Origin of the sequence: Microbacterium sp. NPDC064584 (assembly GCF_040687315.1) — a bacterium.
Classification (GTDB): domain Bacteria; phylum Actinomycetota; class Actinomycetes; order Actinomycetales; family Microbacteriaceae; genus Microbacterium; species Microbacterium lacus.
Genome location: NZ_JBFBMZ010000001.1, coordinates 873,055 through 930,725 on the forward strand (window position 1 = coordinate 873,055; position 57,671 = coordinate 930,725).

Below are 57,671 nucleotides of genomic sequence, written 5' to 3' on the forward strand. Positions count from 1 at the left end.
CGCGAGCCGCCGCCAGGCCGCTCGCGCTGGTCGCGCCGGCGATGAGCACGACGCGACCGGCGACGGGGTTCTCAGACATCGGTCGCGCGGATGCCGACGGTCGAGGAGATCACCGGGCGCATCTTCTTCTCGAGCGCCTCGAAGAACATCGACAGCGGGAACTCGTCGTCCAGCACTTCGTCCGTGTAGCCCTTCGCGGGACCGGCGAGGATCTCGCGCGGGAGTCCCTGTGCCCACACCGACGCCGGGTGCGGGGTGAGGGTGCCGCGCACCAGCTCGTACGCGGCGAGCCAGTGCGCCATCTTCGGACGGTCGATCGAGCGCCAGTAGAGCTCGTCGATCGCGTCACCGAGTTCGACCACGGCCGCGGGCACGGCATCCCAGTCGAAGGCGAGCGACGTGTCGGTCCAGTGCAGCACGCCGCGCTGGTGCAGCCACGCGAACAGCAGCTGACCGCCGACCGCGTCGTAGTTGCGCACGCGCGTGCCGGTGATGGCGAAGCGGAAGATGCGGTCGAAGATCACCGCGTACTGCACGAGCCCGGCGTGCTCGAGCATCTCGTGCTCGGCATCCGTCAGGCTCGCGCCGGAGTCGCGTCGCTCGCTCAGGCGCTTCTGGATCGACACGCACTCGCGGAACGCGGTGAGGTCGCAGCGCATCTCCTCGAGCGAGTACAGGAAGAACGGCATCCGCTGCTTGATCATGAACGGATCGAACGGCAGGTCGCCGCGCATGTGCGTGCGGTCGTGGATGATGTCCCACATCACGAACGTCTTCTCGGTGAGCCGCTGGTCATCCAGCATGGCGGCGGCATCGGCCGGAAGGTCGAGCTTGGTGATGTCGGCGGCGGCGCGCACGACGCGGCGATAGCGCGCGGCTTCGCGGTCCTGGAAGATCGCGCCCCACGTGAAGGTCGGGATCTCGCGCATCGCGACCGTCTCCGGGAACAGCACCGCGCTGTTCGTGTCGTAGCCGGGCGTGAAGTCGATCAGGCGCAGGCTCACGAACAGCCGGTTGACGTACTCGGTCTCCAGCTGAGCGATGAACTCCGGCCAGATGACTTCGACGAGCAGCGCCTCGACGAAGCGGTTGCGCGAGCCGTTCTGCGTGTACATCGGGAAGACGACGAGATGACGGATGCCGTCCTCCCGGTGCAGCTGCGGCTGGAAGGCCACGAGCGAGTCGTAGAAGTCGGGCACGCCGAAGCCCCCGTCGACCCAGCGCTGGAAGTCGTGCACGTTCGCGGCGAGGTAGTCCGCATCGTGCGGGAAGAGCGGTGCGAGTGCGCGGATCGAGTCGATGATCGCCTCGACGTGGCCGCGTGCGTCGGCGTGGTCGCTGCTCTCGGGAACGGAGCCGTCCTGGGCCTGGATCGCCTGCAGGGCGATCGCGGCGTCCTTGAGGGTGCGCCACGCGGCGGTGCGCTCGGCGGAAGTCGCGTCCTCGACGACCTCGGGTTCGCCGACGACGGCCTGGAGCGCACCTGCGGGGTGGGTCTGGCTGAGGGACATGGAAACCTCCGATCGTAAGAGAACGCCGGAAATATTCCGGCTCCCGGTGACTATCCCCGGTATTCTTCCATGTCATGGATGACCGTGTCGACCTCGCGATCCTCGCCGAGGTCTCCCGCGACCCCCGCGCGACCCTCGCTCAGCTCTCCGAGCGCGTCGGGCTCGGGGTTTCCGCCGTGCAGGCGCGCCTCCGTCGGCTGGAGAGCGAGGGAACGATCGCCGGATACCGCGCGGTGCTCGACCCGGAGGCGGTCGGGCGCCCGCTCTCGGCGTTCATCGAGATCACGCCGCTCGATCCGTCGCAGCCCGACAACGCGCCCGAGCTCCTCGAGCACCTGAGCGAGATCGAGGCGTGCCACTCGATCGCCGGCGACGCGGCGTACATCCTGTTCGTGCGGGTCGCGGGACCGAGGGACCTGGAAGCCCTCATCCGCGAGATCCGGCTCTCGGCATCCGTCAGCACGCGCACCACGGTCGTGCTGCAGACGTTCTACGAGAACCGTCCGATCGCGCTCTGACCGCCGGGCCGCCCCGACTCCCGCCGCCCCGGTGGTCCCTCTCCCGCCGAGATGGTCCCTTTCCCGCCGAGATGGTCCCTTTTCCGCCGACATGGTGTGCACCATTTCGGCGGAGAACCCACCATTTCGGCGGAAAACCCACCATTTCGGCGGAGAACCCACCATTTCGGCGGAGGGGCAGGGGAGGGCCGGGACGCCGGGCTCAGGTGTGCTGCGGGAAGCCCAGGTTCAGACCGCCGTGCGACGGGTCGAGCCAGCGGCTCGTCACGGCCTTCTCCTGCGTGAAGAAGTCGAACCCGTGCGGGCCATAGGCCTTCGCATCGCCGAACAGGCTCGCCTTCCAGCCGCCGAACGAGTGGTAGGCCACCGGCACCGGGATCGGCACGTTGATGCCGACCATGCCGACCTGCACTTCGCGCTGGAAGCGCCGCGCGGCGCCGCCGTCGTTCGTGAAGATCGCGGTGCCGTTCCCGTAGCGACCGGCGTTGATGATGCCGAGGCCCTCTTCGTAGCCGTCCACCCGCACGACGGAGAGCACGGGGCCGAAGATCTCGTCGGTGTACACGGTCGACGACGTCGGAACCCGGTCGATCAGGGTCGGGCCGAGCCAGAAGCCGTTCGGGTCGCCGTCGACCTCGACGTCGCGGCCGTCGACGACCACGGACGCACCGTCGGATGCCGCCACGTCGATGTACGAGGCGACCTTGTCGCGGTGCACCTCCGTGATGAGCGGGCCCATGTCGCAGCCGCGCGTTCCGTCGCCGGTGCGCAGCGTCCCCATCCGCTCGGAGACCTTCGCCACGAACGCGTCGGCGACGGAGTCGACCGCGAGCACGACCGAGATCGCCATGCAGCGCTCACCGGCCGAACCGAAGCCCGCGTTGACCGCGGCGTCGGCGGCGAGATCGAGGTCGGCATCCGGAAGCACGAGCATGTGGTTCTTGGCCCCACCGAGCGCCTGCACGCGCTTGCCGTGCGAGGTCGCGGTCTCGTAGACGTACTTCGCGATCGGCGTCGAGCCGACGAACGAGATCGCCCGCACGTCGGGGTGCTCGAGCAGCGCGTCGACGGACTCCTTGTCGCCGTGCACGACGTTGAGGACGCCGTCGGGCAGGCCCGCCTCCTTCAGCAGAGCGGCCATCCAGTTCGCGGCGCTCGGGTCCTTCTCGGAGGGCTTGAGGATCACGGCGTTGCCGGCGGCCAGCGCGATCGAGAAGAACCACAGCGGCACCATCGCCGGGAAGTTGAACGGGCTGATGATCCCGACGACGCCGAGGGGCTGCTTGAGCGTGTAGACGTCCACGCCGGTCGAGACGTTCTCGGAGTAGGCGCCCTTCGTGAGGTGACCGAGTCCGCACGCGAACTCGACGACCTCCATGCCGCGGGCGATCTCGCCGAGCGCGTCGGAGATGACCTTGCCGTGCTCGGCGGTGAGGATCTCGGCGAGTTCCTGCTTGCGCTCGTTCAGCAGCTCACGGAAGGCGAACATCACGGTCTGGCGCTTCGCGATCGACGCGTCGCGCCACTGCGCCCACGCCGCGTTCGCCGAGGCGACGGCGTGGTCGACGTCGGCGGTCGAGGCCAGCCGCACCTCGCGCTGCACGCGACCGAGCGCGGGGTTGAACACCGGCGCGGTGCGGGCGGAGGCGCCGCTCCAGGGGGCGCCGTCGACCCAGTGGTCGAGGACGGCGGTGGTGGCGGACGGCGTCTCTTCGGTGAGGGTTGCCGAGTCGGTCATGGTCTCTTCTCTCTGTCGGAGCCTCGTGGGCACGTGTCTTCCAGCGTAGGTCGCGGCACTGCTCCCCGCGAGAGGGCAGAAATGGCTGCCGTCACCGGCGTGTCGCCCTACATATCTGCCCTCTCGCGAAGGAGCAGTCAGCGCACGGCGAGGAGGGCCTCGTCGTAGATCGCGAGGGCGCGGGCGACCTCGTCGTCGGTCACCACGCACGGCGGCACGACATGGATGCGGTTGTCGGCCGAGAACGGCAGGAGCCCTCGGGCGAGGAGCTCTTTCTTCAGCTGCCCGATCAGCGCCGGAGCGACGGGCTCGCGGGTCCCGCGGTCGGCGACGAGCTCGAGCGCCCAGAAGACCCCCTCGCCGCGGACCTCGCCGATGAGCGGATGCTTCTCCTGCAGCTCCGCCAGCCCGGGCGCGAGCGCCTCGGCGCCCACGCGGCGGGCGTTCTCGACGATGCCTTCGGACTCCATCGCGTCGAGGGCGCCGATGATGGATGCCGCCGCCAGCGGGTGACCGCTGTAGGTCAGGCCGCCGGGGAACACGTTCTCGTCGAAGTCCGCGGCGATCTCGGCCGAGATCGCGACGCCGCCGACCGGCACGTACCCGGAGTTCACGCCCTTCGCGAACGTGATGAGGTCGGGGACGACGTCGTAGCCCTCGAACGCGAACCAGCGCCCCGTGCGCCCGAAGCCGCACATGACCTCGTCGAGGATCAGCACGATGTCGTACTTGTCAGCCAGGGCGCGGACACCGGCGAGGTACCCCGGCGGCGGGATCATGATGCCCGCCGTCCCGGGCACGGTCTCGAGCAGGATCGCCGCGATCGTCGCCGGGCCCTCCGACTGGATCACGCGCTCGAGGTGGTGCAGGGCGCGCGCCGACTCCTCCTCGGGCGTGCTCGCCCAGAATTCGCTGCGGTAGAGGTAGGGGCCGAAGAAGTGGACGTGTCCGCGGGCGTACTGGTTCGGCATCCGGCGCCAGTCGCCCGTCGCGACGATCGCCGCCCCCGTGTTGCCGTGATACGACCGGTAGGTCGAGAGCACCGTGTCGCGACCGGTGTGCAGGCGCGCCATGCGGATCGCGTTCTCGTTCGCGTCGGCGCCGCCGTTCGTGAAGAACACTTTCGAGAACGGCTCGCCCGCGCGCGCGAGGATGCGCTCGGCGGCCTCGCCGCGCGTCAGGTTCGCGGCGGCCGGGGCGACGGTGGCGAGCGTCGCGGCCTGATCCTGAATCGCCTTCACCACCGCCGGATGCTGATGGCCGATGTTCACGTTGACGAGCTGGCTCGAGAAATCCAGGTAGCGGTTGCCCTCGAAGTCCCAGACCTCGGATCCGGAGCCGCCCGCGATCACGAGCGGATCTAGCGCCGCCTGCGCCGACCAGGAGTGGAAGACGTACTGCCGGTCGAGGTCGTGCGCGCGCTGGTTGGTGCTCATATGCGGTTCCTTGCCGTCGGGTGTTCAGGGGTCGGGCGGCCCGCTCGCGCGGGCCGCCCGACCGGGGAGTGCTACTGGCCGCCCTCGGTGAGGACCACGTCGATGGGGGTGTACTCGCCACCCACCTCGACGCCCTCGTCCTTGAGTTCTGCCAGCGCCTTCTCGATGTACTCGTTCGAGTATGCCGATTCGGCGGGCTCCGTGGTGATGAGCTCGATGCCGTCCTGGTTCTTCGCCGACAGGGCGCCGGCGACCGTCTTGTCCCACGCGGCCTTGTCGACCAGACCGAAGTCGCCGCCGGCCCAGATGAGCTTGTTGACCTCGTTCATCTGCCACAGCTGGTGCACGGGTCCGACCGGGAAGGCGGCTTCGGCGTTGATCGCGGCGTCGTACGTGATCTGGGCGGCTTCCTCGGGGTTGTCCCGGGCGAAGATCCAGCCCTTCGTCACGGCCTTGAGGAACCGCACGGCGGCATCCGCGTATGCCGGGTCGTCCGCCAGGCGCTGGGTGTCGGCCCAGATCGCGTCCTGCAGCATCGCGCCGTCGGTGTCCTCGTAGCTGATGACGTCGAAGTCCTCCGGCTGGTACAGCTCGCCGGTCTCGGGGTTGACCACCTCGAGGATCTGGGCCCACTCGTTGTAGGTCATCGCCTGCGCGGCATCGACATCGCGGTCCAGCAGGGCGTTCATCGAGAAGTCCTGCGTCGTGATCGATGCGGTGCTCGCGTCGAGGTCTTCCGCGGCCATCGCCGCGAAGATCTCCCACTCGTTGCCGAAACCCCACGAGCCGATGCGCTTGCCTTCGAAGTCGGCGACGGATTCGATGCCGTCGCCGGCCCACGAGACCTGCAGCGTGCCGGACTTCTGGTACACCTGCGCGATGTCGGTGAGCTCGACGCCGGTGGCCTCGAGGGTGCCCAGCACCTTCGGGACCCAGGCGATCGCGAAGTCGACGTCGCCGGCTACCAGGGCGTCCTGCGGCACGATGTCGCCGCCGGAGGGGAGGATCTCGACCGAGTCGAAGCCCTCCTCCTCGAAGTAGCCCTGGTCCAGCGCCACGTAGTACCCCGCGAACTGCGCCTGCGGCAGCCACTGCAGCTGCAGGCTGATCTCGGTGAGCGGTTCGAAGTCGGCCGATCCACCGTCGGAGGTGTCGGGGGCGGCGGAGCCGGAGCATCCCGCGAGGGCGAGGGCGGTGACGACACCGGCGGAGGCGACCGCGAGGCCGCGTCTGGTGTTGCTTCTCATACTGTGTTCCTTTCGGGTTCGGTGGTGCAGGTCGTGCAGGTGGTGCGGTGGTGCTGCCTTTCCGTGGTGCAGGTGGTGCGGTCGGCCGTCACACCGACGAGTGCCGCGTCACGAGACGCTCCAGGAGCGACGTGACGAGGAAGAACACGAGGCCGATCAGGATGCCGCCCACGACGTACGCCCACGCGAGGGCCGCGCGGCCCGACTTCGCGTAGGTCGCGATCGCGGTGCCGATGCCGTCGGCGGGGCCCCCGAAGTACTCCGCGACGAGCGCCGCGATCACGGCGAGCGACGCGGCGATGCGGATGCCGGTCATCAGGTACGGCAGCGCGGTGGGCAGCGTCAGCAGGCGGAACGTCTGCGCCGGGGTCGCCGCGGCGGCCCGCAGCACGTCGCGGTGCACCGGTCGGGTCTGGCGCAGCCCCCGGAGCACGTTCACGAACACCGGGATGAACGCGGCGATCGTGGCGACCGCGATGCGCCCGAATTGACTGGACGCCCCGAACATCGTGTTCAGGATCGGGGTGATCGCCACGATCGGGATCACCGCCAGCGCGGCGACGAGGGGGGTCAGCATCCCGTCCACGGGTCGGGCGGCGGCGGCAAGGCCCGCCAGGAACAGCGCGAGGAGGGAGCCGACGACGAGACCGATCAGGGCGTTCGTCGCGGTGATGAGCATGTCCTGGAAGATGATGTCCCAGCGCAGCACGAGCTCCGCGCCGATCGCGACCGGGCTCGGCAGCATGCGCGGTGCGGCGGCGAACACGTCGACGTACAGGATCCACAGCGCGAGCATCAGGACGCCGACGACGATCGGCGCGACGACCCGGAGCCAGCCGGGCAGCTCCCGCTCGCCGATCGGCGCCCGCACCGTGCTCATCGTTCGTTCGCCCGCTCGATCGGCGCCCCGTGCAGCGCTTCGCGGACGGCCGTGACTCGCTCGAAGTACGCAGGGGATTCACGCAGGCCCTCGTCGCGCATCTCGCCGAGGTCGGTGACGATCACGTCCGTGATGCGGCCGGGACGCGGGCTCATCACGACGACCCGGTCCGAGAGGAAGACCGCCTCCGGAATCGAGTGCGTGACGAAGACGACGGCGGCGCCGGTCTCGGCGGTGATGCGGGTCAGCTCGCTCTGCAGGTACTCGCGGGTCATCTCATCCAGCGCGCCGAAGGGCTCGTCCATCAGGAGCAGCCGCGGCCGGGTCGCCAGGGCACGCGCGATCGCGACGCGCTGCTGCATCCCGCCCGAGAGCTGGTCGGGATATCGGTCGGTGAACTCGGTGAGCCCGACGAGCTCCGCGAGTTCGGCGACGCGCGCCGTCCGCTCGGGGCGGCCGGTGCCGTTCAGCTCGAGGGGAAGGGAGATGTTGGCGCCGACGGTCCGCCAGGGGAGGAGCCCAGACTGCTGGAACGCGATCCCGTAGTCCTGGTCGATCCGCGCCTTCCGGGCGGGCTTGCCGAAGATCTCGAGCGTGCCGCTCGTGGCCTGGTCGAGGTCCGCGATCAGGCGCAGGAGCGTGGATTTGCCGCATCCGGACGGACCGATCAGCGAAACGAACTCGCCCGCCGCGACGTCGAGGTCGGCGCCGGCGAGGGCCGTGACATCGCCGCCTTTCGTCGGGAAGATCTTGCCGACACCGGTGGCGCGCACCGCGAGTTCGGGGGCCTTCGGGCTCGAGTCCGTCATGCGGTGGCTTCTCCTCGTCGGTAGTTGCGCAGCCAGAGGCCGATGAGCGCGACCGAGCCGGCGGCGACGAGGCCGAGCGCAATCGCTCCGAAGGTCGGGCCCCAGGGGGCGGCGGGGTCGCTGGAGGCCTGCCCCGCGAGCTGGATGAGCATGCGTCCGATGCCGCCGCGCATGCCGATCGAGACCTCGGCGACGACGGCGCCGAGCACGGCGTTCGCCGCGGCGAGGCGGAGCGCGGGCAGCAGGTACGGCACGGCGGCGGGAAGGCGCAGGCGCAGGAGGGTGGGCCAGTATCCCGCCGCGTACGTGCGCATGAGGTCGACGTGGATGCGGTCGGGGGCGGCCAGCCCGCGCAGGACGCCGATCGCCACCGGGAAGAACGCGAGGTAGGACGCGATCACCGCGACCGAGAGCCACTGCGGCCAGGGCGTGCCACCGCGGTCGATCTGGTTGCCGATCGCGTTGATCACGGGTGCGAACGCGATGAGCGGGACGATCTGACTCACGACGATCCAGGGGAGGAGCCCCCACTCCACGAGCCGCCAGCGCTGCATCGCCAGGCCGAGGAGCGCGCCGACGGCGACGCCGATGAGCCAGCCGACCGCGGCGATCCCGAGGGTGACGAGGGCCGCCGAGGCGACCGAGACCCACAGCGGCGGGGTGTCGCCGCCGCTCGTCGGGGCGAACAGGCGCGCGACCATGTCCCAGATGTGCGGCATCGCGCGGTCGTGCGTCCGCGGCAGGATCATGACGCCCGAGCCCGAGGCGCCGGTCCCGCCGATCACGACCCCCTCGGGGGGCCCCAGGAACTTGTACAGCTCCCACAGCAGCAGCACCGCGACGACGCCGACCACGCCCCAGCCGACCGCGTACCAGCGCTGCGGCCCCGACCCCACGCGATACCGCGCGAGCCCCTTCCGCTGAGACGCCATCTGGGCGTCGAGACCGTGGGTATCCCCCGCGGTCTCGACCTGCAGTTGTCGTTTCACGGACTAGGACTTCGCGGTCACGTGCTCGGAGAGCGCCGGGATCACGGTTTCGCCGTAGACCCGCATCGTCTCCTCCTTGTTGTCGTGCTGGAGGTAGCCGGCGAACTGCGTGACCCCGATCTCACGCAGCTTCTGCAGCTTCGCGATGTGCTCCTCGGCGGTGCCGAGGATGCAGAACCGGTCGACGATCTCGTCGGGCACGAAGTCGACGTGGTCGTTGTCGGCCTTGCCGTGCGTGTTGTAGTCGTAGCCCGTCCGTCCGGCGATGTAGTCCGTGAGCGCCTCGGGGACGTCCCCGTGGTGGCCGTACTTCGCGACGATATCGGCGACGTGGTTGCCGACCATGCCGCCGAACCACCGGCACTGGTCGCGCATGTGCGCCACGTCCGTGCCGATGTACATCGGCGCGGCCACGCAGAACGCGATCGAGTCGGGGTCGCGGCCGACGTTGGCCGCGGCATCCCGCACCGTCTTGATCATCCACGCGGCGATGTCGAGGTCGGCCAACTGCAGGATGAACCCGTCCCCCACCTCGCCGGTGAGCTTGAGCGCGAGCGGTCCGTACGCCGCGACCCACACCTCGAGCTCGGACCCGCGGCTCCACGGGAACTGCAGCGTCGCGCCGTGGTACTCCACCGGCCGGGAGTTGCCGAGCTCCCGGATCACGTGGATCGACTCGCGCAGCTCGCTCATCGACACCGGCTTGCCGTTCGTGACCCGAACGGCCGAGTCGCCGCGGCCGATCCCGCAGATCGTGCGGTTGCCGTACATCTCGTTGAGCGTGGCGAAGACGGATGCCGTGACGGTCCAGTCGCGGGTCGCCGGGTTCGTCACGAACGGGCCGACCGTCACGCGCTTGGTCTCCGCGAGGATCGCGGAGTGGATCACGTACGGCTCCTGCCAGAGCAGGTGCGAGTCGAACGTCCACACGTGGCTGAAGCCGTGCGCCTCGGCGAGCTTCGCGAGCTGCACGGTGCGTGCGGCGGGCGGGTTGGTCTGCAGGACGACTCCGAAATCCATGGCTGCGCCTCTCACGTCAGGTACTGGCTGAGGCCGCGCTTCAGGAAGCGCCCGTCGCCCTTGGCGCCCAGGTAGGCGTTGTCATCGACGATGACCTTGCCTCGCGAGAGCACGGTGTCCACGTGACCGTCGATCTCGTAGCCCTCCCACGCGGAGTGGTCCATGTTCATGTGGTGGGTCTTGCCCACCCCGATCGACGTGTGCCCGTTCGGGTCGTAGACGACGATGTCGGCATCCGCCCCCGGCTGGATCACGCCCTTGCGTCCGTGGAGGCCGAACATGCGCGCCGGAGTGGTGGAGGTGAGCTCGACCCACCGCTCGAGCGTGATCTTGCCGGTCACCACGCCCTGGTACATGAGGTCCATGCGGTGCTCGACCGAGCCGATCCCGTTCGGGATCTTGCGGAAGTCGCCGAGGCCGAGCTCCTTCTGGTCCTTCATGCAGAACGGGCAGTGATCGGTCGAGACCATCTGCAGGTCGTTCGTGCGCAGCGCCTGCCACATGTGGTCCTGGTGACCTTCGGCGCGCGAGCGCAGCGGCGTCGAGCACACCCACTTCGCGCCTTCGAACCGACCCCACTCGTCGCTCTGCGCACCCAGCTGTTCTTCGAGCGAGAGGTACAGGTACTGCGGGCACGTCTCGCCGAACACGTTCTGCCCGCGATCGCGCGCGGCGGCGAGCTGCTCGACCGCCTGCTTCGCGCTCACGTGCACGACGTACAGCGGCGCGCCGGTGAGGTTCGCGATCATGATGGCGCGGTGGGTGGCCTCCTCCTCCATCTGCCATGCGCGGGCGATGCCGTGGAAGTAGGGGTCGGTCTTGCCCTCCTCGATCAGCTGCGCGGCCAGGACGTCGATCACCGGTCCGTTCTCGGCGTGCATCATCGTCAGCATCCCGGTGTCACGGCTGACCTGCATGGCCTTGAGGATCTGCGCGTCGTCGGAGTAGAAGACGCCCGGGTAGGCCATGAAGAGCTTGAAGCTCGTGATGCCCTCGTCGACCAGGCCGGGCATCGCCGCGAGGGAGTCCTCGTCGACGCCGCCGATGATCTGGTGGAAGCCGTAGTCGATCGCGCAGTTGCCCGCGGCCTTCTCGTGCCACGCGGCCAGGCCGTCCTGGATGCGCTCGCCGTACGTCTGCACGGCGAAGTCGATGATGGTGGTCGTGCCGCCCCACGCCGCGGCACGCGTGCCGGTCTCGAACGTGTCGATCGCGGCGGTGCCGCCGAACGGCAGCTGCATGTGGGTGTGCGCGTCGATGCCGCCGGGGATCACGTACTTGCCGGTCGCGTCGATCACAGTGTCGACGGATGCCGCGACATCGGTGCCGAGAAGCTGCGAGCCCGGCTGCAGCACCGCGACGATCCGCTCCCCGTCGATCAGCACGTCCGCGGCGCTGCGTCCGGTCGCCGAGACGACGGTGCCGCCGGTGATGAGGGTGGTGCTCATGTCCCTGTTCCTTACGGCTTCGCGATCCGGGTGTACGAGTCGGGCCGGCGGTCCCGGTAGAACTGCCAGTCGTCGCGCATCTGCAGCACCATGTCCATGTCCAGGTCCCGCACGAGCACCTCCTCCTCCGTGCCCGAGCCGCGCTCGCCGACGAAGTTCCCCCGCGGGTCGATCACCTGGCTCGTGCCGTAGAAGTCCACGGCGAGCTCGCCGTACTCGTTGTCCTCGCGACCCACGCGGTTGGGCTGCAGCACGAAGTAGCCGTTCGCGACGGCGGCCGCCGGACCCTCGACCTCCCAGAGCCGGTTGGACAGACCGGGCTTGGTCGCGTTCGGGTTGAAGACCATGTGCGCGTCGGCCAGGCCGAGTTCCCGCCAGCCCTCGGGGAAGTGCCGGTCGTAGCAGATGTACATCCCGACGCGTCCGACCGCGGTGTCGAACACGGGGTAGCCGAGGTTGCCGGGCCGGAAGTAGAACTTCTCCCAGAACCGGTCCAGGTGCGGCAGGTGGTGCTTGCGGTACTTCCCGAGCACCGTGCCGTCGGCATCCACGAGCACGGAGGTGTTGTAGTAGACGCCGGTCTCGGCCTCTTCGTAGATCGGGAGCACCATGACCGTGCCGAGCTCTTTCGCGAGGGCGGCGAACCGCTGGACGATCGGGCCGTCCGCCTGCTCGGCGTAGCGGTAGTACTTCTTGTCCTGCGTGATGCCGAAGTACGGGCCGTAGAACAGCTCCTGGAAGCACACGACCTGGGCGCCCTGACCGGCGGCATCCCGGGCGAATCCCTCGTGCTTGTCCAGCATCGAGTCCTTGTCGCCCGTCCAGGTGGTCTGGGTGATCGCTGCGCGCACCGTCGTCATGCCCGTCTCCATTCGTCTTCATTGATCCTGTCGACCCGACGTTTCCCGTCGGTTTCAGCCTGTGTCCGGACAGTAAAGCCTCACGACGCCGGGCGGCAAGGGGTGGACCCGGATACATCGGAAGACGGATGCCGCGACACCGCGTCTCACGTAGCGTGAAACGGTGTTCCGCCCTCTGCTCCCCGTTCAGCTGACGGTGGACGTCCTCCTCGCCGTCGTCTTCGGCCTCATCGCGCTCGGCTCCGAACTGGGCAGAGGCGTCGCGGAGGCCCCGGTCGCGAGCGCGCTCACCTGCGTCCTGATGGCGTCCGCTGTCGCGGTGCGGCGGCTCTCGCCCGGCCTGGCCCTCGGGGTCGCGTGGGCCGGGGCGGTCGTGCAGATGTCGTTCGGGCGCCCGCCGATCCTGGCCGATGTCGCCGTCTTCGCAGTGCTGTACGCCACGGCCGCCTACGGGTCGCGGCTGATCTACTGGCTGGGCTTCGCGTCCTCGATCGGCGGGGCGATCGTGATCACGGCCTATCTGTTCGCGATCCCGCAGTTCGCCGGCGGTCGGCTGACCCTGGCCAGCCTGCCGCTCGCGTTCGCGGTGCTCGTCGCCGCGGGCTTCGCCCTCCTGCTGTCCTGGACAATCGGCGCGCTCGTGCGCAGCTCGGCCCGCGCCCGTGCGAATCGCGCGGCGCAGGTGCAGGCCGAAGCGGACGCCGCCGCCGAGCACGAGCGCGCCCGCATCGCCCGGGACATGCACGATGTCGTCGCGCACTCGCTCGCGGTCGTGATCGCCCAGGCCGACGGTGCGCGCTACGCCGCAGGCACCGACCCGACCGCTGCGGCCGCGGCGCTCGGCACGATCTCCACGACCGCCCGCGCGGCGCTGGCCGACGTGCGGCTGCTGCTGACCCAGCTGCGTCATCAGCAGGGCGACGGCCCGCAGCCGACGCTCGCCGATCTCGAGGAACTGTACGCCCAGGTGCGCGCGGCCGGGGTGGAGCTGCTCATCGACATCGACCCCGCCCCCGCGGGCGAGCCGTCGGCGGCCGTGCAGCTCGCGCTGTACCGCATCCTCCAGGAGGCGCTGACGAACGCGCTGCGCCACGGGGGCGGCGGCGCTGTGCACGTGACGCTCTCGTGGCGCCCGGATGGGGTGGAGTTCGCGGTGCGCAACCCTATCGGCACCGCGGAGCCGGTCGGAGGAGCCGCCGGGCACGGGCTCATCGGCATGACCGAGCGGGCGGGCCTGGTCGGCGGCCGGGTCACCGCCGCCCGCGACGGGGAGGACTTCGTCGTGAGCGGGGTCCTGCCGATGGCGGTGACCGCGTGAGCGGCATCCGGGTCGTCCTGGTCGATGATCAGGCGCTCTTCCGCGCCGGCATCCGCATGCTGATCGACTCCCAGCCCGACCTCGAGGTGGTGGGCGAGGCGGCTGACGGTGCCGAAGCGCTGAGCGTCGTGCGGGACGCGCGGCCCGATGTCGTCCTGATGGACATCCGGATGCCGGTCATGGACGGCCTGGCGGCGACGGCGGCGCTGCTCGCCGACCCCGACCCGCCGCGGATCGTCATGCTCACCACTTTCGACCTCGACGAAGCGGCCGCGCGCGCGATCCGGCAGGGCGCGAGCGGGTTCCTGCTGAAGGACGCCGAGCCGGAGTTCCTGCTGGCCGCGATCCGCACCGTGCACGCCGGGTCGGCGGTGATCGCCGCCGCGGCCACGCGCGACCTGTTCGCGCACTTCGGCGGCACGGCGCACCCCGTTCCGCCGGCGTACGCGGCCCTGACCGAGCGCGAACGGGAGATCTTCGCGCTGGCCGCGCGCGGGCTCTCCAACGCCGAGATCGCCGGGCGGGAGTTCCTGTCCGAGGCGACGGTGAAGACGCACATCAGCCGCATCCTCGCCAAGCTTGCGCTCCGCGATCGCGTGCAGCTGGTCGTCTTCGCGTTCGAGCACGGTCTGGCCTGAGGAGCGAACTACCCTCGGCATATGCGTCCCCCTTCCTCCCGGCATCCGATCGCCCGCCTCGAGCGCGCCCGCACGATGCCGCGGTGGGTGCGCCGGCTCGATGCGGCGGCCGCGCGGCGCATCAACCGCCGCGCAGCGCCGGACGCGCTGCTCACGGGGCTGAGTCGCGCCGCGGACGGCGGGTTGATCTGGGCGGCGATCGCCGCCACGATGGTCGTCTTCGCCGCGCACCGGGCGGCGCTGCGCGGCGTCGGATCCATGCTCGTCGCGGGCGTCGTCTCGGACGTCGTGGTCAAGCGCTTCTTCGACGGCCCCCGACCGGGGTGGGATGCCGTGCCCCACGCGCGGCGCCTGCGGGCCTACCCGCGCACGACGTCGTTCCCGTCCGGGCACTCCGCGAGTGCCGCGGGCTTCGCGGCCGGTGCGGCGTGGGAGTCTCCGGCCGCGGGCGCCGCCCTCGCCCCGCTCGCGGCGGGCGTCGCGTACTCGCGCCTGCACGTGGGGGCGCACTGGCTCTCGGACGTCGTCGCCGGCGTCGCGATCGGTGCGGTCGTCGCGAGCGTCGGACGCCTGGTCGTCCCCGCTCGGCGGCGGTCGTCGCCGCCCGAACCCGAGGTCGCCCAGGTGGTCGAGCGGATCGACCTCCCGGCGTCGGCGGACGGTGCGGGGGTGCTGATCGTGATGAACAGCGGAGCGGGGACATCGGTCATCCACCTCGACCCGCGTCCGGTGATCGCCGAGCGCCTGCCGAAGGCGCGCGTGCGCGAGCTCGAGGCGCACGAGGCGATGGCTGACATCGTGCGCGAGATCATGGCGGGCGAGCATCCGCCCGAGATCCTCGGCGTGTACGGCGGCGACGGGTCCGTCTCGCGCATGGCGCACCTCGCTCTGGAGTTCGACCGGCCGTTCCTCGCCCTTCCCGGTGGCACGTTCAACCACTTCGCGCGGACGGCGGGACTCGACTCGGTCGCACTCGCGCTGGACGCACTGGAAGCGGGAACCGGCATCGCGGCGAGCGTCGGGGAGCTGCGCGTCGGCGACCGCACGACCACCGTGCTCAATTCGGCATCCATCGGCGTCTATCCGGAGTTCGTCGCGGAGCGCACGAAGCGCAAGGCGCGGCTCGGCAAATGGGTGGGCGGCGTCGTCGCGGCGTGGCGGGGCCTGCGTGATGCGGAGCCGATCGAGATCTCGATCGGCGGCAAGCGGGCCCGGGTCTGGTCGGTGTTCGCGAGCATCGGCCGCAACACCCCGGGGCAGGTCGCGACCTTCCAGCGGCGGACGCTGTCGGACGACGTGCTCGACGTGCGCGTGCAGCACGCCCGCGGGTCACGGCTCCAGGCGGTTGCGGCCCTGTCGTTCGGGGCGGCCAGCCGCGCGGTTCTGCGGGCGCTGCGCCTGCTTCCGCCCGCGTCGGACATCGAGCACATCACCGCGACCGAGATCACGATCTCGGTGCGCCCGAGCCCGGGCGATGCGCCGTTCTACGCGCACGACGGCGAGCTCCAGCGTCGCCCGGCGGTCGGGCCGGACGGTCGGTACGCGATGACGTGCCGGATCCGGCCGCGCGCCCTGCGCGTCTACGCTCCCGCGCCGACGCGGTGAAAGCCCGGGGAGATTCTGCGCCTTCGGGCTTCCGGACGCCCGGGAAGGCTGATTCGGCCCCGCGCTTTCACGCCGGGGCGCGCAGCATCATCCTGGCGATGTACGCAGATGGCCCCCGCGACCGACGCGGCGCCGCCTGCCCGCTTCCTAGCGTCGAGGACATGAACCTCTCCTCCGCAGACCTCGGGCTCGCCGCCCGCGTGCACAACCTGACCAAGACCTACGGCACGGGCGAAAGCGCCGTGCGTGCCCTGGACGACGTGAGCGTCGGGATCCGCCGCGGTCAGTTCACCGCGATCATGGGACCCTCCGGCTCGGGCAAGTCCACCCTCATGCACATCATGGCGGGCCTGGATGCCGCCACCTCCGGGCACGCGTGGGTCGGCGACACCGACATCACGGCGCTGTCCGATCTCGAGCTGACGATCCTGCGCCGCCGGCGGGTGGGTTTCGTCTTCCAGGCGTTCAACCTCGTGCCGACCTTGGACGCGCACGCGAACATCCTCCTGCCCTTCGACCTCGACGGACGCCGACCGAGCGCACTCGAACGTGCCCGCATCGACGCGCTGATCGAGACCCTCGGGCTCGCCGCGCGTCTGGGTCACCGTCCGCACCAGCTGAGCGGCGGACAGCAGCAGCGCGTGGCGATCGCCCGCGCGCTCGCCACCGCCCCCGACCTCGTCTTCGCCGACGAGCCCACCGGCAACCTCGATTCGCGCAGCGGCCGCGAAGTTCTGCAGCTCCTGCAGACCGCCAGTCGCGACCACGGCCAATCGATCGCGATGGTCACTCACGATCCGATGGCGGCCGCCCACGCCGACCGGGTGATCTTCCTCGCGGACGGACGTGTGGTGGCCGACAAGCCGGGTCAGAGCGCCGAGGAGATCTCGGCTTACATGCTCGCGGCCGAGCTCGGCGCGCGGGCATCGGTGGCGCAGGCGGTCCGCGCGTGAGCGCCCTGACCGCGGAGCGGCCGATCGTGGCGGGCCGCCGGGCAGCGGCATCCGCTCCGCCGGCCTGGTTGCGCGAGCGGGGGATGGGCGCGAGCATCCTCGTCGCGGCGATCTCGAGCGCGTTCGGTGTCGTGCTGATCAGCACCACGGACTACATCGCCGCGTTCCTGCGCGCCGACCCCTACGTCGGCGACAGCGACACCCTCGCGTTCGTCCTGAGCTTCCTCACCGTCCTCCTCGTCGGCGTCGCCGTCTATGTCGCGGCGATCGTGACGGCCAACACATTCGCGACGGTGATCGCCGGGCGCACCCGGCGCATCGCGCTGCTCCGCCTCATCGGCGCATCCGCCCGTGGGCAGCGCGCCGAGGTGGCCCGGCAAGGCCTGATCGTCGGCGCGCTCGGCGCGATGCTGGGTCTGGTCGGCGGCACCGCGATCGCGGCGATCGGGCTCGGGGCCGCCGACGCCGCCTGGGGACTGTCCGTGCCGGGCTTCGCGCTCGTCCAGCCGGTTCTCCTCGTGCCGGCCGTGATCGTCGCGCTCACGACCTGGGCCGCAGCCTGGGCGGGCTCGCGCCGTGTCCTGGCCGTCACCCCGCTGCAGGCGCTCGGCGGCGCAGTCGAGGCCTCGCGTGAGCAGATCACCGCCCGCACGGGGCGCAATGTCGGCGCCGCGGTGCTCCTGGTCGCGGGCGCGGCACTGCTCGCCGCGGGCGTCGCGATCGGACTGGTGATCCCGCTCGGCGTGATCGTGGCGTTCGTCGGCGGCATCCTGTCCTTCACGGGTCTCGCGCTCGGCGCGACCCTGGTCATGCCGCCCGTGCTCCGCCTGGTCGGCCGTCTGTTCGGACGCACGGCGACCGCAAGACTGGCAGCCGAGAACGCGCTGCGCTACCCGGAGCGCTCGTCGCGCATGGCGATCGGCGTCGTGATGGGGGTGACCCTCGTGACGATGTTCGCCGTCGCGATCGAGTCGGTGAAGGTGCTCCTGACACGGGCGGGTGGAGGCTCGCTGCCGGTCGAGCTGGCGAGCGTGCTCGACTCGTTCTCGGCGATCATGATGGGGCTCGTCGCGGTCTCGGCCGTGATCGCCGGGGTCGGACTGGTGAATCTGCTCACGATCGGGGTCGTGCAGCGACGCCGCGAGCTCGGCCTGCTGCGCGCGCTCGGGGTCTCGAACGCGCAGGTGCGGCGCATGGTGCTGCTCGAGGCCGCCCACGTCACGATCGCAGCACTGGGCACCGGGCTCGTGCTCGGGATCGCATACGGGTGGGCGGGCGCCCAGTCACTGCTCGGGTCGGTCCGGGTCGATCCGGACCAGATGACCTCGATGACCCTGGTCTGGCCGGCGGTTCCGCCGGGGCCGCTGGTCGCGGTCGTGGCGGCGACGACCGTGCTGACCCTGGTGGCGGCCGTCGTCCCCACGCGCCTGGCGACCCGGGTCGCGCCGGTGGAGGCTCTCGCGGAGTGACGCTCAGCCCGCGACGGGCGCCGGGTCGGGTTCCGGATCGTGCGCCCACGTCGGGGCCATCGCGGCGATCCGGGCACCCCGCCATTGCCACGTCGCCCACAGCATGGGCCAGAGGGCGAGGGCGGTCGGTCCGCCGATCGTGAGGCGGTCGCGCCACAGGGTCTTCGTCGGGTCGCCGGGGGCGGCGGAGATCGCCATCTGGTGATCCCAGACATCCAGGCTCGCGAGGGGACCGGTGAGGGGGATCCCGCTGTCGCGGAAGATCCGCACCGGTCCGTTCGCGTCCTGCACGGTGCGCTCGCTCACGTGGATGAGCTGCCGCCCGACCGGGAGGAGACCGGCGACAGAGAGCTGCACCGGGGCATCCGTGCCCGACTCCCACGCGGTGGGCAGGCCCGCGGGATCGAGCGGCGACAGCTGCATGAGGGGTCCGTACAGCTCGGCGACGGCGCGGGGGGAGTGCACCGCGCGCCAGGCGGCATCCGCGTCGCAGTCGATCACGAGCTTCAGGAGGATGCGCATCGTCCCAGTCTCGCACCCGCTCGGCCCGCCGTACGCTGGAGCGGTGTCTCCGTTCGACCAGTCCACGTATCAGGTGCGGATGGAGTGGGGTGTCGCGGGCCTGAACCGCCTCGCCTCGGCCGACATCGTCGTGGTCGTCGATGTGCTGCGCTTCAGCTCCACCGTGATCGCCGCGCTCGAGCGGGGCGGGTCATACCCGCTGGATGCCGCCGCCCATGCCGTCTCGGCGAACGGCGCCGCCGTCGCCGAGACCGCCGGCGCGGGTGACGCGGTCGTCCTGCTCGGCGGCCTCCGCAACGCCACCGCCGTCGCGCGCGCGGTGCTCGCCGAGCAGCAGCGCCGCGGCGCGCGAACGAGCGTCGCCGTGATCGCGGCGGGCGAGCAGGCGGATGCCGGGCTCCGCTTCGCGGTCGAAGACCAGCTCGGCGCCGGTGCGGTCATCGCCGCGCTCGGCGCACTCGGGATCGATCACACCTCTCCCGACGCCGCGGTGGCGGCCGAAGCGGACCGCGCCCTCGGGCGTGCGAGCACGCATCTGCTGACCGCGAGCGGGTCGGGGCTCGAGCTCATCGCTCAGGGCAGGCGGGACGAGGTGCTCGCCGCGGCCGCGAGGGATGCGGCATCCGTCGTCCCCGTGCTGAGGGGCGGGCTCTTCGTCGCGTTCTGAACGGCGGGCGCCGCGTTCGGCGGGCCGCTCAGCGCGGGGTCATCGCGGCGAGCCGGGTCGCCGGGCTGATCTCGCGTCGGACCCACGTGAAGACGAACCGGTCGTCGAAGCGCGGCGCGCATTTCGCGCACGAGGTCGGTCGGGTCACCCGCCGGTGACGGTACGCGAGGTGGCCCGCCGGACACACGCCGACCCACGGCGCGAGCTCGGTCGCCGTCTCGCCGTGATGCGTCGTGCCGCCGACGTAGCCGAGGTCACGGGCGATCTTCTTCCACCGGGCGCCGTGGCCCGCGGTCGGACCGGCGAGCGCGTGGGCGACCTCGTGCAGCAGCGTCTGGTGGTTCGTGTCGTCGTCGTAGCGTGCCGTGAGGTAGCGCGAGACCGTGATGCGCTTGTGTGTGAAGTCGCACTGGCCGGCGCGGCGCTTGGCGTTGTCGAACCCGAACGACCAGGAGTCGTCGAGGTGGGAGGCGATCAGCGCGTCAGCCCAGACGCGCACGCGGTGAAGATCCGACATGCGGGGAGACTAGAACATCCCTACGACACGGATCTCAGCTGGCCACGACCGCGCCGGCACGGCGGCGGTCCGCGGCGTCGATCGCGAGCAGGGTCGCCTCGAGCTGGTCGTCCGTCGCGCCGGACTCCTGACGCAGGAACAGCGCCTGCTTGAAGTCCGCGCGGGCCGAGACGAAGTCCTCGCTGTCGTAGAAGACCTTGCCGCGATGCTGCAGCGCGAACGCGGCGATCGCATTCCAGCCCTGCCCCTCGGCCTCGTACGCGCACGAGGTGAGCTCCTGCTCGGCGGCGGCGTACGCGCCGCGGAAGTGCAGGACCGAAGCGTGCAGGATGCGGGCCCGGAGCAGATCCTTGCGCGTGCCGGCCATCCGGGCGACGCGCACCGACTGCTCGGACAGCACGAGGGAGTCCTCCAGGCGACCGAGCACCTTCAGCAGCCACACCCGCTCGAGCAGGGCCGGCAGCGAGCGCTGCTCGCCGATCTCGTCGAGGCGCTCCGCGCAGGCCCGGGGGTCGACCTGCTCACGCAGCGTGATCGGGTCATACCCGAGGATGTAGCTCACTGTCGACTCCTCTCCGCGCGATGCGATTCGCCTCTCCAGTGTGCCCCGGGGCGCGATCAGCCCTCGGCGGACGCGCCGCGGTCGCGCGGGAAGTCAGCGACCTCTTTCGAAGACGGATGCCGCGGGCCGCGGCGACGGCGTGGAATCGGCATCCGTCGCCACGCGCGCCCCGCGCGCGAACTCCTCGAGCTCGCGCCCTTCGGCCACTTTCGCCGGATGCGGCCCCGCCGCCATCAGGCGCGGCAGCCAGGCCGAGGGCAAGGGCGCGGGGGAGGCGGCGATCACCAGGTTGCCGAACCGGCGGCCTTTGAGCACCTGCACCTCGGCGAGGACGATCACGTGCGCGAACACCGCCTGGACGGTCGCGACCTGGCGCCGTGCGAACGCGAGTCCCGCGCCGTCGGCCACGTTGACCAGCAGCACGCCCTCGGGCGCGAGGAGTCCCGCGGCGGCCGCGTAGAACTCGCGTGTGGTCAGGTGCGCCGGGGTCTGCGAGCCCGCGTACACGTCCGACACGAGCAGGTCGACCTGTCCGGTCAGCGCCGCGGGCAGGCGCCCGAGGCCCTCGCGGGCGTCGCCGATGCGGACCCGGATCGCGGCGCCCTTCGGCAGCGGCAGCTCGCTGCGCACGAGGTCCACGAGGGCCGGCTCGAGCTCGATGACCTGCTGGCGCGAGCCCGGCCGGGTGGCGTCGACGTAGCGGGGGAGGGTCAGCGCGCCGGCGCCGAGGTGCACGGCGGTCAGCGGCTGGCGCGGCATCCGCAGCAGGTCGATCACGGCGCCCATCCGGGCGACGTACTCGAAGTGCAGGTGGGTCGGGTCGTCGAGGTCGACGTGGGACTGCGGGGTGCCGTCGACCTGCAGCTCCCACCCGCCCGCGTACTCGGAGCGCCTGACCTCCGCGAGGGTGCCGTCGGACAGCCGCGCGGATGCGGGCGTGTCCTCGAAGCGGGCGCGGGCCATGGGTCCACGCTATCCGGCCGGCTGATGGGCCCCGGTCGGTAGCGTGGACGCATGGGTGCGATCGACCTCAACGCAGACCTCGGCGAGACCGTCGACGGTGTGCCCACGGCCGACGACGAAGCGATGTTCGCGGTGATCTCGAGCGCGAGCATCGCGTGCGGCGGACATGCGGGGGATGCCGTGTCCCTGCGCACCGCCGTGGACCGCGCGGCCCGGCACGGGGTGGCCGTCGGGGCGCACCCGTCGTACCCGGACCGAGCCGGATTCGGTCGACTGCCGGTGGCGATGCCCGACGACGACCTGACCGCGAGCATCACGGCGCAGCTCGAGGCGCTGACCGCCGCGGGCGGTGACGTCCGCTACGTCAAGCCGCACGGGGCGCTGTACCACGCCGTCTCGGCCGACCCCGCGGTGGCCGCAGCGGTCGTGCGCGCCGTCGCCGCCCTCTCCGACCGGCTCGGACGCGCGGTGCCGCTCCTCGGGCTCGGCGGTGCGGGAGAGCGGTCCGCCCGCGCCGCCGGCATCGGCTTCGTCGCGGAGGCGTTCCTGGACCGGGGCTACCTCCCCGACGGCGCCCTCGTGCCCCGGGGGTCGGCGGGGGCGCTGCTCGCCGACCCCGACCTCGTCGCGCGCCGGGCGGTGCGCCTGGTGACCGAGGGCGTGGTGCAGGCGACCGACGGCACGACGGTGCCGGTGGAGGCGGCATCCCTGTGCCTGCACGGCGACTCGCCCTCGGCCGTCGCGATGGCGCGGGCGGTGCGCGCCGCGCTGGATGATGCCGGCATCGCGGTGAAGGCGCCGTGGTGAGCACGCGGATCCTCCCGCTCGGTCAGCGCGCCCTGCTGGCAGAAGTGCCCGATCTCGCGGACGTCCTCGCGCTGCACGCGCGCCTCGAGGCCTCCCGGCCGGCAGGGGTCATCGATCTCGTGCCGGCGGCGCGGACCGTGATGGTGCGGGTCGACCCGCGCGTTCTGCTCCTGTCGGCGGCGCGCGCGTGGATCGAGGCGGCGTCGACGGATGCCGCTCCCCTTCTCGCCGCGGACACCCGCGAGGTCGAGATCGGCGTGCGGTACGGCGGCGCGGATCTCGCCGAGACCGCTCTGCTGCTCGGCGTCTCCGTGGACGAGCTCGTCGCCCGGCACACCGCCGCACGCTGGACGGTCGCGTTCACCGGCTTCGCGCCGGGGTTCGGCTATCTGGTGAGCCCGGACTGGCCGTTCGACGTCCCGCGCCTGGCCGCGCCACGCACCCGGGTCCCGGCGGGCGCGGTGGGCCTGGCCGGGGAGTTCACGGGTGCGTATCCCCGCGCGACTCCCGGCGGCTGGCGACTGATCGGGACGACGGATGCCGCGCTGTTCGATCCGGATGCGGCATCCCCCGCCCTGCTCGCCCCCGGCACCCGCGTGCGCTTCCGCCCCGCCCGCCCCCGCCCAGACGCTGAGACGACTTCTGCACGTCGAGACCATGGTGTTCACCCACCGTCTCGACGTGCAGAAGTCGTCTCACGGTCTGGAGTGATCGAGGTCGTGGAGCCGGGGCTGCTCGCCACGGTGCAGGACCTCGGACGTGGTGGAGCCGCGGCGCTCGGGGTCGCGCGGTCCGGCGCGCTGGACCGGGGCTCCGCCCGCACGGCGAACCGGCTCATCGGCAACCCCGAGTCCGCCGCCGTCATCGAGGTCACGATGGGCGGATTCCGCGCGGTCGCCCGCCGCGACCTGTGGTTCGCGGTGGCCGGAGCGTGGGGACCGATCCGCCTCGCCGGGCACGAGCTCGACCCCTACGAAGCGCACGCGTGGCCGGCCGGCGAGGAGCTTCACCTGGACTGGTTCGCGCACGGCGCGCGCGGCTACCTCGCCGTCCGCGGAGGCATTCGGGGCCCGAAGGTCCTCGGCTCGCACGCGACCGACGTCCTGTCCGGCCTCGGCCCGCCGCGCCTGGACGCCGGCGCCGTGCTCGAGGTCGGCGCGACCCCGGACGCCCCGATACCCGTCGCGGATCTCGCCCCGTGGGGCGCCCCGCACGATGACGAGCTCGAGATCGAGCTCGCCCCCGGCCCGCGGGCCGAGTGGTTCACGGCATCGGCCCGCGATGCGCTCTTCGAGGCGGTGTGGACGGTCACGAACGACGCCGACCGCGTCGGCATGCGCCTGGACGGACCCGAACTGCAGCGCGAACGCGCCGGCGAGCTGCCGAGCGAGGCGATGGTGGCCGGCGCTCTCCAGGTGCCGCCGAGCGGGCGCCCCACGATCCTGCTCGCCGATGGTCCGGTCACCGGTGGCTACCCCGTGATCGCCGTGGCGACGGATGCCGCGCTCGACCTGCTCGCCCAGGCGAGGCCCGGCACGCGCATCCGCTTCCGCCACGCGCGGCCGGTCTGACGGAGCCGGTGCCTCACCAGTGCGCGACGGCATGCGCCACGGAGGCATCGGCGTCGGGCAGCGCGAGGGCGACCGCCTCGGCCACGCTCAGCTCGGCACCCGTGCGCTCGCCGTCCGCGACGGCGTCCGGCTGGGCCCGCCGGACGGCGTCCAGCGAGATCTCGTGCACGGTGAAGGCCTCGACGTCGAACACCCCGATCCGGTGGCGGATCGCCGCGGCCGCCGCCGAGAGCGCCCCCGCGCGGTGCGCGTCGCCGTGGGCCGCGGCGATCGCGCACATGCCCTCCAGCCCGTACGCGACGCCCTCGTCGTGGTGCAGCGTGATCGAATCCACGAGCGTCCGGCGGAAGAAGTCCTCCGCCTCGGAGGTCTTGCCGCCCACGAGCAGAAGCCGGCCGATCTGGTTGCCGGCGACCGAGCGGGTGAACAGGTCGCCGCCGGACTCGGCGACTTCGCTGGCCCGGCGGAAGTGCGCCAGGGCCGCCTCCGGCTCGCCGCGCAGCCACGCCACCCGGCCGAGGGAGACCCGGGTGATCGCCTCGCCCCAGCCGTTGCCCAGGCGATGCAGGCGCTCGACGGCATCGTCCAGCTCCCGCGACGCGGTCTCGATGTCCGGTCGAGGCAGTTGCACACGCGCGGTAGCCCGCGCGGCCAGCGCCATGGCCGCAGCATCCTCGTCGCCGCTCTCGGTGAACAGCCGCACGCACTCGGCGAGCCCGGCGACCACCTCTTCGGACGGGTGCTGCCACATCTCGCCCCACAGCGCGTAGAACCAGGCGACGGCGCGCGAATGCGGGCGGATCGGCTGCTCCTTGCCGAGGAGCTCGAGCATCCACACGCGGACGCCGCCGAGGAGGCCCATGATCCACCAGTAGATGAGCAGGCTCCACGCGAAATCCGCGGCATCGTCCAGGCGATCGGTGTAGATGAGGTGGCGGACCGCGGCGCGCAGGTTCGCCAGCTCGATGCTCAGCGCGGCGAGGATGCTCGCCTGGCTCGCGCTGCGCAGTTCGCCGGCATCCCGACGCACCAGCGCGGTGTAATAGTCGGCGTGCGCCGCCCGCATGTGATCGGCGTCACCGCGCTCCTTCAGCCGTCCGAGTGCGTACTCGCGGACGATCGCCAGGAGCGAGAGCACCGTCCGCCCGCCGACCTCGGTCTGCTTGACCAGCGAGCCGTCGATCAGTGCGGTCAGCCCGTCGATCGCGCGCCCGTCCCAGACCCTGCCCGACCCGAGGGCTTCGACCGCCTCGACCGAGAATCGTTCGGCGAAGACGCTCAGGTCCTCCAGAAGCGCCCTGTCCTCGGCGCTGAGCAGACTCACGCTCCAATCCAGCGTGGCCCGCATGGTGCGGTGGCGCTCCGGGAGGTCGCGCACCGCGGCAGTGAGGAGCGGCAGCGTGCTCCGCAGGCGCTCAGCGATGCCGACGGGGGTGAGCATGCGTACTTTCGCGGCGGCGAGCTCGATCGCCAGCGGAAGTCCCTCCAGGCGTCGGCAGATGTCCATGACGGCGCCGGCGTTCTCCTCCGTCAGTGCGAAGGAGGGCTTCGCGGCCTGCGCGCGGTCCACGAACAGATCCACCGCCGCCGAGCCAGCGGCCCGGTCCAGAGTGCCGGGCGCTCCTCGGGCGGGGACGGAGAGCGGTCGGACGTCGTAGACCTGCTCGCCGCGAATCCTCAGCACGACCCGGCTCGTGACCAGGAAGGTCGCACTCGGCGCCACCGTGTAGAGCCGCACCAGAACGGGAGCGGCATCCACGATCTGCTCGAAGTTGTCGAGGACGAGCAGCACGTCGCGGTCCTCGAGGGCGCGCGAGATGCGCTCTTCGAGCACGGCTTCGCCGTTGTCGCGGATGCCGAGCGTGTAGGCGATCGTCGGCAGCAGCAATCCGGGCTCGAGCACGTTCTCCAGCGCCACGAAGTACGTGCCGTCCGGGAACAGGCGGCGCGCCGCGATCGCCGACTCGATCGCCAGGCGGCTCTTGCCGATGCCGCCCGGGCCGATGAGGCTGATCACGCGGTGCCCGCCGCGCTGGAGCAGCCCGCACAGATCGGCGATGTCCCGCTCCCGCCCGATCGTGGTCGAATAAGGAACCGGAACACGGGCGATCAGCGACGAGGTCGCGTCCTCCTCCGCGGCGGCGTCGCGCGACTCGTCGAACCGCTCGGCGAGCAGCGTCGCCAGGTCAGCCGCGACCTGCTCGCCCAGCTGCGCGGGGTCCTCGAACGGGAGGTACGCGGCAGTGTCGTCCTCCTGGATGCGGTGGATGAGCTCCTGGAGGCGTTCGTCGCGTGTGTGCGTGCTCTTGACGTAGATGAGCTTGGGCATCGCCCGCGGAGCCAACCGGTACTCGTCCTCCAGCCCCGAGATCTCCTCGCCCGGTGCGACCCAGCCGTAGCTGTCGCCGTAGATGCCCACGAAGACGTCGCTCTGCGCGAGGTAGGAGCGGTACAGCTCGCGAGGAGGGTGCGGGCGGGCGCCGAGCTCGAACATGACCGGCGCCAGATGCATGCCCTCCACCGCGGAGCGCACGCTTCTGCGCTCCTCGGCCATCTCTCGCTGCGTCGAGGAGACGAACACGCGCAGGCGCTGATCGGGCGTGCGGATAGGCCCGGAACGCGCGTCGGGTACAGCCCCCATCCGCCCATTGTGGGCAGTGCGGACCTCCGCCGTAAAGAGTCCGACGGATGCCGACCGACCGCGAGGCGCGCGGTTATACCGCACGATTCAGAACTTTTCAAGAACCCGGCTGGACACGGCGTGCCACGACGCGTATAGTTGTTCCTTGCGCTCTTGGATTCCCCCTGCCCTCATATGGTGGTCGGTGGTGCCTGCGTGCCCCCGCTTCTTCACGGATGCGGAGTGTGGCGCCCAGGTTTCGGGGACAGATGAGCACTCCACCCTGACGACAAGGAAACGAGCCCTCACCCGGGCCCACGGAGGTAATCCCCTTGGCTGCTGCGATCAACGCATCTTCCACCACCACCAAGAACGGCCGCGGGGCTTCCCGTCTCTCGTTCGCCAAGATCACCGACACGCTGACGGTCCCTGACCTTCTCGCGCTGCAGACGGAGTCCTTCGACTGGCTCGTCGGCAACGACGCGTGGAAGGCGCGCGTCGCCGAGGCGCAGGCCGCCGGCCGCACCGACGTGCCCGAGGTCTCAGGCCTCGAGGAGATCTTCGAGGAGATCTCGCCGATCGAGGATCTGAGCGAGACGATGCAGCTCTCGTTCACGAACCCGTACCTGGAGCCGGAGAAGTACTCGATCGACGAGTGCAAGGAGCGAGGCAAGACCTATGCCGCCCCGCTGTACGTCGAGGCCGAGTTCATGAACCACCAGACGGGTGAGATCAAGACCCAGACGGTCTTCATGGGCGACTTCCCGCTCCAGACCGACAAGGGAACCTTCATCATCAACGGCACCGAGCGTGTCGTGGTCTCCCAGCTCGTGCGTTCGCCCGGCGTCTACTTCGACAAGACGCCCGACAAGACCAGTGACAAGGACATCGTCTCGGCACGCGTCATCCCGAGCCGCGGCGCGTGGCTCGAGTTCGAGATCGACAAGCGCGACCAGGTGGGCGTGCGCATCGACCGCAAGCGCAAGCAGTCCGTCACCGTGTTCCTGAAGGCCCTCGGCCTTTCCAGCGAGGAGATCCTCGAGGAGTTCGCCGGCTTCGACTCGATCGAGGAGACGCTGTCCAAGGACACGATCCTCACGAAGGAAGACGCGCTCCGCGACATCTACCGCAAGCTCCGTCCGGGCGAGCAGGTCGCCGCCGAGGCCGCCCGCGCGCTGCTGGACAACTTCTACTTCAACGCCAAGCGCTACGACCTGGCGAAGGTGGGTCGCTACAAGATCAACCAGAAGCTGGGCCTGGACGCGCCGCTGACCGACTCGGTGCTGACGGTTCAGGACATCGTCGCGACGATCAAGTACCTCGTGCGCCTGCACCGCGGCGACACGACGTTCGACGGCATCCGCGGCGGCAAGCCCGCCGAGATCCGCCTGGACACCGACGACATCGACAACTTCGGCAACCGTCGCATCCGCGCGGTCGGCGAGCTGATCCAGAACCAGGTCCGCACGGGCCTTTCGCGCATGGAGCGCGTCGTCCGCGAGCGCATGACCACGCAGGACATCGAGGCGATCACGCCGCAGACCCTGATCAACGTGCGCCCCGTCGTCGCCGCGATCAAGGAGTTCTTCGGGACCTCGCAGCTCTCGCAGTTCATGGACCAGAACAACCCGCTCGCGGGACTCACCCACAAGCGCCGCCTCTCGGCGCTCGGCCCGGGTGGTCTCTCGCGTGAGCGCGCCGGTGTCGAGGTCCGTGACGTCCACCCGTCGCACTACGGCCGCATGTGCCCGATCGAGACCCCGGAGGGCCCGAACATCGGCCTGATCGGCTCGCTCGCGTCCTTCGCGCGCATCAACTCGTTCGGCTTCATCGAGACGCCGTACCGCAAGGTCGTGAACGGCAAGGTCACCGACCAGATCGACTACCTCACGGCTTCCGAGGAGAGCGACTACATCGTCGCTCAGGCCGGTGTCGAGCTGAAGGCCGACGGCCAGTTCGCCCAGGACCGCGTGCTCGCACGTCGCGGCCAGGGTGGCGAGGTCGACCTGTTCCACGCCGAGGAGATCGGCTACATGGACGTCTCGCCGCGCCAGATGGTGTCGGTCGCGACCTCGCTCATCCCGTTCCTCGAGCACGACGACGCGAACCGCGCCCTCATGGGTGCGAACATGCAGCGTCAGGCCGTGCCGCTGCTGCGCTCGGAGTCCCCGGTCGTCGGCACCGGTATGGAGGGCTTCGCCGCGATCGACGCGGGCGATGTCATCACCGCCGAGAAGGCCGGTGTCGTGCTGGAGGTCTCGGCCGACGTCGTGACCCTGCAGCTCGACGAGGGCGGCACGCAGCAGTACTTCCTCCGCAAGTTCGACCGCTCCAACCAGGGCACGAGCTACAACCAGCGCGTCGTGGTCTCGGCCGGCGAGCGCGTCGAGGCGGGAGAGGTCATCGCGGATGGCCCGGCGACGGAGAACGGCGAGCTCGCGCTCGGCAAGAACCTCCTCGTCGCGTTCATGACGTGGGAAGGCCACAACTTCGAGGACGCGATCATCCTCAGCCAGGACCTGGTGAAGGACGACACCCTCTCCTCGATCCACATCGAGGAGTACGAGGTCGACTCGCGCGACACGAAGCTCGGCAAGGAGGAGATCACGCGTGATCTCCCCAACGTGAGCCCCGATCTGCTCAAGGACCTCGACGAGCGCGGCATCATCCGCATCGGCGCCGAGGTGCGTCCCGGCGACATCCTCGTCGGCAAGGTCACGCCCAAGGGTGAGACCGAGCTGTCGGCCGAGGAGCGTCTGCTCCGCGCGATCTTCAACGAGAAGAGCCGCGAGGTCCGCGACACGTCGCTGAAGGTGCCCCACGGCGAGCAGGGCACGATCATCGCGGTCAAGGAGTTCAACGCCGAGGACGGTGACGACGAGCTCGGCTCGGGCGTGAACCGTCGCGTCGTGGTCTACATCGCCCAGAAGCGCAAGATCACCGAGGGCGACAAGCTCGCCGGCCGCCACGGCAACAAGGGGGTCATCGCGAAGATCCTGCCCGTCGAGGACATGCCGTTCCTCGCGGACGGCACGCCGGTCCAGGTCATCCTGAACCCGCTCGGCATCCCTGGTCGAATGAACTTCGGTCAGGTCCTCGAGCTGCACCTCGGCTGGATCGCCCAGCAGGGCTGGAAGGTCGAAGGCAACCCGGACTGGGCGAAGAGCCTGCCGGCGCAGGCTTTCGAGGCCGCCCCCGGCACGAAGGTCGCGACCCCGGTGTTCGACGGCGCGTTCGAGGAGGAGATCGCGGGTCTGCTGGACTCCACGCTCCCCACACGCGACGGCGAGCGCCTGATCGACCGCACCGGAAAGACCCAGCTGTTCGACGGCCGCTCCGGCGAGCCGTTCCCGGCGCCCATCTCGGTCGGCTACATGTACATCCTGAAGCTGCACCACCTCGTCGACGACAAGATCCACGCACGCTCCACGGGTCCGTACTCGATGATCACGCAGCAGCCGCTGGGTGGTAAGGCGCAGTTCGGTGGACAGCGCTTCGGTGAGATGGAGGTGTGGGCCCTCGAGGCCTACGGTGCGGCGTACGCCCTCCAGGAGCTCCTCACGATCAAGTCCGACGACATCCTCGGCCGCGTGAAGGTCTACGAGGCGATCGTCAAGGGCGAGAACATCCAGGAGCCCGGCATCCCCGAGTCGTTCAAGGTCCTCATGAAGGAGATGCAGTCGCTGTGCCTGAACGTCGAGGTCCTCTCGGCCGACGGCACCGCGGTCAACCTCCGCGACACGGATGACGACGCGTTCCGCGCAGCGGAAGAGCTCGGCATCAACATCTCCAGCCGCTTCGAGTCCTCGTCGATCGACGAGATCTAAGCCGCCGGGTCCGAAACAGAATTCCCCACAGGAGAACTGAGAACTAGTGCTCGAATCAACTACTTTCGATCAGCTTCGCATCGGCCTGGCCACCGCTGACGACATCCGTCGTTGGTCCTTCGGCGAGGTCAAGAAGCCCGAGACGATCAACTACCGCACGCTCAAGCCCGAGAAGGACGGTCTCTTCGGAGAGCAGATCTTCGGGCCGTCCCGTGACTGGGAGTGTGCGTGCGGCAAGTACAAGCGCGTCCGCTTCAAGGGCATCGTGTGCGAGCGCTGCGGCGTGGAGGTCACCAAGTCCTCCGTGCGTCGCGAGCGCATGGGCCACATCGAGCTCGCCGCGCCCGTCACCCACATCTGGTACTTCAAGGGCGTCCCGTCGCGCCTGGGGTACCTCCTGGACATGGCGCCGAAGGACCTCGAGAAGGTCATCTACTTCGCCGCCTACATGGTGATCTCCGTCGACGACGAGGCGCGTCACCGTGACCTCGCGACGCAGGAGAACAACATCCGTCTCGAGCTGAAGACGCTCGGCGACCGTCGCGACTCGCGCATCGCCACGCGTCTGGCGAAGCTGGAGGAGGAGCTCGCGGCGCTCGAGGAAGAGGGCGCCAAGGCCGACCAGAAGAAGAAGGTCAAGGACGCCGCCGAGAAGGACATGGCGGGTATCCGCAAGTCCTTCGACGATCAGATCATCCGCCTGGAGAAGGTGTGGGAGGACTTCCGCACGCTCGAGGTGGGCGCCCTGAAGGGCGAGGACGAGATCTTCCACGAGCTCCAGGACCGCTTCGGCCAGTACTTCCAGGCGTACATGGGCGCGGAGTCGATCAAGCGTCGCCTCGAGGCGTTCGACCTCGCCGCCGAGTCGGAGTCGCTGCGCCTGCAGATCTCCGAGGGCAAGGGCCAGCGCAAGATCCGTGCGATCAAGCGCCTGAAGGTCGTCAACTCGTTCCTGCAGACGGGCATGAGCCCGGCATCCATGGTCCTGGACGTCGTCCCGGTGATCCCGCCGGAGCTGCGCCCGATGGTGCAGCTGGACGGTGGCCGCTTCGCGACCAGCGACCTGAACGACCTGTACCGCCGCGTGATCAACCGCAACAACCGCCTTCGTCGCCTGATCGACCTCGGTGCTCCCGAGATCATCGTCAACAACGAGAAGCGGATGCTGCAGGAGGCCGTCGACGCGCTGTTCGACAACGGCCGCCGCGGTCGCCCCGTCACGGGTACCGGCAACCGGGCCCTGAAGTCCCTGAGCGACATGCTCAAGGGAAAGCAGGGACGCTTCCGCCAGAACCTGCTCGGAAAGCGCGTGGACTACTCGGGCCGTTCGGTCATCGTCGTCGGTCCGCAGCTCAAGCTGCACCAGTGCGGCCTGCCCAAGCAGATGGCGCTCGAGCTGTTCAAGCCGTTCGTGATCAAGCGTCTGATCGACCTCGGTCACTCGCAGAACATCAAGGCCGCCAAGCGCGCCGTCGAGCGCACGCGTCCCGAGGTGTGGGACGTGCTCGAGGAGATCATCCGCGAGCGCCCCGTGCTGCTGAACCGCGCGCCCACCCTGCACCGCCTCGGCATCCAGGCGTTCGAGCCGCAGCTCGTGGAGGGCAAGGCCATCCAGCTGCACCCGCTCGTGTGCGCGGCGTTCAACGCCGACTTCGACGGTGACCAGATGGCCGTGCACCTGCCGCTGTCGGTCGAGGCCCAGGCCGAGGCCCGCATCCTGATGCTCGCCTCGAACAACATCCTGAAGCCGTCGGACGGTCGCCCGGTGACCCTGCCCTCGCAGGACATGATCATCGGTCTGCACCACCTGACCACCGTGATCGAGGGCGCTGCCGGCGAGGGTCGCGCGTTCGGCTCGGTCGGCGAGGCGATCCTGGCGAAGGATGAGGGCACCCTCGACCTGCAGGCCAAGGTCCGCATCCGCATCCCGGGACTCACGTTCCTCGAGTCCGAGGGCGACACGCAGTCCTCGATCGAGGCGTACGAGCGCACCGGCCTCGTGGAGACCTCGCTCGGACAGGCGATCTTCAACGACACGCTGCCCAAGGGCTACCCGTTCGTGCGGACGCAGGCCGACAAGGGCAAGCTGTCCGAGATCGTGAACAAGCTGGCCGAGGAGTACCCCAAGGTCGAGGTCGCGGCGACGCTGGACCGCATCAAGGACGCCGGCTTCTACTGGGCCACGCGTTCGGGTGTCACCGTCGCGCTGAGCGACATCCTGACCCCGCCGGACAAGCCGGAGATCGTGGCCCGCCACGAGAAGGCCGCCGCCAAGGTGCAGTCCCAGTACGAGAAGGGCCTCACGACCGACGCCGAGCGTCGTCAGGAGCTCATCAAGATCTGGACCGAGGCGACCGACGAGGTGCAGGCCGCGATGCGGGCCAACTTCCCGCAGGAGAACACGATCAACCGCATGGTGTCCTCGGGCGCCCGTGGTAACTGGCTGCAGATCCGCAACATCGCGGGTATGCGCGGCCTCGTGAACAACCCCAAGGGTGAGATCATCCCGCGTCCGATCATCTCGTCGTACCGCGAGGGTCTGTCGGTGGCGGAGTACTTCATCGCCACGCACGGTGCCCGCAAGGGTCTGGCCGACACGGCTCTGCGTACCGCCGACTCGGGTTACCTCACGCGTCGACTCGTGGACGTCTCGCAGGATGTCATCATCCGCGAGGACGACTGCGGCACGACGAAGGGTCTCGAGCTGCCGATCGCGGCCGCCGGCTCCGACGGCGCGCTGGTCAAGGACGCGAACGTCGAGAACTCGGTGTTCTCGCGCACCCTGGCCTCGGACGCGGTCGACGCGAAGGGCAACGTCCTGGCGTCTGCCGGCGACGACGTGGGCGACGTGCTGATCAACACGCTGATCGAGGCGGGGGTGGAGAGCATCAAGGTGCGCTCGGTCCTCACGTGCGATTCGGCCGTGGGTGTCTGCGCGCAGTGCTACGGTCGCTCGCTCGCCACCGGAAAGCTCGTCGACATCGGTGAGGCCGTGGGCATCATCGCGGCGCAGTCGATCGGTGAGCCCGGTACGCAGCTCACGATGCGCACCTTCCACACGGGTGGTTCGGCCTCGGCTGATGACATCACCCAGGGTCTGCCGCGCGTGCAGGAGCTCTTCGAGGCACGTACCCCCAAGGGTGCGTCGCCGATCGCCGAGTCCGACGGTCGCATCACGATCGAGGAGAACGATCGCGCGAAGAAGGTCATCCTGACGCCCGACAACGGCGACGAGCCGATCGTCTACCCGGTGCTGCGCCGCGCGACGCTCCTGGTCGAGGACGGCCAGCACGTCACGGTCGGTCAGCCGATCCTGGTGGGCACGCTCGACCCCAAGGAGGTCATGCGTGTCATGGGCGCCCGCGAGGTGCAGCGCTACCTCGTGAACGGCGTCCAGGGCGTGTACCGCTCGCAGGGTGTGCCGATCCACGACAAGCACATCGAGGTCATCGTGCGCCAGATGCTGCGGAAGGTCACCGTGGTCGACCACGGTGAGACGACGCTGCTGCCCGGTGAGCTGGTGGACTTCAAGAAGTACCAGAGCATGAACCGCGAGGCCGTGGCCGAGGGCAAGCGCCCCGCGTCCGGTCGCCCGGAGCTCATGGGTATCACGAAGGCGTCGCTTGCGACCGAGTCGTGGCTGTCGGCGGCGTCGTTCCAGGAGACGACGCGCGTGCTGACGCAGGCCGCGATGGAGGGCAAGAGCGACCCGCTCGTGGGCCTGAAGGAGAACGTCATCATCGGAAAGCTCATCCCCGCCGGAACCGGACTTGCGAAGTATCGCAACGTCACGGTCGAGGCGACGGAGGAGGCCAAGAGCGAGCGGTACCCCAACCGCATCTTCGCTTCCGACGGTGCGTACAGCGACGCCGACCTGAGCTACGTCGACTTCGACAGCTTCTCGACGGACGACTTCACTCCCGGCACCTACAACTAGGCGCAGATCAGAAACGCCCCGGTCCTGACGGACCTAGGCGCAGATCAGAAACGCCCCGGTCCTGACGGACCGGGGCGTTTCCGCGTCTTACCGTGGGAGAGGGGAGGTGGGTGTGGCGCGGATCGGTGGACGCAGTGCGTGGATCGCGTGGCCGGCGGCTCTGCTGTGCGTGGGCGTGGTCGGCGCACTCGGGTGGCTCGCGCTGCCGATGGTGCCGGTGTCGGTCGCGTGGGCCGGCGACATGCTGCGCGCCGCCACGACGCCGCAGCCGCCCAAGCCCGCCGCCGAGACCCTCGCGACGCGGATCGCAGCCGCCGAGCCCGTGGACTGCCGGGCGCTGTACCCGGACCGGCTCTGGGCGGAGCTCACCTGGACGCCCGATGTGCTGCTCTCGCAGAGTCTCGCGCCGCCGGCCGGTGAGGACACGAGCCTGATCGACGCGCTCGCCCCCGCCGTGAACCTGTCCTGCCACTGGCGCGTGCCGGACGGACGGTGGATCTCCTCCACGCTCGCCTCGGTCGCCCCGGACGCGGCGCCGATCGCCGAGGCGGCGCTCCGCGGACAGGGGTACTCATGCGCGACGGATGCCGGTGCCCTGGTGTGCACGCGGACAACCGGCGGCCTCCTCGAGGAGCACACCCTGCGGGACGGCCTCTGGCTCGCGTCGGCCGAGAGCGACTGGCAACCCGAGGGGTACGCCGGACTCCTCGCCCGTCAGGTGTGGGGCTGAATCAGCCGAAGACGCTGCCGACGATCGCGGCGGTGTAGCCGCTGGGCGCGAGGTTCGTGAAGCTCGAGTCGATCAGCACGTCGTCGCGCCAGAAGAGCGTGCGGCCCTCCGGGATCAGATCCGGCTCGCTGAACCAGGTCTTCTCGCACCGCGTCCCGCCGTCGGGCGTGTAGCACGCGTAGCCTTCCGCGAGCAGCCCGTTGAGCATGTCCAGCGCGGGTCCGCGCGACATCATCGAGATCGTCGTGCGCAGGACCGAAGCGGAAGAGGCGCCCCATACGCACACGAGGCTCCCGTCGCCCTGAACTCCGGACGCGCCGAGAGCCGGATCGTTCAGCGGAACGGCGGCCAGCTGGTCGAGCACGGCGGGTGTGAGCATCGCCCGGCAGTCCGTCGGCACGCGCGCCGCTTCGGCCGTCGGAGTCGGCGCCGGCGTCCGCGTCGCGGCCGCGGTCGGCGAGGCGGTGGGCGATGGCCCCGCGGCGTCGGGCTCGGGCACGCACGCCGTGAGGGCGAGGGCCAGAAGCAGGGCGGTTGCCGCCGCGGTCGCGGAGCGCCGGAGTGCCATGCGCCCACGAAACCACGCGCGGAGCGCTTCGCACCGCGCCACGCCCGCGAATCCCCGGCACGCCTCCCGGGAGCGGCGGCGGCTGCGGGTTACTCTCGCAGGGCAGGGACGTGCCCTGCGTGAGGAGTGCATCCGATGAGTGACTCGAAGTCGTCCTACGGCGACCCGGTCGAAGAGCCGCGTCCGGTCGATGATGTCGTCAGCAGCGCCAACGACACGATCGCAGACGCCGAGGCCGCGCGTCGCGATGCCGTCGTGACGGATGAGCCCTCGCCGTACGCGGCGCCCGCGGATGCCGCATCCGATGCCCCCTCCGACGTCGACGCGGCTCGTACCCCGCGCGCCGTCCACGAGCCCCTCGTCGACGAGGACCCGTCCTTCGACAGTGCGATGTACGAAGCGCACGCCGACGACGCCACGACCGCCTCCGCGACCACCCCGGCCGCGACGAGCGCCTCGACCGTGACGGCGAGCGAGCCGGTCGCCGAGACCGCCTACGTGCCTCCCGCCGCGGATTCCGCCTACGCCGCCCCGGCCGCCGGCGCGGCGGCAGCGGGCGCTGCGGCCACGACCGCGTACGCGCCCCAGCCGATCTTCGTCCAGGCGCCCGAGTCGCCGCGCCCCCGCGGCAACCGCGGCGCGGCCGGCGCGATCGGCCTGCTGGCCGCGCTCTCGTTCGGCGTGCTCTACCTCGCGGTGTGGCTCGGCATCGGCCTGTTGAACGGCGAGGTCACGGTCGACACGATCGGCTCCGCGGCCCTCGCCGCCCTCGGCACGTTCACGCTCTGGGTGCCGGTCGTCGTCTTCTTCTTCGCCTTCTGGCTGCTCGGGGCCATCATCAACCGCGGCCGCTGGGGCGCGTGGGTGATCTTCGGTCTGCTCGTCGGTGTCGCCGCGTACGCGGGCCACATCCTCGGCGCGCTGTTCCAGGCGCCGTTCTGGATGCTCACCGCACGCGAGGGCGCCGCCGTCGTCGAGGAGCAGCTGCTTGCACCGCTCGCGATCGCCGCGTTCATCATCGGCCGTGAGCTGACGATCTGGTTCGGATCGTGGGTCGCCAAGCGCGGCGCGAAGGTCACCGAGCTCAACATCGAGGCGCAGCGCGAGTACGAGCGCACGCTCGAGGCCGGGCCCCAGCTCACCCGCGTGTGAGATGACCGGTCCCGCGGGCGCGTCCGGCGGGCCGGTGCGCCCGGCGGTGGCGTGGGGGCTGGCGACGGTCACCTTCGTCGCCCTGCTCATCTTCGGGCTGGGGATGACGAGCCTCGCGCTCGACGCCGACATCGTCGACGAGCCGGGGCTCGGGCAGCTGCCCGGGGTCTTCGCCACGACGGCGGCGACCGCCGCGTTCGGGCTGTCGCTGTGGCTCACGCTGCGCGCCGCCCAGCCGAGCTACCTCGGAGCGCTGTGGGCGGCGATCGCCTGCGTCGTGGCCTATGTGATCGCGATCTGGCTCGGCGTTCTGGTCGCGAGTTCCGAGCTCGCCACTGCGACCGAAGTCGCGGGGCGCATCGCGACGAGCTGGTTCGGCCTGGTCGTCGCCCTCACCGGCGCCGTGGCGGCGGCTGGCGGCATCGCGCTGGCCCGCACCCGCTCGCAGCGTCCGCGGTGGCCGTGGGAGGACGAATTCGACGAGTGAGCCGGACTCTTCACGGCGTGCTGTGCGCGGAAAGCCGCCGATCGTGCGGCGTGTCGGACTAGCGTGTATCCCGTGGAGCGGTCGCTCGAAACCCAGGTCAGTCAGGCCGTCGATGCCTGGCTGCGGTGGCTTCCGCGCTGGGAGCCGGCGACGCACCGCGGACGGGTGGCGCCGTGCCGCCGGTGCTTCGGCTCGCCCGTGCTCTCCGCGGCGGGTCTCGGCTCCGACGTCCCGCACGGCGTGCAGCACGGCCTGTCCACGCGCATCAAGACGATCGTCGATCACGCGGTGGCCGAGTACACCGCGCTGAACCTCCCGATGCTGCAGACCGAGCTCGACCACCAGGCGGCCCGCAACCGGTCGCGCACCTACCGCCCCGCCGAGGGCCTCGAGCCGGAGTTCGAGGGGCTGCCGCTGGACCCCGAGCCGCAGCCGGGCGCGCCCTTCCTGTTCACGATCTCGGGGCTCGCCGAACAGGCGGATGCCGGCATCCCGGCCCTGCCCCCGCTGAGCGACGAGGCCAAGGCGGCGCTCCGGCAGGAGGTGGGACTCGCCGACGACTACGCGAACATGATCGGCCGCGAAGTGTGCACGATCCTGCTGCACCATCGCCTGCGCATCCAGGCGGCGATCGCGCAGTACGTCGAGCCGCAGATCGAGGCGATGCTGGAGGAGCTGACCCGCTCGCTGGACGCGCCGTTCGACCCGAACGAGCCGCCCCTCCTGTGATCTCCGCCTCCATACTCGTCCGTCGGGACGCGAGGTCGGTTTTGTTAGCATGAGCGGGTTTGCAGTTGGACTGAGAACCGCGCGTGGACGCGCGGCCCGCCGGATCTGAGCGGGAGACCCCGGGGAGGCTTCGGTGGCCACACGCCTGCCTTCCGCGCCCCCGATCCTGCCGGGGCTCGCCTACATCCGCCCGCTCGGCTCCGGAGGCTTCGCCGACGTCTTCCTCTACGAACAGGACATGCCGCGTCGCGACGTCGCGGTGAAGGTCCTGCCGAGCGACGTGCGCGACCCCGATCTGCGCCGCATGTTCAACGCGGAGGCCGATGTCCTGGCCCACCTGTCCGCGCACCCCTCGATCGTCACGGTGTACCAGGCGGGGATCTCCGCCGACGGGCGGCCGTACATCGTGATGGAGTTCTGCCCCGGCTCCCTCGCGCAGCGCTACCGGCTCGAGCGCATCCCCGTTCCCGAAGTCCTCGCGATCGGCGTGAAGATGGCGAGCGCCATCGAGGCCGCGCACCGGGCGGGCCTCGTGCACCGCGACGTGAAGCCCAGCAACATCCTCGTGACGACTTTCGGCGCGCCGGTGCTCGCCGACTTCGGCATCTCCTCGTCGCTCGCCCGTGCGACCGCCGACGAGGTCCTGGCGATGTCGATCCCGTGGAGCGCGCCGGAGGTCATCGCGGAGGACACCGCGGGAACCGTGGCGAGCGAGGTGTGGAGCCTCGGCGCGACGGTGTACTCGCTCCTGGCAGGACACAGCCCGTTCGAGCGCCGCGACCGCGCACAGAACACGAAGGAGCAGCTGCGTCGGCGGATCGCGAAGGCCTCGTACACCGAGATCGCCCGCGCCGATGTGCCGGCATCCCTGCAGCGCGTCCTCGCCCGCGCGATGAGTCGCGATCCGCGGCAGCGTCACGCGTCGGCGCTGCAGTTCGCCGAGGCGCTGCGCGACGTGCAGGCCGAGCTCGGCATCTCACCGTCCGCACTCGAGGTCGCCTCGTCCGAGTGGGCCGCTCCGGCGTCGCCGGTCGATTTCGGCGACACCGAGCTGCGCGGACCCGCCCGCAGTCGCATCGAGCGCACCGAGCGGCGCAAGCACGCATCGGGCGCCGGTGTCGCCGGGCTCGCGCGCGACGAGGACACGGATCTGACGGGAGCGGCCGGGTCCCGACCGGTCCTGCCGTGGGTGTTCGGTGCCGCGATCGGCGCGGTGGTCGTCGCGGGCGGCATCCTCACCGCGCTCTTCGCGACGGGGGTGCTCTGAGTGCGTCGGCGCACGATCGCGGGGCTCGCGGCGGCGACCGCGGCGATCGCCCTCGTGGTGGGTGTCAGTGCGGTGTGGCCGGGGCTCGACGCGCAGGAGGCCGACCGCACCGATACCGCGGTGTGGGCACTGCAGACGGCGGACGGCCGTCGCTACGCCCGGGTGAACACCGCGATCGGCGAACTCGACACCGTCCGCGAGATCAGCAACCCGAGCCAGGTCGTGCAGGCGCCGGGGGCCGCGTACGTCTTCTCCGACAGCTACTCGCGCATCACCCGCATCGACGCGGCCCTGCCGATCGACCTCGACGAGCAGACCCTGCGCTCTTCACCCGCCACGCCCGCCGGCACGACGGATGTCGTCGCCGCGGAGGACTTCGTCGCTTATCGCACCGACGCGGGGGCGGTGTTCGCAGGTCGCCTCTCGACGGGGGAGTCCACGCGACTGGATCCCTTCCCCCGTGAGGACGAGGCTGCGCCGCAGTACACCGCGGACGCGATCGCCCTCGACGAGCGCGGGATGCTGTTCGCCTACTCCGCCGCGGACGGCTCGGTCCTGCGCTACGACGTGCCCGCCGCCGCGGTGCGGAGTCGCGATGAGGTCGCGGCCGAGGACTTCACGGCGCCGGCGCTGTCCGCCGCGGGCGACGCATGGGTGCTCGTGGACACCACGGACGGAGATCTGCTCGTGCGGGGGGCGGATGCCGTCACCTCGGCGCCGACGACGGGCGCGATCGTGCTCAGCCAGCCCGATCCGGACGGCACCGCCGTCCACCTCGCCGACGAGACCGCGCTCGTGCGCGTGCCCGTGGACGGGGCCGAGGTCACCGTCGAGGCCGGGGGCGGCGCCGGGGTCCTGGGGACCCCCGCGCGCCCCGTCGTGCACGACGGCGAGGTGTTCGCCGCGTGGCTGCCGCCGAGCACCGAGGGCCGCGGCGGATCCGGAATCCTGTGGAGCTCGCGCACGGGGCAGGTGCCGCTGGACTACGCCGCGGGATCGCTCGGCGACCAGCGCCGTCCGGTGTTCGTCGCGAGCGACGACGCGATCATCCTGAACGAGACGCGGTCGGGCTGGGTGTGGACCGTGCCGGACGGCGCCCTCGTGCCTTCGAGCCAGAACTGGTCGCTCGATGACCGCACCGATCCGGATGCCGCCCCGAGCCAGGAGCAGCTGAGCGTCGTGCTCGACCCCGAGCCGCCCGTGGCCGTGCCCGACGCGTTCGGCGTGCGCGCGGCGAGCCTGGTGACCCTGCCCGTGCTCATGAACGACCACGATCCGAACGAGGACGTGCTGAGCATCGATCCCGCCTCGGTCACGGGCCTGGATCCCGGATTCGGGACGCTGTCCCTCACGGACGACGCGCAGCGGCTCACGGTCGCGGTCGCGCCCGGAGCGTCGGGCAGCGCGACCTTCTCGTACGCGGTGACGGACGGCACGAGCGAAGGCGGCCTGCTGTCGCCCCCGACGACCGTCACGCTGACCGTGTCGGCGACGGATGCCGCTCCCCAGTGGTGCGGCGTCGAGGGCTGCCTCGTGCCGTGGCCGACGCCGGAGGTCGCCCGCGGCGGGACGATCGCCGTCCCGGTGCTGCCCGGCTGGGTCGACCCGGACGGCGATCCGCTTCTCCTGCTGTCGGTGTCCAACCAGTCGGGTGTCGGCACGGTCGCCGCGACTCCGACCGGCGACGTCGTCTACCAGCACAGCGACGCCGGCGCCGGCTCGGGGGAGGAGCTCATCGAGCTGGAGGTGACGGTCGCGGACACCACGGGTCAGGTCTCGACCAAGGCGCTGCTCGTGCGGGTGTCGCCGCAACCCGCGCTCGCGGTGCAGTCCTTCGCCGTGATCGACACGATCGACGCGGGGCTCACGGTCGACGTCACCCCGCACGTCACCGGCACGGCCGGGGCGGTCTCGCTCGAGTCGGTGCGTGTGCTCGACGACGCGGCCGCGAGTGCGACCGTGATCGGAGGGTCGGCATCCTTCGATTTCACCGCCCGCACCCCGGGGACGTTCCGCGTCGATTTCACCGTGACGGACGGAACGACGCCCGCGACGGGAACGGCGCGCATCACGATCCTCCCGTCCGACGCGCCGCCCGAGTTGGCGACCTCGCCGGTCGTCGCGTTCGTGCACCCGCAGGAGGACGCCACGCTCGACGTGTTCGCCGCGGTCGCCAACCCGACGCGGCGCGTGCTGCTGCTGAGCGACGTCGAGGGCCACGCGGATGCCGGGGCATCGCTCTCCGTCGACGCCGTGGGGCAGAACCACCTCCGGGTGTCCGGAACGACCGCCTCCGGCGCCGCCGGACGGCTCGGCACCGTGAGCTACACCGTCAGCGACGGCACGGACGATCAGGGCGCGAGCGTGCGCGGCGAGGCGACCGTGTACCTGCTGCCGCCGGCCCCCGAGCTCGCCCCGATCGCGGTGGATGACACCGTGGTGGTCCGGGCGGGGTCGCAGGTGGACATCCCGGTGCTGGAGAACGACATAGCCCCTGCGGGCGGTCAGCCGATCCTGAACCCCGCGGCGGTGACCTCCTCCGCCCCCGATGCGCTCGCGTTCGCGGGCGGTGACGTGGTGCGCTACCTCGCGCCCACCGAGCCGGGCTCCTACACGGTCGAGTACTCGGTGTTCACGACGGGGGCGCCCGCCCTCGCGGACACCGCGACGATCCGCGTGCAGGTTCTGCCCGCGGAGTCGAACCGCGCGCCGGTGCCCGAGCGGCTGGAGGGCCGCGTCCTCAGCGGCCAGTCCACCGTGGTCGCGTTCGACGGATTCGGGATGGATCCCGACGGCGATGTGGTGAGCCTGGATCGCATCGTCGCTCAGCCCGAGATCGGGGCGGCGACGATCTCGGCCGACGGCGCGTCGATCGTGTACACGAGTGTCGCGGGCCATCGCGGACAGGTGAGCTTCCGGTACCGGGTCGTGGACGCCGCGGGGGCCGCGGGGGAGGGCGTGGTGCGCATCGGCGTGCTGGACGCGCAGTCCAACCCGAGCCCGGTCACGTACACCGACTACGTGCAGGTGCAGGCCGGCGCGTCCCGTTCCATCCGGGTGAGTCCGCTCGCGAACGACGTGGATCCGACGCGCGGCACCCTGAGCGTCACGGGCGTCCGCCCGGACGTGCCGGTCTCGCTCGCCGACGGCTCCGAGAACCCCGAGTACGCGCGCCTCGCCGGCCTCGTGACCTCCACGGGCGAGCGGACCGTCCTCATCCAGGCGGGCACCGAGCCCGGGACGATGTCGTTCCTGTACGACGTGGAATCCAGTTCGGGCAACACCGGCCGGGGCCTGATCGTGGTCCGCGTCGTCCGGGAGGCGGTGCCGGACTACCCCCTGATCGAGGACACCGTGCTCACGGCCGAGACGCGCGAGGACTTCCAGGCCGGTGTGGACGTGCTGAGCGGGCGTGCGACGTGGTCCGGGGGAGATGTCGACGACCTCGAGGTGAGCCTGTGGGGGGAGCCGTCGGGAGTGAGCGTGCGCGGACGCGAACTGCGCGGCCCGCTGCCCGAGAGCACCCGGCTCATCCCGTTCGCCGTGACCGGCGAGGGCCCCGACGGCCCGGTCACGACGTACGCGTTCCTGCGGGTGCCCGGCTCGGACGACCTCTCGCTCGCGCTCCGCGCGAGCGCCGCGCCGCCGCAGGTCACCGAACTGGAATCCGTCGCGTTCGACATGGCCGCGATCGTCGCGGCACCCCGGGGCAGCACGCTCGAGGTCGGGCCCGACGTCCGCGCGTCCGGCGCCCGCCCGCAGGCGACGTGCGCGGTCGAGTCGGGGACGACCGTCCGCTACGACTCCGGGTCCGGCGCGCCGTGGACGGATGCATGCCAGGTGCCGGTGCGGATCTCGGGGCAGGACGAATGGACGTACCTGTCCGTGCCGATCATCATCAACGCCCTCGACCCTCAGCCGGTGCTGCGGGCGGGGTCGATGACGGTCGGTCCAGGCGAGACGGCGACGTTCGACCTGCGCAACATGACCACCTGGCAGCTGCGGGAGGACTGGAGCGGCATCCGCTACGGGGTGGACTACGCCGGTTCCGCGTTCGAGGTCGCGCTGGAGGGATCCCTCGTGACCGTGACCGGCGCGGATCGCGCCGTGCCCGGAGCGGAGGACGCCGCGGTGATCTCGGTGACCAGTCACGCCGCCGTCGCGCCGGTGCGCCTCATCCTCCGGGTCGAGGCCGCGCCGTCGACGCTGCCGCGCGGCGGCGCGGTGACGCAGCAGTGCTCGCAAGCGGCGGGGTCCTCGTGCACGATCATGGTGATCGGCGCCTCCGGCGAAGTCAATCCGCTGCCGCGCACGCCGCTCACCGTGATCGACGCCCGCACGAGCGGCGCGTGCGTCGGCGTGAGCGTCCAGGTCGCCTCGCCGACGTCCGTCGTCGCGTCGTGGTCCGAGGACGCGCCGGGCGCCACGTGCTCCGCGACCTTCTCGGTGCAGGACGCGCAGGGACGGCGCACGAACGCCGAACGCGACGGACGCATCCTGCTCGACCTGCAGGGCTTCCCGAAGACGCCCGCGAGCGTGTCGCAGGCGGCGTTCGGCGACGGGTCGGTCACGCTCCGCGTCGACCCGGGCCAGGCGCGGCAGGCCTACCCGGGGCTCAGCGGATTCGTGATCCGCTCGAACGGCCAGGAGGTCGCGCAGTGTGCGCCCGACGGCACATGTCCGCCGATCGCCGCGCCCAACGGCGAGCGCCGCACGTACGAGGCGCTCGCCCGCAATGCGGTCGGCCTCTCCCGCGGCAGCGTGCAGACGGTCGCATGGGCCTACCAGGCGCCCGGTGCGCCGAGCGGGGTCCAGGTCGCCCCCGTCCTCACGTCGGGCGCGGGCGGCGTGGTGTCGCTGCGGATCGCGGGGATCGATCCCGAGCGCACCGGAACGCTGCAGATCACGAGCCCCGCGGGGGAGACCCAGAACGTGTCGGTGCGGCGTGGTCAGACCGAACTCGAGGTGCGGGAGTACCGCGTCGGAGCGAACACCGCCGGTCCCATCACGATCACGCCGTTCTCGCGCTTCGACCTGCCCCCCGGTCTCGGGGGAAGCCCCTCCGGCGCTGCGGTCACGGTGACCGGCAACGGCATCGGCGCGCCGCTGTCCCCGACGCTCACCCTCACGTCGAGCTCCAACGGCGACGGCACCTCGACGGTGACCGCCCGCGGGGTCGCGAGCCTGAACGGCGACGGCTCGGAGCTGCGCTACGGGATCGTCCGCGAGGGCCAGCGGTGCACGCCGACGGCGGGCGGCGACACCGCGACGTTCGCCGGACTCGCCGACGGCGACGAATACGCCTTCACGCTGTGCGCCGACTCGTTCTTCGACGGCCGCTCGTACGGCACGGCATCCGTCACGCAGACCGTGCGGGCGCAGCAGACCGGTCGGGCGCCGCAGGGCTACACGTTCGTCGTCGACGCGTCGCCGAACGTCGGCGGGGGCCGCGCCGATTGGATCGTCCGTGCGCAGCCCGAATCGACCGAGCGGGTTCCCAACCGCAACCGCGTCGAGATATCGGGGATGCCGAGCACGGTGTTCGGGCGCGACCCGGGCATCCAGGTGCGCTACGTCCACGAGATCTGGGGCACCGCGACCGCATGGGCGACAGCCACGCCGCGCGCGGGCAGTGCGCCGTACCAGGTGCAGGCGAGCTGGAGCGTGCAGCGCTGCGTCGGCGGCTCCGATCTCGTGCCGGCGGGCGACTCCTCGACGGCGCCCTCCGGAGCCAAGGCCGCGATCACGTTCGGCAACGCCGGGCTCCGCTTCTACGACGCCGCCGGCGCGGTCCTGCCCCGGACGCCGGATACGTGGGCGGTGCCGGTCGGCGCGGTCCGCGTGGACGGCGTCTCCGTATCGGTCGACTGGAGCGCCCAAGGCTGGGGCCTGAACGGTGCGAGCACCGAGTTCTCGGCATCCTGCGACCCCGGCACGCCCCCGACCCCCTGACCCCCCCCGAGAGCGGAGACCGCATGAGCATCACGCAGGAGCAGGCGACCTGGTTCGCGCAGACGTTCGGCCAGATCGCCGACAACGTCGAGCGCGCCGTGCTCGGCAAGAGGCACGTCGTCGAACTCGTGCTCACCGCGATGCTCAGCGACGGGCACGTGCTCCTGGAGGACGTGCCGGGAACCGGCAAGACCTCGCTCGCCCGGGCGATCGCGCAGTCGGTGCAGGGGACGAACACCCGCATCCAGTTCACCCCCGACCTGCTGCCGGGCGACATCACCGGCATCACGGTGTACGACCAGAAGACCGGGGCGTTCGAGTTCCACGCGGGGCCCGTGTTCGCCAACATCGTGCTCGCCGACGAGATCAACCGCGCGAGCCCGAAGACGCAGGCCGCCCTCCTGGAGGTCATGGAGGAGGGCAGGGTCACGATCGACGGCATCACCCGGCCGGTCGGCTCCCCGTTCCTCGTGCTCGCGACGCAGAACCCGGTCGAGCAGGCAGGGACCTACCGCCTTCCCGAGGCGCAACTGGACCGCTTCATGATGCGCACGTCGCTCGGCTACCCCGATCACGCGGCCACCGTGCGGATCCTCGACGGTGCGGCCGTCGCGACGGCGGAGCTCACGCCGGTGCTGAATCCGCAGACCATGGCGGGCATGGCCGACCTCGCGGCGACCGTGTACGTCGACGCGCTCGTGCTCGACTACATCGCCCGACTCGTGGACGGCACGCGCTCGGCCGACGACGTGCGCCTGGGGGTCAGCATCCGCGGCGCCCTCGCCCTCACGAAGGCGACCCGCACGCGCGCCGCGTCGCAAGGGCGCACGTACGCGACCCCCGACGACGTGAAGGCGCTCGCCGTCGCCGTGCTCTCGCACCGGCTCATCCTGCACCCCGAGGCGGAGTTCGACGGCGTGACCGCCGAGGCCGTCGTCGGGCAGGTCCTGCTGGATGTCGCCCCGCCGACCCGCCGCGAGACCGTATGAGCCCGACGGATCCGCGACTGACCCGCACCGCCGCCGTCTCCGCGGCGGCGACGGGCGTGCCCGGCACGACGACCCAGCGCACGAGCACGCCGCGCGCGCGGGGACTCGTGCGGGCCGTCATGGGAGCGACGCGGATCCGGCGCGCCGCGGCGGCGGGCCTGAGGGCAGCCGCGGCCTGGAGCGCACGCACGGTGCGCCCGGCCGGGGCCCTCGTCGTGATCGTGGCGACCGCGGGACTGGGTCTCGGTCTGGTGTTCGGCTGGGTGGAATGGATGGTCGCCGGTGCGATCGCCGTCGGGCTCGTCCTCATGAGCGTGCCGTTCCTGTTCGGGGCGCGGGCGTACGACGTCGCCCTCACGCTCGCGCACGAGCGCGTCGTCGCCGGCGACGGCATCTCGGGCGAGATCGTCGTGCGCAACGACGGGCGGCGCACGACGCTGCCGGGGAGCCTGGACATCCCGGTCGGGGCGGGGCTGGTCGAGTTCGGCGTCCCGCTGCTGCGGCCCGGGAGTCGTATCGCGCAGCCGCTGGAGATCCCCGCGCTGCGGCGCGGGATCGTCACGGTCGGCCCTGCGACGACGGTGCGCAGCGACCCGATCGGGCTCCTGCGCCGCGAGCACGCGTTCGAGGACGTGCACGAGCTGTACGTCCACCCCCGGACGGTCGTCCTCCCCTCCACGAGCGCCGGCCTGATCCGCGATCTCGAGGGCAGCCCGACGCGCCGCCTCGTGGATGCCGACATGTCCTTCCACGCGATCCGTGAGTACGCGCCGGGCGACTCGCAGCGGCAGGTGCACTGGAAATCCACCGCGAAGACGGGCCGGCTCATGGTGCGCCAGTACGAGGAGACGCGACGATCGCGGATGGCGGTCGTGCTGTCGGCGGCGCGCGAGGAGTACGCCGACGCGGACGAGTTCGAGCTCGCGGTCGGGGCTGCCGCCTCGCTCGGCCTGCGTGCGGTGCACGACGCGCGGGACGTCGCGGTCGTGACCGGTGCCGAGATCCCCCGGGCCGTGCGCGGCCGGCTGCGCGCGATCCACCACATCCCCGCGCGGTCCCGCCGCACCCTGCTCGACGGCTTCAGCGCGGTCGAGCTCCTGGAGGACACGATGCCCGTCGGCGAGGTCTGCCGCCTGGCCGCGGAGGAGAACGAACGCCTTTCGGTCGCGTTCGTCGTCGCCGGCTCCCCCGTGCCGCTTCCGCGACTGCGTCAGGCGGCGCTCGCGTTCAGCGGAGACACTGCGGTCGTCGCGGTCGTGTGCGATGAGCGTGCCCACCCCCGCATGCGGGCGCTGCCGGGACTCACGGTACTCACGATCGGCACTCTCGATGATCTGTCCGGCCTCCTCGCGCGGGGAGCGGCCTCGTGAGCGCCGAACGGCCCGAACGCGGCAGGGTCCTCGTCCCGCGCATCGTCGCGGGCACGCTCTTCGTCGCGGTGGGCGTCGTGATCGCCGCCGTCGCCGCGTGGCCGATCTACCGCGATCCGGCTTTCGTGCTCCTGGTCGGCGCGTCCTCGCTCACGGCGGCCGGCATCGCCGCGCTCGCCGCCGCGCGCGGCTGGGGCGGGTGGTCGGTGGCCGCGCTCCTGCTCGGCGCGTTCGTCGTGCTCGGCATCCCGCTCGCCGTGCCCACCCGTCTCGGCAGCGTGCCCGATGCGGCCCGCGGACTCGCCGATCTGGGCCTCGGTGCTCTGTTCGCCTGGAAGGACCTCCTCACGGTCGACTTGCCCGTCGGCACGTACCGCAATCTCCTGGTGCCGGCGCTGATCGTCTTCCTGGTCGGCACGTGCGTCGCCCTTCTCCTGTCCTGGCGCGCCGGTCGATCGGCGTACGCCGCGGTGGCCGTCGTGGGCGCGATGATCTCGTTCGGGCTGTTCTTCGGCCGCCCGACCGTGAGCGCGCCGCTCGTGCTCGGGCCGCTGCGCCTTCCCGCGCCGGTCGAGACGGCCCTCGGGGTCGCAGGTCTCGTGGCCGCGCTCGGGTGGCTTGCGTGGCGCAGCCGTGATGAACGCGTGCGAGCGCTGCGCCGCGCCGCCGATTCCAGCGGCGTGCGCCTCTCGCGTCGGCCGTCGCTCGCGGACCGCCGCCGCTTCGCGCTCGGAGCGGGCATGCTCGTGGTCGCGGTGACGGCATCGGCGCTCGTCGTGCCGTTCGCGGCGCAGGGTGCCTCCCGAGAGGTGCTGCGTGCGGGGGCGGGTCCCGAACTCGCGATCGCCGCGGCGGTGAGTCCGCTCGCCGAGTACCGCGGGCTGTTCCGCGACGATCGCGCGGGGGACGTGCTGTTCACCGTGACCTCCGACGGCGTCCTGCCCGAGCGCGTGCGCCTGGCAACGCTGGACAGCTACGACGGGGAGCTCTACCGCACCGCAGGCGCGGGTGCGTCTTCGCCGTTCGTGCGCGTGCCCGCCACGCGCGACGCCGGCGAGGGCACCCCGTCCCAGACGCGGATCGAGATCGGAGAGCTCGGCGGGATCTGGATGCCGAGCATCGGCCGGCTCGTGTCGGCCGAGTTCGAGGGTCCCCGGGCGGCGCAGCTCGCGGACCGCTTCTACTACCGTGCGGATGCCGGCGCCGCGGTGCAGACCGTGCCGGGCGGCTGGGTCGCCGGCGACGCCTACGCGCTGACCGGTGTCACTCCGCCGGCGGCGGATCTCGCTCTCGCGGAGGCGCCCGGCGGGCCCGTCGCCGAAGTCACCGCCCCGGAGAGCCTGCGCACCTGGGTGCAGGAGCACGCGTCGGGCTCGGGCGGGGCCGCGCTCGAGGGGCTGGTGCGTCTGCTGCGCGAGCGCGGCTACCTGAGTCACGCGCTCGAGATCGACGAGGGCCGGCCGCCCGCGTGGATGCAGGCGCTCCCCGACTACCGCTTCCAGCCGAGCACGGCGGGCCACTCCCTCGCCCGTGTCGACGCGATGTTCGCGCGGCTGCTCGAGCGCGAAGCCGACCCCCGGGCGCGCGCGAACGACAACTACGTCGCCGCGGTGGGCGACGACGAGCAGTTCGCGACCGCCACGGCCCTGATCGCGAACGAGCTCGGATTCCCGGCGCGCGTGGTGGTCGGTGCGCGACTGCAGAGCGCGGATCCGCAGCTGTCGACGTGCGAGGCGGGGGTGTGCCGCGCGGAGGACGTCGCCGTCTGGACGGAGGTGCTCACCGCCCGGGGCGAGTGGGTGCCGATCGATGCGACCCCGCAGTACGCGCAATCGCCGAGCCTCGAGGTCACCGAGCAGCGCAACCCCGAGAACGTCACGGAGGTGCGGCCCGACCCCGTCGAGGACGTGCTGCCGCCGGATCCCATGCAGGAGGACACCGGATCCGATGAGGCCGCCGACGAGTCGGCGGGGCTGGACCTCGCATGGCTGTGGCCGGTGCTGCGCGTGGGCGGGATCGTGCTGCTCGCTCTGCTCCTCGTGCTGGGTCCGTTCGCGGTGATCCTCGCGGCGGAGGCGAGCCGCCGTCGCGGCCGCCGCACGCAGGGTTCGCCCGCTGTGCGGATCGCCGGCGGGTGGGATGAGTTCGTCGACGCCGTCGTGGACACCGGGCACGACGTGCCCGGCGATCTCACGCGCAGCGAGCTCGTGAGCGCGGTGTCGGGGGCGGCGGGGCTCGCGCTGGCGACGGATGCCGACCGGGCGGTCTTCTCCGACGAGACGCTCACCGATGACGACGCGGCGGCGTACTGGCGCCTCGTGGACGCCCGGCGGCGGGAGCTGCGCCGCGGGCGTGGTTTCTGGCGCGGGACCTGGGCGACCGTATCGTTGAGATCATTCGTCCGCCACCTGGCGCCCTCGGGCTCCCGGTCGCGCAGGTCCGAAAGGGGGAAGCGCCGGTCCGTCAGGCCGCTGCGCGTCACGTCATGAGCACCGCCGACGACTCCACGGGCATCGCCTTCGGGCTGATCACCGCCCTCCTGTCCCTCGCGCTGTACATCTGGACCGCGCTGGCGCTGTCCGCGGTGTTCCGCAAGTCCGGCGAGGAGGCCTGGAAGGCGTGGGTGCCGTTCCTGAACCTCGCGGTGCTGCTGCGCCTGGGCGGGATGTCACCGTGGTTCCTCCTGCTCCTGATCGTCCCCGTCGTCGGTCAGCTCGCCGTGTGGGTGGTCCTCGTGATCGCGTGCTTCCGGGTGAACGTCGCGTTCGGGCACGGTGCGGGGCTCACGGTCGTCGCGGCGCTGCTCTTCCCGGTGTGGGCCTCGATCCTGGGGTTCGGTCCCGCCCGGTGGCTCGGCTCCGACCGCCCTCCCGCGCACGGCCCGCGCCGGAGCGGCGTCGCCGACGCCGCGGCGGACGGCCCCGCGTACCGCCACGACGTGGCGCCCGCCTACACGCCGCTGCTGGATGCCGCGCCCAGGTCGTCGGGCTTCGAGGACCTCGGGCTCGGTGACGATGGCGATCGCAGCGTCCCGTCTGCGCCCGCGGTCGCCGCCCCGCCCCCGTCCTGGGCGGCGTGGGCGCCCGAAGTGACGGGGGAGGTCACCGGCGCCGAGGCCGACGCCCCCGCTCCGATCTCGGCGGTGCCGGTGCGGCCGGCATCCGCAGAGCCGCCGCTCACCCCGCCGATGACGCTCCCCTCGGCAGGCGACGCGCCGGCCACGACGCGACCGCCTGTCGCGCGGGTCCCCGTGGGGCCGGAACAGGACGACGAGCCGTGGGCCCCCGCCCGCTCGCCGCTGCCCGATCCCGACGCCGTTTCCGAGACGTCGGCCGAGGTCTCGGCGATCGCAGCCGGTCCGGAGTCGCCGCGGTCCGCGCGCGCGGCCGTCTCCGCCCAGCACGCGCGCCCGGCACTGCCCGACGATCCGATCGACGAGACGATCATCACGCGACGACGGCGCACGGCGTGGGAGCTGCTCCCTCCGGGCGGTGCTCCGATCCCGCTGACCTCCGAGACCGTGATCCTCGGGCGCAAGCCCATGCCCGACCGTTCGCGTCCGAAGGCGCAGCTCGTGTCGATTCCCGACGGCACCGTCTCCAAGACCCACGCCCTCCTGGTCCTCCGCGACGACCACTGGTACGTGACCGACCTCGGCTCGACGAACGGCGTGCTCTTCGCGACCGTGATGGGCACCGAGGTCGAAGCGCCCGCGGGTGAGGAGATGGAGGCGGGTGAGCGCTTCTACCTCGGGGATGCCGAGATCCGGCTCCGGCGGACCGACGGATGACCGAGCCCGACCCCCTCGAGGAGGACACGGTCCTCGCCGAGCGCACGAGAAGAGCTGCGCGCCGGGACCCCCCGCCGGAGGACACCGTCGACGGTTCGACGATGGTCGCCCGGCGCGAATCACGCCGGCGCGGTGAGCGTCGGGCTTCGCCCCCCGAGCCCGTGGCACGCGTCCAGCCCGCGCCCGCCGAGCGCGCTGTGACCGCTCCCGCCGACACGTATCGCGCCCGCGCCGCCGCGCCCGTGATCTCGGCCCGCACGCCTCCGCCCGGCAGGGTCCCGCAGGCCCCTGTCGACGGGCATGGGATGGCGTCGGTGCGCCGGCGCGCGGGGCGCAGAACCGCGCTGATCGTGGTCGTCTCGGCATCCGCTCTCGCCGTGATCGCCGCCGCGTCGCTCCTGCTGATCACCCTCACTCCGTGGTAGTCGCCCGCGTTTGACCGCCCCCTCCCGCAGCGCGTATCATTGGAGGGTGTGCGCTCGCGCGCGCTTCGTGCTGTGCCTCGGCCCGGCGGGAGGACGACGGACGCCGCATCTTCGGGAATCGCCTGCGAACAGGCGGCCCCCACGGCATATCCACCACACCAATCGCCCGGGATCCGGCGCGCCGGTGGATCTGTGGTGAAAACACCATCGCTGTCACCGTGCAGCATTACAAGGAGAGAACGTGCCAACCATTCAGCAGTTGGTTCGCAAGGGACGCTCGCCCAAGGTCGCCAAGACCAAGGCCCCCGCCCTGAAGTCGAACCCCCAGCAGGCGGGCGTCTGCACCCGCGTGTACACGACCACGCCGAAGAAGCCGAACTCGGCGATGCGCAAGGTCGCCCGTGTCAAGCTCCGCAACGGCACCGAGGTCACCGCGTACATCCCCGGCGAGGGCCACAACCTCCAGGAGCACTCGCTCGTGCTCGTCCGTGGTGGTCGTGTGAAGGACCTCCCCGGCGTCCGCTACAAGATCGTCCGCGGCGCCCTGGACACCCAGGCCGTCAAGAACCGTAAGCAGGCTCGCAGCCGCTACGGCGCGAAGAAGGGTTAAGGAACATGCCTCGCAAGGGACCCGCCCCGAAGCGCCCCGTCGTCAACGACCCGGTCTACGGCGCACCGATCGTCAGCCAGCTGGTGAACAAGATCCTCGTCGACGGCAAGAAGTCGCTCGCCGAGTCGATCGTCTACAACGCCCTGCAGGGCGTGGAGGCCAAGAACGGCCAGGACGCGGTCGCCACCCTCAAGAAGGCGCTCGACAACGTGCGCCCCACCCTCGAGGTCAAGAGCCGCCGCGTCGGTGGCTCGACCTACCAGGTGCCGGTCGAGGTCAAGCCTCACCGCGCCAACACGCTGGCGCTGCGCTGGCTCGTGAGCTACGCGAAGGGCCGTCGTGAGAAGACGATGACCGAGCGTCTGCAGAACGAGATCCTCGACGCCTCGAACGGCCTGGGAGCCGCGGTCAAGCGCCGCGAGGACACCCACAAGATGGCCGAGTCGAACCGCGCCTTCGCGCACTACCGCTGGTAATCAGCATCCGAATGTGCGGGGACCGCGACCCGGTCCCCGCACTTCACCCCTGATCTCGGTCGGGCGCACGAGCGTCCGGTCGATCACCCGAGAGGAAACCCCGTGGCACAAGACGTGCTCACCGACCTCAACAAGGTCCGCAACATCGGCATCATGGCGCACATCGATGCCGGCAAGACGACGACGACCGAGCGCATCCTGTTCTACACGGGCGTCAACCACAAGATCGGTGAGACGCACGATGGTGCGGCGACCACCGACTGGATGGAGCAGGAGCAGGAGCGCGGCATCACGATCACGTCCGCCGCTGTGACGTGCTTCTGGAACAAGAACCAGATCAACATCATCGACACGCCCGGTCACGTCGACTTCACCGTCGAGGTCGAGCGTTCGCTCCGCGTCCTCGACGGCGCCGTCGCCGTCTTCGACGGCAAGGAGGGCGTCGAGCCCCAGTCCGAGACCGTGTGGCGTCAGGCCGACAAGTACGACGTCCCCCGCATCTGCTTCGTCAACAAGATGGACAAGCTCGGCGCGGACTTCTACTTCACGGTCGACACGATCATCAACCGCCTGAAGGCCAAACCCCTCGTCATCCAGCTGCCCATCGGCGCCGAGAACGACTTCGTCGGCGTGATCGACCTCGTCGAGATGCGCGCGCTGGTGTGGCCCGGCGATGCCAAGGGTGATGTCACCATGGGTGCGAAGTACGAGATCCAGGAGATCCCGGCCGACCTCGCCGACAAGGCCGCCGAGTACCGCGAGCAGCTGCTCGAGACGGTCGCCGAGTCCGACGAGGAGCTCCTCGAGAAGCACTTCTCGGGCGAGGGCCTCACGGTGCAGGAGATCAAGGCCGCGATCCGCAAGCTCACGATCGCCTCCGAGGTCTACCCGGTCCTCTGCGGCTCGGCGTTCAAGAACCGCGGCGTGCAGCCCATGCTCGACGCGGTCGTGGACTACCTGCCCTCGCCGCTGGACGTCCCGGCGATCGAGGCCAAGGACCCCAAGAACGAAGAGATCATCATCGAGCGCCACGCCGACCGCGAGGAGCCCTTCGCGGCCCTGGCGTTCAAGATCGTGACGCACCCGTTCTTCGGTCGCCTGACCTACATCCGCGTGTACTCCGGTCACCTGGACTCCGGTGCCCAGGTCGTCAACGCGACCAAGGGCAAGAAGGAGCGCATCGGGAAGATCTTCCAGATGCACGCCAACAAGGAGATGCCGGTCGACTCCGTCACCGCAGGTCACATCTACGCCGTGATCGGCCTGAAGGACACCACGACCGGTGACACGCTGTCCGACAGCGCCAACCAGGTCGTCCTCGAGTCGATGACGTTCCCGGAGCCCGTGATCGAGGTCGCGATCGAGCCCAAGACCAAGGCCGACCAGGAGAAGCTGGGTCTGGCGATCCAGAAGCTCGCCGAAGAGGACCCGACGTTCCGCGTCGAGCAGAACTCCGAGACGGGCCAGACGGTCATCAAGGGCATGGGCGAGCTGCACCTGGACATCCTGGTCGACCGCATGAAGCGGGAGTTCAAGGTCGAGGCCAACGTCGGAAAGCCCCAGGTGGCCTACCGCGAGACGATCAAGAAGGCCGTCGAGCGTCACGACTACACGCACAAGAAGCAGACCGGTGGTTCCGGCCAGTTCGCGAAGATCCAGTTCGGCCTGGAGCCCCTCGAGGTCACGGCCGACAAGACCTACGAGTTCGAGAACAAGGTCACCGGTGGTCGCATCCCGCGCGAGTACATCGCGCCGGTCGACCAGGGCTTCCAGGACGCGATGAACGTCGGCGTGCTCGCGGGCTACCCGATGGTCGGCGTGAAGGCGATCCTGATCGACGGTGCCTCGCACGACGTCGACTCGTCCGAGATGGCGTTCAAGATCGCCGGCTCGATGGGCTTCAAGGAGGCCGTCCGCAAGGCGAACCCGGTCATCCTCGAGCCGATCATGGCCGTCGAGGTCCGTACGCCCGAGGAGTACATGGGCGACGTCATCGGCGACCTGAACTCGCGTCGCGGCCAGATCCAGTCCATGGAGGACGCCGCCGGCGTCAAGGTCGTGCGCGCCCAGGTGCCGCTGTCCGAGATGTTCGGCTACATCGGCGACCTGCGCTCGAAGACCTCCGGCCGCGCCGTCTACTCCATGGAGTTCGACAGCTACGCCGAGGTTCCGCGCAACGTCGCGGACGAGATCGTCCAGAAGAACAAGGGCGAATAGCCCGGTGGATGCCGGGGCTCAGGCCCCGGCATCCCACCCCTTCCACAACTTCACAGACTCGCACGACCCCTCTCCACTAATGTGGAATCAATCCCCGTAGAAAACCGGTCGCAATCCAGCGCCCGGACGATCTACACGAATGTCCTAGGAGGACCCAGTGGCTAAGGCCAAGTTCGAGCGGACCAAGCCGCACGTAAACATCGGAACGATCGGTCACGTCGACCACGGCAAGACCACGCTCACCGCTGCCATCTCGAAGGTGCTCGCCGACAAGTACCCGTCGGCCACCAACGTGCAGCGTGACTTCGCGTCGATCGACTCCGCTCCCGAAGAGCGTCAGCGCGGTATCACGATCAACATCTCCCACGTCGAGTACGAGACGCCGAAGCGCCACTACGCGCACGTCGACGCTCCCGGTCACGCCGACTACATCAAGAACATGATCACCGGTGCCGCCCAGATGGACGGCGCGATCCTCGTGGTCGCCGCGACCGACGGCCCGATGGCCCAGACGCGCGAGCACGTGCTGCTGGCCAAGCAGGTCGGCGTGCCGTACCTGCTGGTGGCGCTGAACAAGAGCGACATGGTCGACGACGAGGAGATCCTGGAGCTCGTCGAGCTCGAGGTCCGCGAGCTGCTGTCGTCGCAGGACTTCGACGGCGACAACGCCCCCGTCGTCCGCGTCTCGGGCCTGAAGGCGCTCGAGGGCGACGCCGAGTGGACCGAGAAGATCGTCGAGCTCATGGAGGCCGTCGACGCGTCCATCCCCGACCCGGTGCGTGACAAGGACAAGCCGTTCCTCATGCCCATCGAGGACGTCTTCACGATCACCGGTCGTGGCACCGTCGTCACGGGCCGCGCCGAGCGTGGCACGCTCGCGATCAACTCCGAGGTCGAGATCGTGGGTCTGCGCCCGACGCAGAAGACGATCGTCACCGGTATCGAGATGTTCCACAAGCAGCTCGACGAGGCGTGGGCCGGCGAGAACTGTGGTCTGCTCCTTCGCGGCACCAAGCGTGACGACGTCGAGCGCGGCCAGGTCGTCGTCAAGCCCGGTTCGGTCACCCCGCACACCAACTTCGAGGGCACGGCGTACATCCTGTCCAAGGAGGAGGGCGGCCGTCACAACCCGTTCTTCACGAACTACCGCCCGCAGTTCTACTTCCGCACCACCGACGTCACCGGTGTCATCACGCTGCCCGAGGGCACCGAGATGGTCATGCCCGGCGACACCACCGACATGACGGTCGAGCTGATCCAGCCCATCGCCATGGAAGAGGGCCTCGGCTACGCGATCCGTGAGGGTGGCCGCACCGTCGGCGCCGGCACGGTCACGAAGATCCTGAAGTAATACTCGCGACACGCGATCCGAAGAGGGTCGGGCCTTCGGGCCCGGCCCTCTTCTGCGTCGTTCTCGGTGATTTCCGGGCCGCCCGCGCTACAGTTCCCCCGTGCCCGAAACACCGTCGAACGACGTGCTCCTCGACGAGCCCGCTCCCCGTCGCCGTCGTCGTCGGATCTGGCCGTGGGTGCTCGGATTCTTCGGGCTCCTCGTCATCGTCCTGGTGGTCGCCGGCATCCTCGGCGCCCGCCTCTTCAGCGAGGCGATGGATGTGCGCGACGACCTCGAGGCGGCGAAGTCGCGCCTGGGCAACGTGACCGAGCTCGTCCGCAGCGGGGACGCCGAGCAGTTCTCGGCGGTCGCCGCCGACGTGCTGACCTACACCTCGGATGCCGACCGCATCGTGCAGGGGCCCCTCTGGCAGTACGCGTCGTGGGTGCCGTTCGTCGGGCAGAACGTCGCTGCGATCCGCGACACGACCGAGGCGACGCACATCCTCGTCCGCGACGCCCTGCCGGCGAGCTTCACCGTCCTCGGCGCGATGCAGCGCGAGAACATCCGGTTCGAAGGAGGTGGCTTCAACCTCGCGACCTTCCGCGGTGCGCTGGACGCCCTCCCGGCCGTGGATGCGGCGTTCACGGAGGCGAGCGCGAAGATCTCCGGCATCGACCGTGACGCGCTCCTGCCGTTCGTCGACGACGCCGTCGGGCAGGTCATCGACGTGATCGAAGAGTCCGCGCCGATCGCCCATGCGGCGACGGAAGTGCTGCCCACCGCGCTGAAGATGCTCGGCGAGGACGGACCGCGCACCTACCTGGTGATCTTCCAGAACAACGCCGAGATCCGCGCGACCGGGGGCGCCGGCGCGGCCGGAGTGTACGTGAAGGCCGACGGCGGCCGCATCGAGCTGCTCGGAACGACCGGTTCGGCGTCGTTCGAGATCGACGGCGTGTCCGGCACCGCGCAGCTCGCCCTCCCGGCGGACACGCTCGCCCTCTACGATGACGAGTTCTCCCGGTTCTCGCAGAACTACACCAAGACTCCGAACTTCCCGACGGCGGCCCGCCTGTTCCAGGCCGTCGCGCCCGTCACGGACGGGTACACCGTGGACGGGGTGGTCTCGCTCGACCCCGTC

General features: G+C 70.9%; 44 protein-coding genes (2 of these 44 only partly in view). 27 read left to right on the forward strand and 17 right to left on the reverse strand.

Translation table 11 applies throughout. From position 1 onward, the window contains the following. Both AB0P18_RS04170 and AB0P18_RS04175 read right to left on the reverse strand, forming a co-directional pair. Window positions 1-79, reverse strand: partial view of an SDR family NAD(P)-dependent oxidoreductase gene (locus AB0P18_RS04170; protein WP_363359058.1) — the 5' portion only. The gene continues 581 nt to the left of window position 1, outside the view; the window shows 79 of its 660 coding nt (coding positions 1-79); the start codon lies at window positions 77-79; its stop codon lies off the left edge, out of view. After that, window positions 72-1,511, reverse strand: a complete 1,440-nt coding sequence (locus tag AB0P18_RS04175; protein ID WP_344051672.1) for a DUF6421 family protein — start codon at window positions 1,509-1,511, stop codon at window positions 72-74. The genes AB0P18_RS04170 and AB0P18_RS04175 overlap by 8 nt, the downstream gene beginning before the upstream one ends. A gap of 74 nt (window positions 1,512-1,585) precedes the next feature. On the opposite strand from AB0P18_RS04175, the gene AB0P18_RS04180 reads away from it, so the two are divergent. Continuing rightward, complete coding sequence (locus AB0P18_RS04180; protein WP_363359059.1) at window positions 1,586-2,029, forward strand: Lrp/AsnC family transcriptional regulator; 444 nt, start codon at window positions 1,586-1,588, stop codon at window positions 2,027-2,029. A 202-nt stretch (window positions 2,030-2,231) separates the two neighbouring features. Here AB0P18_RS04180 and AB0P18_RS04185 read toward each other — a convergent pair whose 3' ends face one another. The 9 genes from AB0P18_RS04185 to AB0P18_RS04225 all read right to left on the reverse strand — a co-directional run bounded on the left by AB0P18_RS04185 (window position 2,232) and on the right by AB0P18_RS04225 (window position 12,456). Then, window positions 2,232-3,767, reverse strand: a complete 1,536-nt coding sequence (locus AB0P18_RS04185) for a CoA-acylating methylmalonate-semialdehyde dehydrogenase (RefSeq protein WP_363359060.1) — start codon at window positions 3,765-3,767, stop codon at window positions 2,232-2,234. A 137-nt stretch (window positions 3,768-3,904) separates the two neighbouring features. Further along, window positions 3,905-5,203, reverse strand: coding sequence for an aspartate aminotransferase family protein (locus tag AB0P18_RS04190; protein WP_363359061.1), 1,299 nt, complete (start codon window positions 5,201-5,203; stop codon window positions 3,905-3,907). A 71-nt stretch (window positions 5,204-5,274) separates the two neighbouring features. Next, entirely contained in the window at window positions 5,275-6,450 is a 1,176-nt protein-coding gene (locus AB0P18_RS04195) for an ABC transporter substrate-binding protein (protein ID WP_363359062.1), read from the reverse strand. Window positions 6,451-6,538: 88 nt separating this feature from the next. Then, window positions 6,539-7,330, reverse strand: a complete 792-nt coding sequence (locus tag AB0P18_RS04200; RefSeq protein WP_363359063.1) for an ABC transporter permease subunit — start codon at window positions 7,328-7,330, stop codon at window positions 6,539-6,541. Then, on the reverse strand, window positions 7,327-8,139 hold the full coding sequence (locus AB0P18_RS04205) for an ABC transporter ATP-binding protein (protein ID WP_363359064.1): 813 nt from the start codon (window positions 8,137-8,139) through the stop codon (window positions 7,327-7,329). The genes AB0P18_RS04200 and AB0P18_RS04205 overlap by 4 nt, the downstream gene beginning before the upstream one ends. Next, window positions 8,136-9,128 carry an ABC transporter permease subunit gene (locus AB0P18_RS04210; RefSeq protein ID WP_363359065.1) on the reverse strand — a complete coding sequence of 331 codons (993 nt, stop codon included), beginning with the start codon at window positions 9,126-9,128 and terminating at the stop codon, window positions 8,136-8,138. Before AB0P18_RS04210 ends, AB0P18_RS04205 begins: the two co-directional genes overlap by 4 nt. Window positions 9,129-9,131: 3 nt before the next feature. Further along, window positions 9,132-10,148: a TIGR03842 family LLM class F420-dependent oxidoreductase gene (locus tag AB0P18_RS04215; RefSeq protein WP_344051688.1), complete on the reverse strand. Its 1,017-nt coding sequence runs from the start codon at window positions 10,146-10,148 to the stop codon at window positions 9,132-9,134. An 11-nt stretch (window positions 10,149-10,159) separates the two neighbouring features. Beyond that, window positions 10,160-11,596, reverse strand: a complete 1,437-nt coding sequence (hydA, locus tag AB0P18_RS04220) for a dihydropyrimidinase (protein WP_363359066.1) — start codon at window positions 11,594-11,596, stop codon at window positions 10,160-10,162. Window positions 11,597-11,607: 11 nt separating this feature from the next. Next, a complete protein-coding gene (locus tag AB0P18_RS04225) occupies window positions 11,608-12,456 on the reverse strand; it encodes a nitrilase-related carbon-nitrogen hydrolase (RefSeq protein ID WP_344051692.1) in 849 nt (282 codons plus the stop codon). Window positions 12,457-12,619: 163 nt separating this feature from the next. On the opposite strand from AB0P18_RS04225, the gene AB0P18_RS04230 reads away from it, so the two are divergent. From AB0P18_RS04230 to AB0P18_RS04250, 5 genes are all read left to right on the forward strand, one after another. Beyond that, window positions 12,620-13,774: a histidine kinase gene (locus AB0P18_RS04230; protein WP_363359067.1), complete on the forward strand. Its 1,155-nt coding sequence runs from the start codon at window positions 12,620-12,622 to the stop codon at window positions 13,772-13,774. Next, complete coding sequence (locus tag AB0P18_RS04235; protein WP_363359068.1) at window positions 13,771-14,412, forward strand: response regulator transcription factor; 642 nt, start codon at window positions 13,771-13,773, stop codon at window positions 14,410-14,412. The genes AB0P18_RS04230 and AB0P18_RS04235 overlap by 4 nt, the downstream gene beginning before the upstream one ends. 21 nt (window positions 14,413-14,433) lie before the next feature. After that, window positions 14,434-16,017 (forward strand): phosphatase PAP2 family protein, encoded by a 1,584-nt coding sequence (locus AB0P18_RS04240; RefSeq protein ID WP_363359069.1) that lies wholly within the window; start codon window positions 14,434-14,436, stop codon window positions 16,015-16,017. A gap of 161 nt (window positions 16,018-16,178) precedes the next feature. After that, window positions 16,179-16,970 carry an ABC transporter ATP-binding protein gene (locus AB0P18_RS04245; RefSeq protein WP_363359070.1) on the forward strand — a complete coding sequence of 264 codons (792 nt, stop codon included), beginning with the start codon at window positions 16,179-16,181 and terminating at the stop codon, window positions 16,968-16,970. Next, a complete protein-coding gene (locus AB0P18_RS04250) occupies window positions 16,967-18,439 on the forward strand; it encodes an FtsX-like permease family protein (protein WP_363359071.1) in 1,473 nt (490 codons plus the stop codon). The genes AB0P18_RS04245 and AB0P18_RS04250 overlap by 4 nt, the downstream gene beginning before the upstream one ends. Window positions 18,440-18,442: 3 nt before the next feature. Here the strand turns inward: AB0P18_RS04250 and AB0P18_RS04255 are convergent, their stop codons facing one another. Then, on the reverse strand, window positions 18,443-18,961 hold the full coding sequence (locus tag AB0P18_RS04255) for a hypothetical protein (RefSeq protein WP_344051703.1): 519 nt from the start codon (window positions 18,959-18,961) through the stop codon (window positions 18,443-18,445). Window positions 18,962-19,040: 79 nt separating this feature from the next. Between AB0P18_RS04255 and AB0P18_RS04260 the strand changes: the two genes are divergently transcribed. After that, on the forward strand, window positions 19,041-19,628 hold the full coding sequence (locus AB0P18_RS04260; RefSeq protein WP_344055784.1) for a 2-phosphosulfolactate phosphatase: 588 nt from the start codon (window positions 19,041-19,043) through the stop codon (window positions 19,626-19,628). A gap of 28 nt (window positions 19,629-19,656) precedes the next feature. On the opposite strand, the gene AB0P18_RS04265 is transcribed toward AB0P18_RS04260, so the two are convergent. The 3 genes from AB0P18_RS04265 to AB0P18_RS04275 form a co-directional block, all read right to left on the reverse strand. Then, window positions 19,657-20,145, reverse strand: coding sequence for a SprT-like domain-containing protein (locus AB0P18_RS04265; RefSeq protein ID WP_363359072.1), 489 nt, complete (start codon window positions 20,143-20,145; stop codon window positions 19,657-19,659). A 34-nt stretch (window positions 20,146-20,179) separates the two neighbouring features. Beyond that, window positions 20,180-20,707, reverse strand: coding sequence for a hypothetical protein (locus AB0P18_RS04270; RefSeq protein WP_344051707.1), 528 nt, complete (start codon window positions 20,705-20,707; stop codon window positions 20,180-20,182). Between the two features lie 93 nt (window positions 20,708-20,800). Continuing rightward, window positions 20,801-21,670: a fused MFS/spermidine synthase gene (locus AB0P18_RS04275; protein WP_363359073.1), complete on the reverse strand. Its 870-nt coding sequence runs from the start codon at window positions 21,668-21,670 to the stop codon at window positions 20,801-20,803. A 51-nt stretch (window positions 21,671-21,721) separates the two neighbouring features. Here AB0P18_RS04275 and AB0P18_RS04280 point away from each other — a divergent pair, with 51 nt between their 5' ends. Next, the gene (locus AB0P18_RS04280) at window positions 21,722-22,477 is read left to right on the forward strand and encodes a 5-oxoprolinase subunit PxpA (RefSeq protein WP_363359074.1); all 756 of its coding nucleotides are present in this window, start codon (window positions 21,722-21,724) and stop codon (window positions 22,475-22,477) included. After that, a complete protein-coding gene (locus AB0P18_RS04285; protein ID WP_363359075.1) occupies window positions 22,474-24,048 on the forward strand; it encodes a 5-oxoprolinase/urea amidolyase family protein in 1,575 nt (524 codons plus the stop codon). Before AB0P18_RS04280 ends, AB0P18_RS04285 begins: the two co-directional genes overlap by 4 nt. A gap of 13 nt (window positions 24,049-24,061) precedes the next feature. On the opposite strand, the gene AB0P18_RS04290 is transcribed toward AB0P18_RS04285, so the two are convergent. Further along, window positions 24,062-26,689: a DUF4062 domain-containing protein gene (locus tag AB0P18_RS04290; RefSeq protein WP_363359076.1), complete on the reverse strand. Its 2,628-nt coding sequence runs from the start codon at window positions 26,687-26,689 to the stop codon at window positions 24,062-24,064. Between the two features lie 311 nt (window positions 26,690-27,000). Here AB0P18_RS04290 and AB0P18_RS04295 point away from each other — a divergent pair, with 311 nt between their 5' ends. From AB0P18_RS04295 to AB0P18_RS04305, 3 genes are all read left to right on the forward strand, one after another. Beyond that, a complete protein-coding gene (locus AB0P18_RS04295) occupies window positions 27,001-30,495 on the forward strand; it encodes a DNA-directed RNA polymerase subunit beta (protein ID WP_344051719.1) in 3,495 nt (1,164 codons plus the stop codon). Window positions 30,496-30,541: 46 nt separating this feature from the next. Continuing rightward, a complete protein-coding gene (locus AB0P18_RS04300) occupies window positions 30,542-34,432 on the forward strand; it encodes a DNA-directed RNA polymerase subunit beta' (protein WP_363359077.1) in 3,891 nt (1,296 codons plus the stop codon). 112 nt (window positions 34,433-34,544) lie between these two features. Further along, window positions 34,545-35,162, forward strand: coding sequence for a hypothetical protein (locus AB0P18_RS04305; protein ID WP_363359078.1), 618 nt, complete (start codon window positions 34,545-34,547; stop codon window positions 35,160-35,162). Window position 35,163: 1 nt separating this feature from the next. On the opposite strand, the gene AB0P18_RS04310 is transcribed toward AB0P18_RS04305, so the two are convergent. Then, window positions 35,164-35,730, reverse strand: coding sequence for a hypothetical protein (locus tag AB0P18_RS04310; protein WP_344051725.1), 567 nt, complete (start codon window positions 35,728-35,730; stop codon window positions 35,164-35,166). Window positions 35,731-35,865: 135 nt separating this feature from the next. On the opposite strand from AB0P18_RS04310, the gene AB0P18_RS04315 reads away from it, so the two are divergent. From AB0P18_RS04315 to AB0P18_RS04385, 15 genes are all read left to right on the forward strand, one after another. Then, window positions 35,866-36,882, forward strand: a complete 1,017-nt coding sequence (locus AB0P18_RS04315; RefSeq protein WP_363359079.1) for an ABC transporter — start codon at window positions 35,866-35,868, stop codon at window positions 36,880-36,882. 1 nt (window position 36,883) lies between these two features. Further along, a complete protein-coding gene (locus AB0P18_RS04320) occupies window positions 36,884-37,369 on the forward strand; it encodes a hypothetical protein (RefSeq protein ID WP_363359080.1) in 486 nt (161 codons plus the stop codon). A gap of 72 nt (window positions 37,370-37,441) precedes the next feature. Then, window positions 37,442-38,098 carry a spermidine/putrescine ABC transporter substrate-binding protein gene (locus AB0P18_RS04325; protein WP_363359081.1) on the forward strand — a complete coding sequence of 219 codons (657 nt, stop codon included), beginning with the start codon at window positions 37,442-37,444 and terminating at the stop codon, window positions 38,096-38,098. Window positions 38,099-38,231: 133 nt separating this feature from the next. Beyond that, a complete protein-coding gene (locus AB0P18_RS04330) occupies window positions 38,232-39,365 on the forward strand; it encodes a serine/threonine-protein kinase (protein ID WP_363359082.1) in 1,134 nt (377 codons plus the stop codon). Continuing rightward, window positions 39,366-45,317, forward strand: coding sequence for an Ig-like domain-containing protein (locus AB0P18_RS04335; protein WP_363359083.1), 5,952 nt, complete (start codon window positions 39,366-39,368; stop codon window positions 45,315-45,317). It begins immediately after the preceding gene. A 23-nt stretch (window positions 45,318-45,340) separates the two neighbouring features. Further along, entirely contained in the window at window positions 45,341-46,306 is a 966-nt protein-coding gene (locus AB0P18_RS04340; RefSeq protein WP_344051737.1) for a MoxR family ATPase, read from the forward strand. Further along, window positions 46,303-47,676: a DUF58 domain-containing protein gene (locus tag AB0P18_RS04345; protein WP_363359084.1), complete on the forward strand. Its 1,374-nt coding sequence runs from the start codon at window positions 46,303-46,305 to the stop codon at window positions 47,674-47,676. The genes AB0P18_RS04340 and AB0P18_RS04345 overlap by 4 nt, the downstream gene beginning before the upstream one ends. Continuing rightward, window positions 47,673-50,165: a transglutaminase domain-containing protein gene (locus AB0P18_RS04350; protein ID WP_363359085.1), complete on the forward strand. Its 2,493-nt coding sequence runs from the start codon at window positions 47,673-47,675 to the stop codon at window positions 50,163-50,165. Before AB0P18_RS04345 ends, AB0P18_RS04350 begins: the two co-directional genes overlap by 4 nt. Beyond that, the gene (locus AB0P18_RS04355; protein ID WP_363359086.1) at window positions 50,162-51,466 is read left to right on the forward strand and encodes a DUF5684 domain-containing protein; all 1,305 of its coding nucleotides are present in this window, start codon (window positions 50,162-50,164) and stop codon (window positions 51,464-51,466) included. Before AB0P18_RS04350 ends, AB0P18_RS04355 begins: the two co-directional genes overlap by 4 nt. Beyond that, the gene (locus AB0P18_RS04360; RefSeq protein WP_363359087.1) at window positions 51,463-51,891 is read left to right on the forward strand and encodes a hypothetical protein; all 429 of its coding nucleotides are present in this window, start codon (window positions 51,463-51,465) and stop codon (window positions 51,889-51,891) included. The genes AB0P18_RS04355 and AB0P18_RS04360 overlap by 4 nt, the downstream gene beginning before the upstream one ends. A gap of 241 nt (window positions 51,892-52,132) precedes the next feature. Further along, on the forward strand, window positions 52,133-52,501 hold the full coding sequence (rpsL, locus tag AB0P18_RS04365) for a 30S ribosomal protein S12 (RefSeq protein ID WP_091703622.1): 369 nt from the start codon (window positions 52,133-52,135) through the stop codon (window positions 52,499-52,501). Window positions 52,502-52,506: 5 nt separating this feature from the next. Then, window positions 52,507-52,977: a 30S ribosomal protein S7 gene (gene rpsG, locus AB0P18_RS04370; protein WP_179430918.1), complete on the forward strand. Its 471-nt coding sequence runs from the start codon at window positions 52,507-52,509 to the stop codon at window positions 52,975-52,977. A gap of 102 nt (window positions 52,978-53,079) precedes the next feature. Beyond that, window positions 53,080-55,194 (forward strand): elongation factor G, encoded by a 2,115-nt coding sequence (fusA, locus tag AB0P18_RS04375; RefSeq protein ID WP_363359088.1) that lies wholly within the window; start codon window positions 53,080-53,082, stop codon window positions 55,192-55,194. 157 nt (window positions 55,195-55,351) lie between these two features. Beyond that, window positions 55,352-56,545 carry an elongation factor Tu gene (gene tuf, locus AB0P18_RS04380; protein WP_344051751.1) on the forward strand — a complete coding sequence of 398 codons (1,194 nt, stop codon included), beginning with the start codon at window positions 55,352-55,354 and terminating at the stop codon, window positions 56,543-56,545. A 100-nt stretch (window positions 56,546-56,645) separates the two neighbouring features. Next, window positions 56,646-57,671, forward strand: partial view of a DUF4012 domain-containing protein gene (locus AB0P18_RS04385; RefSeq protein WP_363359089.1) — the 5' portion only. 810 nt of this gene lie beyond the right edge of the window; only the first 1,026 of its 1,836 coding nucleotides appear in the window; it begins with the start codon at window positions 56,646-56,648; the stop codon falls past the right edge of the window.

Coding starts and splice junctions, on each gene's coding strand:
- AB0P18_RS04225 (WP_344051692.1), bottom strand. CDS start 12,456: ATGACGACGGTGCGCGCAGCGATCACCCAGACCACCTGGACGGGCGAC.
- AB0P18_RS04345 (WP_363359084.1), top strand. CDS start 46,303: ATGAGCCCGACGGATCCGCGACTGACCCGCACCGCCGCCGTCTCCGCG.
- AB0P18_RS04190 (WP_363359061.1), bottom strand. CDS start 5,203: ATGAGCACCAACCAGCGCGCGCACGACCTCGACCGGCAGTACGTCTTC.
- AB0P18_RS04205 (WP_363359064.1), bottom strand. CDS start 8,139: ATGACGGACTCGAGCCCGAAGGCCCCCGAACTCGCGGTGCGCGCCACC.
- hydA (WP_363359066.1), bottom strand. CDS start 11,596: ATGAGCACCACCCTCATCACCGGCGGCACCGTCGTCTCGGCGACCGGA.
- AB0P18_RS04290 (WP_363359076.1), bottom strand. CDS start 26,689: ATGGGGGCTGTACCCGACGCGCGTTCCGGGCCTATCCGCACGCCCGAT.
- AB0P18_RS04195 (WP_363359062.1), bottom strand. CDS start 6,450: ATGAGAAGCAACACCAGACGCGGCCTCGCGGTCGCCTCCGCCGGTGTC.
- AB0P18_RS04320 (WP_363359080.1), top strand. CDS start 36,884: ATGACCGGTCCCGCGGGCGCGTCCGGCGGGCCGGTGCGCCCGGCGGTG.
- AB0P18_RS04180 (WP_363359059.1), top strand. CDS start 1,586: ATGGATGACCGTGTCGACCTCGCGATCCTCGCCGAGGTCTCCCGCGAC.
- AB0P18_RS04240 (WP_363359069.1), top strand. CDS start 14,434: ATGCGTCCCCCTTCCTCCCGGCATCCGATCGCCCGCCTCGAGCGCGCC.
- AB0P18_RS04355 (WP_363359086.1), top strand. CDS start 50,162: ATGAGCACCGCCGACGACTCCACGGGCATCGCCTTCGGGCTGATCACC.
- AB0P18_RS04255 (WP_344051703.1), bottom strand. CDS start 18,961: ATGCGCATCCTCCTGAAGCTCGTGATCGACTGCGACGCGGATGCCGCC.
- AB0P18_RS04175 (WP_344051672.1), bottom strand. CDS start 1,511: ATGTCCCTCAGCCAGACCCACCCCGCAGGTGCGCTCCAGGCCGTCGTC.
- AB0P18_RS04215 (WP_344051688.1), bottom strand. CDS start 10,148: ATGGATTTCGGAGTCGTCCTGCAGACCAACCCGCCCGCCGCACGCACC.
- AB0P18_RS04280 (WP_363359074.1), top strand. CDS start 21,722: ATGGGTGCGATCGACCTCAACGCAGACCTCGGCGAGACCGTCGACGGT.
- AB0P18_RS04245 (WP_363359070.1), top strand. CDS start 16,179: ATGAACCTCTCCTCCGCAGACCTCGGGCTCGCCGCCCGCGTGCACAAC.
- AB0P18_RS04340 (WP_344051737.1), top strand. CDS start 45,341: ATGAGCATCACGCAGGAGCAGGCGACCTGGTTCGCGCAGACGTTCGGC.
- AB0P18_RS04265 (WP_363359072.1), bottom strand. CDS start 20,145: ATGTCGGATCTTCACCGCGTGCGCGTCTGGGCTGACGCGCTGATCGCC.
- AB0P18_RS04185 (WP_363359060.1), bottom strand. CDS start 3,767: ATGACCGACTCGGCAACCCTCACCGAAGAGACGCCGTCCGCCACCACC.
- AB0P18_RS04315 (WP_363359079.1), top strand. CDS start 35,866: ATGAGTGACTCGAAGTCGTCCTACGGCGACCCGGTCGAAGAGCCGCGT.
- rpsG (WP_179430918.1), top strand. CDS start 52,507: ATGCCTCGCAAGGGACCCGCCCCGAAGCGCCCCGTCGTCAACGACCCG.
- AB0P18_RS04275 (WP_363359073.1), bottom strand. CDS start 21,670: ATGGCCCGCGCCCGCTTCGAGGACACGCCCGCATCCGCGCGGCTGTCC.
- AB0P18_RS04200 (WP_363359063.1), bottom strand. CDS start 7,330: ATGAGCACGGTGCGGGCGCCGATCGGCGAGCGGGAGCTGCCCGGCTGG.
- AB0P18_RS04260 (WP_344055784.1), top strand. CDS start 19,041: ATGGAGTGGGGTGTCGCGGGCCTGAACCGCCTCGCCTCGGCCGACATC.
- AB0P18_RS04310 (WP_344051725.1), bottom strand. CDS start 35,730: ATGGCACTCCGGCGCTCCGCGACCGCGGCGGCAACCGCCCTGCTTCTG.
- AB0P18_RS04360 (WP_363359087.1), top strand. CDS start 51,463: ATGACCGAGCCCGACCCCCTCGAGGAGGACACGGTCCTCGCCGAGCGC.